Origin of the sequence: Kaistella yonginensis, from assembly GCF_030409525.1 — a bacterium.
Taxonomy (GTDB): domain Bacteria; phylum Bacteroidota; class Bacteroidia; order Flavobacteriales; family Weeksellaceae; genus Kaistella; species Kaistella yonginensis.
Genome location: NZ_JAUFQB010000055.1, coordinates 1 through 57,671, shown reverse-complemented (window position 1 = coordinate 57,671; position 57,671 = coordinate 1). Strand labels below are relative to the sequence as shown.

The 57,671-nt window shown below is 36.5% G+C and carries 46 protein-coding genes, 1 tRNA gene, 2 pseudogenes and 1 riboswitch (1 of these 50 running past the window's edge); of the genes and pseudogenes, 31 read left to right on the top strand and 18 right to left on the bottom strand.

Annotated features, from left to right (window positions below):
* On the bottom strand, positions 1-1,298 hold the 5' portion of the coding sequence (locus QWY78_RS11230; protein ID WP_290219828.1) for a TonB-dependent receptor domain-containing protein. Its footprint begins 712 nt before the window's first position; the window shows 1,298 of its 2,010 coding nt (coding positions 1-1,298); its start codon is at positions 1,296-1,298; its stop codon lies off the left edge, out of view.
* A 67-nt stretch (positions 1,299-1,365) separates the two neighbouring features.
* Complete coding sequence (locus tag QWY78_RS11225) at positions 1,366-1,725, bottom strand: hypothetical protein (protein WP_290219827.1); 360 nt, start codon at positions 1,723-1,725, stop codon at positions 1,366-1,368.
* Between the two features lie 373 nt (positions 1,726-2,098).
* On the opposite strand from QWY78_RS11225, the gene QWY78_RS11220 reads away from it, so the two are divergent.
* The 6 genes from QWY78_RS11220 to QWY78_RS11195 all read left to right on the top strand — a co-directional run bounded on the left by QWY78_RS11220 (position 2,099) and on the right by QWY78_RS11195 (position 7,119).
* On the top strand, positions 2,099-2,368 hold the full coding sequence (locus tag QWY78_RS11220; protein ID WP_290219825.1) for a heavy-metal-associated domain-containing protein: 270 nt from the start codon (positions 2,099-2,101) through the stop codon (positions 2,366-2,368).
* A 121-nt stretch (positions 2,369-2,489) separates the two neighbouring features.
* Positions 2,490-3,824, top strand: a complete 1,335-nt coding sequence (locus QWY78_RS11215) for a cytochrome ubiquinol oxidase subunit I (RefSeq protein ID WP_290219823.1) — start codon at positions 2,490-2,492, stop codon at positions 3,822-3,824.
* A gap of 2 nt (positions 3,825-3,826) precedes the next feature.
* Positions 3,827-4,903 carry a cytochrome d ubiquinol oxidase subunit II gene (gene cydB, locus QWY78_RS11210; protein ID WP_290219821.1) on the top strand — a complete coding sequence of 359 codons (1,077 nt, stop codon included), beginning with the start codon at positions 3,827-3,829 and terminating at the stop codon, positions 4,901-4,903.
* A 112-nt stretch (positions 4,904-5,015) separates the two neighbouring features.
* Positions 5,016-5,318 (top strand): hypothetical protein, encoded by a 303-nt coding sequence (locus tag QWY78_RS11205; RefSeq protein WP_290219820.1) that lies wholly within the window; start codon positions 5,016-5,018, stop codon positions 5,316-5,318.
* Between the two features lie 150 nt (positions 5,319-5,468).
* On the top strand, positions 5,469-6,926 hold the full coding sequence (locus tag QWY78_RS11200; RefSeq protein ID WP_290219819.1) for an NAD(P)/FAD-dependent oxidoreductase: 1,458 nt from the start codon (positions 5,469-5,471) through the stop codon (positions 6,924-6,926).
* A 58-nt stretch (positions 6,927-6,984) separates the two neighbouring features.
* Positions 6,985-7,119, top strand: coding sequence for a hypothetical protein (locus QWY78_RS11195; RefSeq protein ID WP_290219818.1), 135 nt, complete (start codon positions 6,985-6,987; stop codon positions 7,117-7,119).
* Between the two features lie 44 nt (positions 7,120-7,163).
* Here QWY78_RS11195 and hutH read toward each other — a convergent pair whose 3' ends face one another.
* Positions 7,164-8,654 (bottom strand): histidine ammonia-lyase, encoded by a 1,491-nt coding sequence (gene hutH, locus QWY78_RS11190; protein ID WP_290219817.1) that lies wholly within the window; start codon positions 8,652-8,654, stop codon positions 7,164-7,166.
* Positions 8,655-8,845: 191 nt separating this feature from the next.
* Here hutH and QWY78_RS11185 point away from each other — a divergent pair, with 191 nt between their 5' ends.
* Both QWY78_RS11185 and uvrC read left to right on the top strand, forming a co-directional pair.
* Positions 8,846-10,660: a hypothetical protein gene (locus tag QWY78_RS11185; protein ID WP_290219816.1), complete on the top strand. Its 1,815-nt coding sequence runs from the start codon at positions 8,846-8,848 to the stop codon at positions 10,658-10,660.
* Positions 10,661-10,759: 99 nt separating this feature from the next.
* Complete coding sequence (gene uvrC, locus QWY78_RS11180; protein ID WP_290219815.1) at positions 10,760-12,553, top strand: excinuclease ABC subunit UvrC; 1,794 nt, start codon at positions 10,760-10,762, stop codon at positions 12,551-12,553.
* Between the two features lie 3 nt (positions 12,554-12,556).
* Here uvrC and QWY78_RS11175 read toward each other — a convergent pair whose 3' ends face one another.
* The gene (locus QWY78_RS11175; RefSeq protein ID WP_290219814.1) at positions 12,557-13,363 is read right to left on the bottom strand and encodes a hypothetical protein; all 807 of its coding nucleotides are present in this window, start codon (positions 13,361-13,363) and stop codon (positions 12,557-12,559) included.
* Positions 13,364-13,447: 84 nt separating this feature from the next.
* On the opposite strand from QWY78_RS11175, the gene QWY78_RS11170 reads away from it, so the two are divergent.
* From QWY78_RS11170 to rimM, 6 genes and pseudogenes are all read left to right on the top strand, one after another.
* Entirely contained in the window at positions 13,448-14,311 is an 864-nt protein-coding gene (locus tag QWY78_RS11170; RefSeq protein WP_290219813.1) for a glycoside hydrolase family 25 protein, read from the top strand.
* Between the two features lie 111 nt (positions 14,312-14,422).
* Entirely contained in the window at positions 14,423-16,300 is a 1,878-nt protein-coding gene (locus tag QWY78_RS11165; protein WP_290219811.1) for an ABC-F family ATP-binding cassette domain-containing protein, read from the top strand.
* Positions 16,301-16,801: 501 nt separating this feature from the next.
* Positions 16,802-19,042 (top strand): TonB-dependent siderophore receptor, encoded by a 2,241-nt coding sequence (locus QWY78_RS11160; RefSeq protein ID WP_290219810.1) that lies wholly within the window; start codon positions 16,802-16,804, stop codon positions 19,040-19,042.
* A 105-nt stretch (positions 19,043-19,147) separates the two neighbouring features.
* Positions 19,148-19,666: a hypothetical protein gene (locus QWY78_RS11155; RefSeq protein ID WP_290219809.1), complete on the top strand. Its 519-nt coding sequence runs from the start codon at positions 19,148-19,150 to the stop codon at positions 19,664-19,666.
* Positions 19,667-20,122: 456 nt separating this feature from the next.
* Positions 20,123-20,695 (top strand): annotated as a pseudogene (locus tag QWY78_RS11150) (30S ribosomal protein S16); the annotation flags it as partial.
* A gap of 231 nt (positions 20,696-20,926) precedes the next feature.
* Positions 20,927-21,469, top strand: coding sequence for a ribosome maturation factor RimM (gene rimM, locus QWY78_RS11145; RefSeq protein WP_290219808.1), 543 nt, complete (start codon positions 20,927-20,929; stop codon positions 21,467-21,469).
* Positions 21,470-21,556: 87 nt separating this feature from the next.
* Here the strand turns inward: rimM and QWY78_RS11140 are convergent, their stop codons facing one another.
* Positions 21,557-23,992: a PIG-L family deacetylase gene (locus tag QWY78_RS11140; protein ID WP_290219806.1), complete on the bottom strand. Its 2,436-nt coding sequence runs from the start codon at positions 23,990-23,992 to the stop codon at positions 21,557-21,559.
* A 297-nt stretch (positions 23,993-24,289) separates the two neighbouring features.
* On the opposite strand from QWY78_RS11140, the gene QWY78_RS11135 reads away from it, so the two are divergent.
* The 4 genes from QWY78_RS11135 (at position 24,290) to QWY78_RS11120 (ending at position 28,013) form a co-directional block, all read left to right on the top strand.
* Positions 24,290-25,072, top strand: a complete 783-nt coding sequence (locus QWY78_RS11135; protein WP_435389066.1) for an MlaE family ABC transporter permease — start codon at positions 24,290-24,292, stop codon at positions 25,070-25,072.
* 3 nt (positions 25,073-25,075) lie between these two features.
* Positions 25,076-25,825 carry an ABC transporter ATP-binding protein gene (locus QWY78_RS11130; protein WP_290219802.1) on the top strand — a complete coding sequence of 250 codons (750 nt, stop codon included), beginning with the start codon at positions 25,076-25,078 and terminating at the stop codon, positions 25,823-25,825.
* Between the two features lie 4 nt (positions 25,826-25,829).
* Complete coding sequence (locus QWY78_RS11125) at positions 25,830-26,816, top strand: MlaD family protein (protein WP_290219799.1); 987 nt, start codon at positions 25,830-25,832, stop codon at positions 26,814-26,816.
* Positions 26,817-26,951: 135 nt separating this feature from the next.
* Entirely contained in the window at positions 26,952-28,013 is a 1,062-nt protein-coding gene (locus QWY78_RS11120; RefSeq protein WP_290219798.1) for a carboxypeptidase-like regulatory domain-containing protein, read from the top strand.
* A 48-nt stretch (positions 28,014-28,061) separates the two neighbouring features.
* On the opposite strand, the gene QWY78_RS11115 is transcribed toward QWY78_RS11120, so the two are convergent.
* The 3 genes from QWY78_RS11115 to panC form a co-directional block, all read right to left on the bottom strand.
* Positions 28,062-29,357 (bottom strand): O-acetylhomoserine aminocarboxypropyltransferase/cysteine synthase family protein, encoded by a 1,296-nt coding sequence (locus QWY78_RS11115; protein WP_290219796.1) that lies wholly within the window; start codon positions 29,355-29,357, stop codon positions 28,062-28,064.
* 134 nt (positions 29,358-29,491) lie between these two features.
* A riboswitch (SAM riboswitch) is annotated at positions 29,492-29,597 on the bottom strand.
* 192 nt (positions 29,598-29,789) lie between these two features.
* Positions 29,790-30,356 (bottom strand): hypothetical protein, encoded by a 567-nt coding sequence (locus tag QWY78_RS11110; protein ID WP_290219794.1) that lies wholly within the window; start codon positions 30,354-30,356, stop codon positions 29,790-29,792.
* Between the two features lie 120 nt (positions 30,357-30,476).
* A complete protein-coding gene (gene panC / locus QWY78_RS11105; RefSeq protein WP_290219793.1) occupies positions 30,477-31,325 on the bottom strand; it encodes a pantoate--beta-alanine ligase in 849 nt (282 codons plus the stop codon).
* A gap of 196 nt (positions 31,326-31,521) precedes the next feature.
* Between panC and QWY78_RS11100 the strand changes: the two genes are divergently transcribed.
* The 8 genes from QWY78_RS11100 (at position 31,522) to QWY78_RS11065 (ending at position 41,893) form a co-directional block, all read left to right on the top strand.
* Entirely contained in the window at positions 31,522-32,292 is a 771-nt protein-coding gene (locus QWY78_RS11100; protein ID WP_290219792.1) for a glycogen/starch synthase, read from the top strand.
* 14 nt (positions 32,293-32,306) lie between these two features.
* Positions 32,307-33,899, top strand: a complete 1,593-nt coding sequence (locus QWY78_RS11095) for a DUF4270 family protein (RefSeq protein WP_290219791.1) — start codon at positions 32,307-32,309, stop codon at positions 33,897-33,899.
* 15 nt (positions 33,900-33,914) lie between these two features.
* Positions 33,915-35,768, top strand: coding sequence for a glutamine--fructose-6-phosphate transaminase (isomerizing) (glmS, locus tag QWY78_RS11090; RefSeq protein WP_290219789.1), 1,854 nt, complete (start codon positions 33,915-33,917; stop codon positions 35,766-35,768).
* Between the two features lie 108 nt (positions 35,769-35,876).
* Positions 35,877-37,292, top strand: a complete 1,416-nt coding sequence (porK, locus tag QWY78_RS11085; protein ID WP_290219787.1) for a T9SS ring complex lipoprotein PorK/GldK — start codon at positions 35,877-35,879, stop codon at positions 37,290-37,292.
* 35 nt (positions 37,293-37,327) lie between these two features.
* The gene (porL, locus tag QWY78_RS11080; protein ID WP_290219785.1) at positions 37,328-38,014 is read left to right on the top strand and encodes a type IX secretion system motor protein PorL/GldL; all 687 of its coding nucleotides are present in this window, start codon (positions 37,328-37,330) and stop codon (positions 38,012-38,014) included.
* A gap of 51 nt (positions 38,015-38,065) precedes the next feature.
* A complete protein-coding gene (gene porM / locus QWY78_RS11075) occupies positions 38,066-39,634 on the top strand; it encodes a type IX secretion system motor protein PorM/GldM (protein WP_290219783.1) in 1,569 nt (522 codons plus the stop codon).
* Positions 39,635-39,826: 192 nt separating this feature from the next.
* Positions 39,827-40,759, top strand: a complete 933-nt coding sequence (gene porN / locus QWY78_RS11070) for a type IX secretion system ring subunit PorN/GldN (protein ID WP_353960531.1) — start codon at positions 39,827-39,829, stop codon at positions 40,757-40,759.
* Between the two features lie 102 nt (positions 40,760-40,861).
* Positions 40,862-41,893, top strand: coding sequence for an NAD(P)/FAD-dependent oxidoreductase (locus QWY78_RS11065; RefSeq protein WP_290219779.1), 1,032 nt, complete (start codon positions 40,862-40,864; stop codon positions 41,891-41,893).
* Positions 41,894-41,917: 24 nt separating this feature from the next.
* Here QWY78_RS11065 and QWY78_RS11060 read toward each other — a convergent pair whose 3' ends face one another.
* The 7 genes from QWY78_RS11060 to QWY78_RS11030 form a co-directional block, all read right to left on the bottom strand.
* On the bottom strand, positions 41,918-43,234 hold the full coding sequence (locus QWY78_RS11060; RefSeq protein WP_290219777.1) for an ABC transporter permease: 1,317 nt from the start codon (positions 43,232-43,234) through the stop codon (positions 41,918-41,920).
* A gap of 19 nt (positions 43,235-43,253) precedes the next feature.
* Entirely contained in the window at positions 43,254-44,195 is a 942-nt protein-coding gene (locus tag QWY78_RS11055) for an ABC transporter ATP-binding protein (RefSeq protein ID WP_290219774.1), read from the bottom strand.
* Between the two features lie 170 nt (positions 44,196-44,365).
* Positions 44,366-45,361 carry a tRNA dihydrouridine synthase DusB gene (dusB, locus tag QWY78_RS11050; RefSeq protein WP_290219772.1) on the bottom strand — a complete coding sequence of 332 codons (996 nt, stop codon included), beginning with the start codon at positions 45,359-45,361 and terminating at the stop codon, positions 44,366-44,368.
* A 97-nt stretch (positions 45,362-45,458) separates the two neighbouring features.
* On the bottom strand, positions 45,459-45,662 hold the full coding sequence (locus tag QWY78_RS11045; RefSeq protein ID WP_290219770.1) for a hypothetical protein: 204 nt from the start codon (positions 45,660-45,662) through the stop codon (positions 45,459-45,461).
* A 2-nt stretch (positions 45,663-45,664) separates the two neighbouring features.
* Positions 45,665-46,297: a DUF3575 domain-containing protein gene (locus tag QWY78_RS11040; RefSeq protein WP_290219768.1), complete on the bottom strand. Its 633-nt coding sequence runs from the start codon at positions 46,295-46,297 to the stop codon at positions 45,665-45,667.
* A 10-nt stretch (positions 46,298-46,307) separates the two neighbouring features.
* The gene (locus tag QWY78_RS11035) at positions 46,308-47,480 is read right to left on the bottom strand and encodes a thioredoxin family protein (RefSeq protein ID WP_290219765.1); all 1,173 of its coding nucleotides are present in this window, start codon (positions 47,478-47,480) and stop codon (positions 46,308-46,310) included.
* Between the two features lie 216 nt (positions 47,481-47,696).
* Positions 47,697-49,370 carry a glutamine--tRNA ligase/YqeY domain fusion protein gene (locus tag QWY78_RS11030; RefSeq protein ID WP_290219836.1) on the bottom strand — a complete coding sequence of 558 codons (1,674 nt, stop codon included), beginning with the start codon at positions 49,368-49,370 and terminating at the stop codon, positions 47,697-47,699.
* A 300-nt stretch (positions 49,371-49,670) separates the two neighbouring features.
* Here QWY78_RS11030 and QWY78_RS11025 point away from each other — a divergent pair, with 300 nt between their 5' ends.
* Together QWY78_RS11025 and QWY78_RS11020 are read left to right on the top strand one after the other, a co-directional pair.
* The gene (locus QWY78_RS11025; protein ID WP_290219763.1) at positions 49,671-50,792 is read left to right on the top strand and encodes an alpha/beta hydrolase; all 1,122 of its coding nucleotides are present in this window, start codon (positions 49,671-49,673) and stop codon (positions 50,790-50,792) included.
* A gap of 108 nt (positions 50,793-50,900) precedes the next feature.
* Complete coding sequence (locus QWY78_RS11020; RefSeq protein ID WP_290219761.1) at positions 50,901-51,863, top strand: YpdA family putative bacillithiol disulfide reductase; 963 nt, start codon at positions 50,901-50,903, stop codon at positions 51,861-51,863.
* A 37-nt stretch (positions 51,864-51,900) separates the two neighbouring features.
* Here the strand turns inward: QWY78_RS11020 and menC are convergent, their stop codons facing one another.
* Together menC and fbp are read right to left on the bottom strand one after the other, a co-directional pair.
* The gene (gene menC, locus QWY78_RS11015) at positions 51,901-52,905 is read right to left on the bottom strand and encodes an o-succinylbenzoate synthase (RefSeq protein WP_290219758.1); all 1,005 of its coding nucleotides are present in this window, start codon (positions 52,903-52,905) and stop codon (positions 51,901-51,903) included.
* Between the two features lie 48 nt (positions 52,906-52,953).
* Positions 52,954-53,970: a class 1 fructose-bisphosphatase gene (fbp, locus tag QWY78_RS11010; protein WP_290219756.1), complete on the bottom strand. Its 1,017-nt coding sequence runs from the start codon at positions 53,968-53,970 to the stop codon at positions 52,954-52,956.
* A 219-nt stretch (positions 53,971-54,189) separates the two neighbouring features.
* Between fbp and QWY78_RS11005 the strand changes: the two genes are divergently transcribed.
* From QWY78_RS11005 to QWY78_RS10995, 3 genes are all read left to right on the top strand, one after another.
* Entirely contained in the window at positions 54,190-55,428 is a 1,239-nt protein-coding gene (locus tag QWY78_RS11005) for an aspartate kinase (protein WP_290219754.1), read from the top strand.
* A 6-nt stretch (positions 55,429-55,434) separates the two neighbouring features.
* Entirely contained in the window at positions 55,435-57,273 is a 1,839-nt protein-coding gene (locus tag QWY78_RS11000; RefSeq protein ID WP_290219752.1) for a bifunctional lysophospholipid acyltransferase family protein/GNAT family N-acetyltransferase, read from the top strand.
* An 85-nt stretch (positions 57,274-57,358) separates the two neighbouring features.
* Positions 57,359-57,431, top strand: a tRNA-Phe gene (locus QWY78_RS10995).
* Positions 57,432-57,548: 117 nt separating this feature from the next.
* Here QWY78_RS10995 and QWY78_RS14870 read toward each other — a convergent pair.
* Positions 57,549-57,671, bottom strand: a pseudogene (locus QWY78_RS14870) (ISAon1 family transposase); the annotation flags it as partial.

Below are 57,671 nucleotides of genomic sequence, written 5' to 3'. Positions count from 1 at the left end.
AACCATAAAGATAGTTGTGAGTTTTTATCGAGATAGTGACTGTAGCCCGCACTCAAACTATGATTAAGCTGGTCTTCTTTGGTATCACCGTATAACTGTCGAAACAGGTTAGATTCTTCCTTGGCCTTGCCGGTATTGTAATCTAATCTCAACGAGGCCATAAACTTACCGTACGTGGCGTAATAGTTAAATTCATTAAACCATCCTACCTGCTGGATTTCAGAATCTTGCCAAGCAGTGCCGTCCCTCGGTTTCATGGTTGGCGGTGTAATGAGTTCAAGGGTTTCTACAAATTCATATTTATAATCCAAACCGGTGTAAAAGTTAAATTGATCTTTCCTGAATTTCAGTTCGCCTCTTGCACCAGCTGTTTTCGATTTTACATCATGAATCATTTTCAGATCAGGTGTCGCCATAGAGTGATCTACGAAACTCATAAATGAATTCAAATTAACCTGCTCTAAAAGTTGATCTTTGTATTTAGCAGCATGTTTTAATTGTACCATCCAGGTTTTATCATAGATTAAGTCCATTTTTAGGGCCGCAAATTCGATGTCTCTCCCTTGATTAGAATTTACTTGCAGTGTCGTAAGATGTTGATCGTTCCATTTGAAATTCCCCTTCGTACCAAAATTATATCTTTCGAATCTCGAAGGAACTTCAACCCCGTCTCCATCTTTATACCGGTTCCCTTTTTGATAACTTCCAAAAAGATCCCACACGAGGTTTTTAGAATGGAGCGTTCCCGACAATTCATTTCTTATAACACTGCCATTGCTTTCAAAACCTGTAGAAAGTCTGCCATCGAATTTAAGATCCTCGGTAAACTCAGGGTCGAAAGATTTAAAGTTGATCGTACCGCCCAAGGCGCTACCATATCGGAAAAAATAAGGGCCTTTGTACACTTCTGCCTCTTTCACAATATTCATACTGATTTGGCTGGAGGCAGGATCCATTCTGTTTGGGCAGGCATTGATTGCATTCGCCGCGCCATCGGTGATCAAGTTAAGCTGCTCATATTTAAAACCTCTTAAAACAGGATCGGTGGCATAACTTCCTGCCTTGCGAATCCCACTCAATTCCGGAATGCTGTTGAGGAATTTTCCGGCATCATGGCTCAGGAAGTCGGTGTTCGTGGTCTCTATTTTTTCTTTTTGTTTTGGTAAAAGTTTACTGATTTTCACCATTTCGATATCCTGATATAAGGAATCTCTTTGTGCTTGTGCGTGCTGCGACATAAGAATGAAAGCGGCACCAAGACATTTCAGTGCAAATACTGAATGACGATTATTTTTCATTTTGAGTAAAATTTGATTAAAAAATATAATTCTCGACAATAGAAATTGTCTTAAAAAAAATTGAAAATCAAACTCTTGGTGGCTCGGGAAAAATTCTGTTATGTGCGCTTAGAAGCATCATGTTGTCTCTAATCACCATTTTATCGGCGATTCTCTTCTCGATAAAAACAGGTAGAAGAATCGTTGTTTGTGGTTTATAAAAGTTGAAATCGAAATGAATTTTCACAACTTCCTGTGTCGATGAAGATTTTTCGGCCTCTTCTGAGATTTTACACTTACCGTGACACTCAAGTTCAGGTTTATCATTATTGATACAATGAATTTCATAAAAATCCTTATGCAGTTCATAATCCACCCAAATCAGCGAGTTTTGAAAACTTGCCACAAATACAATAAGTGATAATATGAGGATGGAATAAACTTTCATTTCACCCACAAAAGTAAGGATATAGAATAGGATGCTTAGTGATATAAATCACTTTCCAGACTGAGATATATCACGTAATGCGTTGAAAAAAATATTTTTTCTAAAGCAACTTTCCGATCATATTTCTGAATTTTGTATGATTAAAAATGGTAGCAAGTCTAGTAGATTTTTTTTAAATTCATTGGTAATGTTTTATTAAGACGTGTAAAGAGCATTTTGCAGTTCGGTACAAACCCGAGAAGACACCGCTTTATTTGGTTTTACCGAACTCATTTTTTTTGCTAGTCATCTTAATTTAATTGGTTTTGTGTAACCCATGTTACACCGCTCCCGTTTTATATTTTCTAATTTTGAAATGTAAATAGCAAGAAACATGAATAATTCAGTTATCGTTCAAAACTTAAAATGCGGTGGTTGCGCAAGTACCATTATCAATAATATTTCTTCAATTCCACACATTTCTGATGTAAAAGTAGAGGTGCAAGAAAGTGCCATAACCTTCAATGCCCTCAATGATGAAGACGTTTCTACCGTAATAGAAAAATTAAAAAAACTAGGTTATCCGTCCATTGAAGATGCGAATTCTTTCACTTCAAAAGCGAAATCTTTTGTGAGTTGTGCTACAGGAAAAATATCTAAATAGATAAGATATTTTAAGCGTCAGTCCTTATTAGTAAATGATCGAGACTGATTTTTTCATTTTAAACTTTAAGAAAAGCATTCTAACCAATGGTCATTTTGTAAATTAAATACCCAATCATTTTATGGATGATATGATCTTTTACGATCGGATGCAGTTTGCATTTACAATCACATTCCACTATTTATTTCCGCAACTTACGATGGGACTTTCTTTGATGATTGTCTATTTAAAATGGAAATTTATAAGAACGAAAAATACTCATTTTAATGATGCTGCCAAATTTTGGATGAAGATTTTTGCCCTCAATTTTGCAATGGGCGTCGTCACGGGAATTCCGATGGAGTTTCAGTTTGGTACCAATTGGGCGAAATTTTCTGAACTTACCGGTGGAATCATCGGTCAAACGCTTGCAATGGAAGGAATGTTTTCCTTTTTTCTAGAATCTTCATTTTTGGGTTTATTTCTTTTTGGTGAAAAATTAATGGGGCAAAAACTCCATTTTTTAACCGGTTTTCTGGTATTTCTAGGTTCTTGGGCAAGTGGATATTTAATCATCGCAACCCATTCTTGGATGCAATATCCTGTAGGTTATGAAATTTTGGAAAACGGAAAATTTGTGCTTACTAATTTTGGAGCATTATTCTCCAATCCTTGGTTGTTGCCGTCGTTTTTGCACAATCAAATGGGTTCTGTAATTACTTCTTCTTTTGTAGTTGCAGCAGTTGGAGCATTCTATATTTTGAATAATAAACACAGTGAATTCGGGAAATTATTTTTGAAAACAGGAGTTATTTTCGGTTTGGTTTCCAGTATTTTAATTGCTTTTCCAACAGGCGATTGGGCAGCCAAAAATGTAGCAAAACATCAACCAGTAACCTTCGCTGCGATGGAAGGTATTTTTGAAACTGAAGATGGCGGTTCAGAAATTATATTAATTGGACAACCCGATACAGAAAATAAAAAATTGGATAATAAAATTGCGGTACCCAATGTTTTGAGTTTTTTAACCTATCAAAGATGGGACACGCAAATAAAAGGACTCAATGAATTTGATGAAAGCGTACATCCTACAAACATTCCGGGATTGTACTATTCTTATCATATTATGGTAGGTTTAGGAACTATTTTCATTGGCTTGATGTTGCTTGCAAGTATTCAATTGTTTCGCAAAAAACTCTACACAACCAAATGGATTTTGTGGTCGCTGATGTTTATGTTGCCCTTTCCGTATATTGCGAATACTGCAGGTTGGTACACCGCAGAATTAGGAAGACAACCGTGGTTGGTGTATAATCTTTTGAAAACAGTAGATGGGATTTCTCCTACCGTTTCTTCAGGGAATACCTTGTTTACTTTGCTTGGTTTTATCGGTCTATATTTATTATTAGGATTATTATTTTTAATGTTGGCTGGGAAAATCATCAACAAAGGTCCTGAAATCTCAAAACAAATTTAATTATGGAAATTTTCTGGTATATCGTTTTAATGGCTATGTTGACGATTTATGTAATTCTGGATGGTTATGATTTTGGAGCAGGAATTATTCACCTATTTTTTGCCAAAACAGAAAAGGATAAAAAAGCAATTACAAGTGCAATCGGTCCTTTTTGGGATGCCAATGAAGTTTGGTTGGTTGCGGTTGGTGGTGTTTTATTTTTCGCTTTTCCAACTTTGTATGCTTCTGCATTTAGTGGATTTTATTTGCCATTAATTATGATTTTATGGTTGCTTATTTTCCGCGCAATTGGTTTAGAATTAAGAGGTCAAATAAAAAATAAAATGTGGGAAACCATTTGGGATAAAGCTTTTGGAGTTTCAAGTTTATTATTGGCTTTGTTTTTCGGGATTGCTTTGGGAAATATTGTAAGAGGTGTAAATTTAGGAATGGTAACTGATGGAATTTCCGCTTATGAACCTCATTATTTCTTTTTGCCTTTGTGGAATTCAACTTTTGATCCGCACTCAGAACATTTGGGAGTTATCGATTGGTTTACTTTAATGCTCGGTGTTGTAGGAGTAGTTTCTTTGATGATTCACGGCGCAAATTGGATTATTTTTAAAACCAATTCTGCCTTAAACACCAAATTAAAAAATGTAGTTTTCAGTATGAATTTTGTTTTATTGGCGTTGGTATTAACTTCTTTAGCAACATGGCATATCATCGAACCAAAACCATTTCACAACTTCATAGAGCATCCTTGGCTTTGGGTTTTTCCATTAATCACATTTTCCGGAATTTTTGGTTTATTCAAAGTGAAAACATTCAAAAAAGATGGTTTAGGATTTCTATTTTCTTCCATGTTTTTATTTGGTGGCTTAACTTCTACCGTAGTATCCATCTTCCCGAAAGTTTTGCCTTCTACAAATAGTGTAAATCCATCTTTAACCATTTATAATGTTGCTGCTCATGAATACGGATTAACGGTTGGCGTTTATTGGTTTGTAATAGCAGCAATTTTGGTGGCAATTTATATGTTTGTGCAATACCGAATTTTCAAAGGTAAAATGGATGATGTAGGTTACGGCGAGCATTAATTCTGGTCAAAATCGAATAGAACTTAATAGAAACTAATTAACCCTATTTTTTAAATTTCTAAATCAATGATTTTCTGTCGAATATCTCAAATCTAATTTCAAACATCTACTAATGACAGATACACTTATTGCAATTATCAGTATTTTCTTGGGAATGATTGGTGCCAATATTTTTGCAATCATCAAGAAAAAATATTCCTTCGGGTTTATAGGAAATACCATTACCGGAATTTATGGAAGCATTTTCTTTATTAAAATGTTTGGGCGACTTGGTTTTGGTCCAATGTTCATTATGAAATCTGGCGAACCAAATAGTGTTTTATTTTTAATTAATATTTTGGTGTCACTTTTCGGCGGCGCAATTGGTTTGGTTCTAACCAAAATCATTGTGGATAAAATGAATAAGAATATTTAATTCAAAATTTTCTGGCTTGTGTAACTAAAGTTACAGATTCTCATCTTAATTATTGCCAACTTTGAAAGACGTAAATAATTTCAAACTATTGAAAATCAATTTTATACTATTGAAAATTGAAATTATTTTAACCTTTAAATAATATCTAAAATGGCGAAAATAGTAATATTAGGAGCAGGAATTTCTGGACATGTTGCAGCGGCGCATCTTCGCAGAAAACTCAATAAAACCCATGAAGTTGTAGTAGTTTCACCCAATTCTAATTACCAATGGATTCCGTCTAATATTTGGGTAGGAATTGGCAGAATGAAATCCAAAGAAATACTTTTTCCTTTAGAACCTTTATATAAAAGAAAAGGGATTGGTTTTAAACAAGCAAAAGTGGTAACCTTTCATCCAGAAGGTGATTCCAAAGAAACAAAACCCTATATTTTGGCAGAATATGTTGCAGGTGAAAATAAAGGTAAAAACGAAAAAGTAACCTACGATTACCTCATCAATGCAACGGGTCCAAAACTCAATTTTGAAGGAACAGAAGGTTTGATTCCGGGAGAAAATAAAACCTATTCCGTATGTACTTATACCCATGCAGATCACGCATGGGAAGGATTGAATGCGCTGATTCAGGAAATGAAACAAGGAAAAAAAGCCAAAATTTTAATCGGGACTGGTCATGCAAAATCTACTTGTCAAGGTGCTGCTTTTGAATATATTTTGAATGTAGAACAAGAACTGCGTCGCCATAAAGTAAGAGATATGGCAGAAGTTACTTGGATTTCCAACGAATATCAATTGGGAGATTTCGGGATGGACGGAATGCTTTTGAGTTATGGAAGCATGACGATGAAATCTCATGAAATGATAGAAATGGTTTTTGAAGACCGAGATATCAAATGGATTTTGGGTGCAGGTGTAAATAAAATTGAAGACGGAATTGCCCATTACGAAAATCTAGACGGCGAACAAAAAACGGAAAATTATGATTTCGCAATGTTGATCCCGGCTTTTTCTGGTCACGGATTCAAAGCATTTGATAAAGATGAAAACGAAATCACCGAAAAACTCTTCAAAGGTTTTATGATTGTAGATGCAGATTATACGCCGAAACCGTATGAAGAATGGAGCGTGAAAGATTGGCCAGAAACCTATCAAAATCCAAGTTATAAAAATATTTTCGCACCCGGAATTGCTTTTGCACCGCCACATGCTATTTCTAAACCAAGAAAAAGTAAAAATGGAACAGAAATTTTTCCTGCTCCACCAAGAACTGGAATGCCTTCAGGAATTACCGCAAAATTAGTCGCAGACAACATCATAGATTCCATCAAAAACAATAAAGAATCGCTGCATCACAAAGGAAGTTTAGGGAATATGGGCGCTGCTTGTATCGCTTCTGCTGGTTACGGAATGACTTCTGGAAGTGGCGTGAGTATTACCACATTTCCCATCGTTCCAGATTACGAAAAATATCCAAAAACGCAAGGAAGAAAATTAGGACAAACCTTTGGTGAAATTGGTTTAGCCGGACATTGGTTAAAATTAATGCTTCATTACGCCTTCATTTACAAAGCCAAAATGCGCCCTTTCTGGTGGTTGATTCCGGAATAAATATTTTCGAAGTTTAGTACAATAAATTTTCTAAAAATTAACTCTAAAAAATATCAAAATGACAGAAAGAATATCAAAATATCAAAGGTTTAAAATGATGAATCCCATCATTCAGTTTTTCACCTTTATTTATTTGAGCATGAAAATAATGTTCATTGTTGCCGGTGGACATGGTGGAACGAGGGACAAATAATTATAGAAAAAAGTACAAAATCAAAGGAATTGATTTGCAATAGTTCAATTTACCTCAAACTTCCTTTCTTTAATCAATTCCGCAATGGCCAACATATCTTCGCCAATTAAGCGGTCATTTTCTAATTTTGCTACTTTGGTTCGGATTAATGCGTAGGCACTTTCCACAAATTTGGAACATTTTGCAGGTCGTCGGAATTCTAAACCTTGTGCACCAAATAAAAGTTCGATGGCTAAAATATTTTCTAAATTCCCTAAAACCTGATTGAACTTTCGCCCGGAAATACTTCCCATCGATACATGATCTTCTTGCCCCAAGCTGGTCGGAATTGAATCTGCCGAAGCGGGGAAACATAAGGTTTTGTTCTCTGTTACCAACGCTGCAGAGGTGTATTGTGGGATCATAAAGCCAGAGTTTAAGCCGGAGCTTTCTGTTAATAATCTTGGTAATCCGTATTTTCCTTCCAGTAAAAGATAACTTCTACGGTCAGAAATATTTCCCAATTCTGCGGCTGCCAAAGTACAGTAATCAAGAGGTAAAGCCAATAATTGTCCGTGAAAATTCCCGCCAGAAATCGATTCTTCTGCACTCAAAATAATCGGATTATCGGTAACAGAATTGAGCTCGGTTTCCGTGAGATTTTTTAAATGTTCAAAAGCATTTCTACTCGCTCCGTGAACTTGCGGTACGCATCGCATCGAATAGGGATCTTGTACCCGGTCGCAAAATTCATGCGCTTCCAGATTTTCAGAATTTTTTAAAAATTTCCGCATCCGTGAGGCCACTTTTCTACTGCCATCAAACGGACGAATATCATGAAGCTCCTTTTTGAACGGACTTGCTGAACCGCGATACGCTTCTAAACTTACCGCCGCAGTTAAATCTGCCAAATCCAGTAAATATTTGAATTGATGTAAACCCAAAATCGAATGTGCTAAAATAAATTGAGTTCCGTTGATTAATCCTAAACCTTCTTTTGGGCCGAGTTGCAATGGTTTTATTTGATGTTCTTCCAAAACTTTTGCAGTTTCTACCATTTCATCATTTTGCCAAACTTTTCCCAGTCCGAGAAGTGGTAAAACCAAATGTGCTAAAGGTGCCAAATCTCCGGAAGCACCGACTGAACCTTGCTCTGGAACGACAGGAATGATATCTTTTTCTAACATTAAAATTAATCGCTCGATAACTTCTAAGGAAACTCCCGAAAATCCTTTGGATAAAGCATGGATTTTGGCAATCATCATGACCCTAGAATAATCTTTTGCAATCGGTTTTCCAACTCCAACTGCGTGAGAAATGATGAGATTATATTGTAGTTGTGCAGTTTCTTCTTCCGAAATTTTCACATCGCACAATGGACCAAAACCTGTATTGATCCCATAAATAGTGCGATCAGAAGCAACGATCATCTGAACATTCTGCTGAGATTTTAGAATTTTTTGTTTGGCTTCTTTGTTGAGTTTTGCTTTTTTGGGATTTTCCAAAATAGCCATGATATCTGTAATTGTAAAGTGGTCTATGCCGTAAATTTTCATGTCTAAGAATTTTGATAAAAATACACCTTTTTGAGAAAATAGCAGTAGCGAATATTATTTGTGCAGCCACCTGATAAAAATCATAAAAAACAAATGAGATTTAAATGGTATTCGGTGCATAATTAAAAATTTAATTATAATTTTGAAGGTTCTTAAAAAATTCTGCATAAATTTAGAGACGAATAAAATATATGAATACTAAAAAGCCCGCACATAATTTTCACATTCCAGTAATGGGATTGGCTTATACGATAGACAGTCCCATTAGAGTGGCACAATACGGAATTTCTTCAGTCATTTCCATCATCGATGACGAGATCATCGAGAAAATGAATAGCCTGTATCATAAACGAAATAATTTTGATTACACCTCAATTTCGAATAAAATTGAAGACTACCGCGCCAAACGAATTACGGCTTATCTTGATATGGTTCATGATGTTGTACACATGAAATTTGAAAACTTCAAGCAAGAATTAAGCAAGAGTAAGGAGGCGCTCCATCAATATATTGATATTCTTCCTAATAAATCTGACCTTAAGAAAGGATTAGAAAGCCTGGCCGAACAAAAAGAAAATTTCACTGAAAACGTTTGGAAGTTTTTAGAAACACATCTGTCACCCGGAAGCATTGATGTGAATATCATGACGAAAGTTGACAAAGATAATTTCGAAAAAGGAGAACAGTTACCCGTGATCTTTAACGATGCCCACGTTTCTTTAAGAGGGTACGCCAATAGTAAATTATCTTCCTCGATTGTACTTTCTGCTGGGATGAACCCAAGATTATACAGTTATTTTGAATCCTTCCCGGATTTTTTTCCGAACGAAAATGGGGAACTTAAAAAGAAAATTATTTTAAAAGTAAGTGATTTCCGGTCTGCCATGATTCAGGGAAACTTCTTAGCGAAAAAAGGACTTTGGGTCTCGGAATATCGTGTAGAATCTGGTTTGAACTGTGGTGGTCATGCTTTTGCCACTGATGGTTTATTGCTGGGACCCATTATGGAGGAGTTCAAACAAAAGAAAAACGATTTAATTGTTTCTGCTCATGAATTGATGGTTAATGCGTTGACCCAAAAAGGAATCCCATGTCCGACCGAACCCTTAGAAATGAAAATCACCGTGCAAGGTGGCGTAGGAACAGCGGAAGAACACGAGTTCTTACTAGAAAATTATCAAGTGGATAGTATTGGCTGGGGATCGCCATTTTTACTAGTGCCAGAAGCGACTTCTGTAGATAAAGACACCCGTGACTTATTGAAGAAAGCGAAAGAAAATGATTTCTATTTAAGCAATATTTCGCCGCTCGGAATTCCTTTTAATACCATCAAAGGAACCACGAATGAATTCTTTAAACAACAGAAAAAACTCAACAATAAAGCCGGAAGCTCTTGCCCGAAAAAGTATTTGGCTCTAAGTAAAGAATTCTCCCCCGAAGGAATTTGTACCGCTTCAAGAAAATATCAAACGGTAAAATTGAATGATTTAGAAGGGGTTAAAGATGAAATTTCGACCGCTGAATACGATAAAAGAATAACGAAAATTACCGAAAAGTCTTGTCTTTGTGTTGGTTTGGTTAATTCATCTTACCTTGAAAGTGAAATCCCAATCAAAGGAGAAAAGCAAGGCGTAGTGGTTTGTCCAGGACCTAACCTTGCCTATTTTGATAAAGAGGTTTCCCTGAACAACATGGTGAAGCATATTTACGGAAAAGTAAATGTAATGCCAGAGCAAAACCGCCCAAACATGTTTGTGAATGAATTGAAAATGTATGTGGATTACCTTAAAAATGAAATAGAGGAATTCTCTGATAGTTTCACCAATGCACAAACTAAAAAATGGAAAACCTTTAAAAATAATTTGATCGAAGGCGTTAATTATTACGAAACTTTATTTGCAGAAACTTCTTTCTTCAAAAATAATGTTGAAATGGTAAAATTTCAATTGGCAGATTATAAAAGTAAAATTTCAGGTTTAGAAATTCCTGAAAATGTGAAAGTTTAAGATTTTTCGCAATATAAATAGAACCAGTCTGTCTTCAATGGCAGACTGGTTTTATTTGTAGAAGTTCTTTTTTACAATGCAAATCGCTATTTTTGTATTATGAATGCTGACCTCGCCCTTCAACTAAAAACCTTGCCATCTGACCCTGGAGTTTATCGCTATTACGATAAAAACGGCCAGTTATTGTATGTGGGAAAAGCTAAGAATTTAAAAAACAGGGTTCTTTCTTATTTTAATAAAAACCAATCGGGCTACCGAACCCGAATCATGGTTGCCAAGATATTTCGGCTGGAAACTACTGTCGTAAATAGCGAATACGACGCGCTTTTGCTTGAAAATAATTTAATTAAAGAACATCAGCCGTTTTATAATGTGATGCTCAAGGATGATAAAACCTATCCTTGGATCTGCATAAAAAATGAAGACTTTCCCCGTGTTTTTTTAACAAGAAACAAATTAAAAGATGGTTCCGAATATTTCGGCCCTTATGCAAAAGTTCGCCCAGCCAAGGTTTTATTAGACACCATTAAACACCTCTATAAAATACGGACTTGCAATCTGAATCTCGCTCCCAAAAAAATTGCGGAAGGGAAATACAAAGTTTGTCTGGAATACCATATCAAGAATTGTGAAGGCCCTTGTGAAATGCTTGAAATGAAAACACATTATGACAAAAAAATAGAGGCCATTCGCGGGATTATTAAAGGAGATTTCCGCACTGCAAAAGAATTTCTCATCAAACAAATGACTGCGTTTGCAGAAAATTTAGAGTTTGAAAACGCTCAGGCAGTCAAGGAAAGAATTGATTTGCTCGAAGATTATCAGCACAAACACACCGTGGTAAATCCCAATATTGATGATGTGGATGTTTTCGGGATGACCAGTGACGAAACAGCGGCCTACATTAATTATTTTAAAATTCAGAACGGAAATATAATTCAGAGTTTCACCACAGAAATCAAGAAAATCCTGGAAGAATCTGATGAGGATCTGTTGGAAGAAGCCATGATTGAAATACGACAGAAATTTAATTCGGAGTCGAAAGAAATCTTGATTCCGTTTCATTTATCGCTAGAAATTCCGAATGTGAAATTGATCGTGCCGAAAGTAGGTGATAAAAAAAGAATCATTGAACTTTCCGAAAAAAATGCCAAAGAATACCGCGTTGAGAAATTGAAACAGGTGCAAATTGTAGACCCGGAAAGACATACCAACCGAATCATGGCAGAGATGCAAAAACTACTGCGAATGCCTACGGAACCGCGACATATTGAAGGTTTCGATAACTCAAATATTCAAGGAACAAATCCTGTTTCGGCCTGTGTTGTGTTTAAAGATGGTAAACCCAGCAAAGCCGATTATCGAATATTTCACCCGAAAACCGTAGTAGGCCCCGATGATTACAAAACGATGGAGGAAGTGATTTATCGCCGCTACAAAAGACTTTTAGAAGAAGCTGAACCGTTGCCGCAATTGATTTTAATCGATGGTGGAAAAGGCCAACTTTCCTCGGCGGTGAAAAGTTTAAAGTTGCTTGGTCTGTACGGAAAAATAACCATCATCGGTATTGCAAAACGCCTGGAAGAAATTTACTTTCCAGAAGATTCTATCCCGCTGTATCTCGATAAAAAATCGGAAACCCTGAAAATCCTGCAAAGAGTTCGCGATGAATCCCACCGCTATGGTGTGAAACACCATCGAACCAGACGAAAAAATTCGACCATCAAATCGGAGCTCGAAGAAATCCCGGGCATCGGTGAAAAAACAATCGAACTTTTGCTTCAAAAACTGAAATCAGTTAAAAGAGTCAAAGAATCGAATTTAGAAACCTTGGAGGAAATTCTGGGAAAATCAAAAGGTAAAGTCGTGTGGAACTATTTTAACAGCCACTAAAAATTACTTTCGAGAATACACTTCATTTCGGTAACTTCCATCAGAATTGGGCAATTCAATTACGATTTTCTCTTCTTCCAAATATCCAAAAGTGGCAGTTCCATCAGCGAGTTTTACTCTGTACACTTCTTTTTTAGCGGTAGGTTTGAATGTTGCATACGGAACCGAATGGTTGGGATTAACCAAAATAAATTCGCCCTCCGCTAGAAAAATTCTGGTGACTGTGATATTTCCGTTGGCATAAACTTCAGCTTTTTGACCAACTGTCTTTTCTGTTTTTGGAGCAGCATTGTTTGGAACAGTTTGGGTTTCTGTAACCACTGTGCGCGTTGTATTTTGATTTTCAGTCTGTTCAACTGCTTTTTTTGTTTCTTTAGGTTTTACGGTTAAAAATTGTTCAACGGGACTTGAGGGTGGGATTTGCTTTACGGCATCTTCCAAAGCATCGCGCATGCCAGGTTCAAATTCCTTGATGGAAGATTTGCCATCGAGCACAGAAATCGTTTTATTTTCACAATCTTTAAATTCAATTTTAAGACGATTTTTGAACATATTGCTATTGTTCAACAGTTCTGCGGTCATGATATGACAGGGATTTTGCATTGCATCTGCAGGCCATTTGTCTTTGGTGGTGAGTACCGTGAATTTTTTCTGTTTTAATTTTATTTGGAGCAATTCATTTAAACCGTATTTATTGACCTCAGCATCACCGAATTTATCTGGTACGCGAATGTATTGGTAATCCGAAATTTGTTGTGCATATAAGAATGGAAGCATCAGCAAGGTGGAAAACTGCAAATTTTTTTTCATAAAATTTAATTTAGCGTGAAGTTAGTGTTTTTCTCAATATTTCTTGTTCGTTTTTTAATACTAAAAAATCTATTTTTGCAAACCATGGCTAAAAGAACTGTTAACAGAAAAACCACCCGAAAAATTCATAAGAAGCGCAAGAGTCATTTTCTGCTGCGCCGGGAAATTTTATTAATTTTTTTGGCGTTGGCTTTATTCGGAACCGGCTTTTACTTAAAAGAAAAAATTTCTTTTTATTATGCGATGTATTTTGATAGATTTGAGCATAAAAGACTTTCAAATTCACAAAAAGAAGAAAATAGAATCAATCGAATTATTGGTGATTACGCAGATAAAACCTTCGGGTTGGATATGTCTCATTACCAAAGAAAAGAAGACATTACCTGGGATAGTTTAAGTATTGGAAATCGCACGATTCCGCTGAGATTTGTGGTTTTGCGTGCCACGATGGGCAATAGATCTGCCGACAAACATTTTGAGGATTTTTGGCAACTTTCCAAAAAACATGAACTGATTCGTGGCGCATATCATTTTTACCGGGCCGATGAAGATCCCGTCATGCAGGCTAATAATTTTTTAGAAAATGTGAAATTAGAATCCGGAGATTTGCCGCCAATTTTGGACATTGAAAAAATCCCAAGACGGAAATCCACCAAAAAACTTATTGAAGATTTAAAGATTTGGTGTCGTATCGTAGAAGATGCCTACGGAGTAAAACCCATCATTTACACCTATTATCATTACCATAAAGACTTTTTAAAAGGCGAGTTTGATGACTATCCGCTGTGGTTAGCCAACTATAATGATGTACCACAACCTACGCCAGATAATGACTGGCAAATCTGGCAGTTTACCGAAAACGGAATTGTCTACGGAATCAACACCAAAGTTGATTTAAATGTTTTTAATGGCAATTTGTGGTCGCTGAAAAGATTAACTTTAGATTAGTTTGTCGTCTAATATCTATCGTCTAACATCGCATATCTAATATGCAACTTCCAACCTCATTTAATTTCCGTACTTTTGCACCTTTCAAAAATCATATAGTCTACCAACATAATGAATTACATTTCAGCCGAAAACCTTACGAAATCTTACGGAGTAAAAACACTTTTCAAAGACATTACTTTTCATATTAATGAAGGTGATAAAATTGCGATCGTTGCCAAAAACGGTTCAGGAAAATCAACTTTACTTAAAATTTTGATGGGAAAAGAAATTGCCGATTCGGGATCGGTGGTCATTAACAAAGATATACAAGTCGTTTTGTTTGATCAGGAAATTGATTTTGAAGGCGAACTGAATGTGGAAGAATTTATGATGACTTTGGATTCTGCCCCAATTATGGCTTTGAAAAATTATCATCATGCGCTGATTTCAGAAAATCCAGATGATATGGATAAAGCACTGAACGAAATGGAAGTGCACGAGGCCTGGGATTTAGAAAATGAAATGAGTCAGATTTTGTCTCAGCTGAAAATTACGGATTTAACTTCGAAAATGAAAACCCTTTCTGGGGGACAGATTAAAAGAGTTGCTCTGGCAAAATTGTTGGTAGAAACCCGTGCACAACACCGCCATACCTTATTAATTATGGATGAGCCGACCAACCACCTCGATGTGGATATGGTGGAATGGTTGGAAAATTATCTCTCAAAAGCCATGGTGACTTTACTTTTGGTTACGCATGACAGGTATTTTTTAGATGCAGTTTGTGACATTATTTGGGAGATCGAAGATTTTAATCTTTACGTTCATAATGGAAGTTATGGAACCTATTTGGAGAATAAAATAATCCGTGAGGACAATATGAATTCTACCATTGATAAAGCGCAAAACCTTTATAGAAAAGAATTGGAGTGGATGCGTCGTCAACCTAAAGCGCGAACCACAAAATCTAAATCACGGCAAAGCGATTTCTACGAAACGGAAAAAATAGCAAAAACAGATACACGAAAAGAAAAGTTGGAACTCGATTTCGAAATGAAAAGGCTGGGCCAAAAGATTTTAGAATTGCACCACATCAATAAAAGTTATGGAGATAATGTATTGTTGAAAGATTTTTCTTATCAATTTCAACGGGGTGAAAAGGTAGGAATTGTCGGAAAAAATGGTGCCGGAAAGTCAACCCTTCTTAATATTATTCAAGGTCTGGAGCCTTATGATTCTGGATCTATTGAAACGGGCGAAACCATTAAATTCGGATATTTCGCTCAAAAGGGACTAAAGTATAAAGAGGATCAAAGGGTCATCGACTTTATCAAAGATATATCAGAAAATTTCCCTTTAGCGAACGGGCGAACCATTTCTGCTTCACAGTTTTTACGTCTTTTCTTATTTGATGACCAAACGCAGTATTCGCCAATTTCGAAATTATCAGGTGGTGAAAAACGCCGCTTACATTTGATGCATGTTTTATATCAAAATCCGAATTTTTTGATTTTTGATGAGCCTACGAATGATTTGGATTTACCAACCTTAACGGTTTTAGAGAATTTCTTATTGCAATTCCAAGGAAGTTTGATCATCGTTTCGCACGATCGGTATTTCATGGATCGTATTGTAGATCACGTATTAGCGTTTGAAGGAGACGGAGTAATCAAAGATTTCGTTGGAAACTTCTCTGAATACCGTGAAAAGAAATCACAGGATCAAAATAAGAAAGCTGCAGCGCCAGTTGTGGAAGCTCCTAAAAAAGTGGAAAAACCGCAGCCATCAGTTGCCACGCCGGTTAAAAAATTGTCCTTCAAGGAACAAAAGGAATTGGAAGACATTGAGAAAGAAATGCCCAAACTCGAACAAGAACGCGCGGTTGTTTTAGAGAAACTGAATAATGAAACCGATTACGGAATCATCGCAGATTTTTCTAAAACATTGGAAACCATTGCAGAGAAGCTGCAGGACTTAGAAATGCGTTGGTTAGAACTGCAAGAATAAAGTCCCTGGTGGCAAAAATCCCGTGAGTATCAGGTAAATTATTTTCCTAATGCGATCATCGCTTAACTTGTTTTAATATAATTGATTAAGGGAAGCAATGGCCAAAAACTAGAGGATGAAATACGAATTGATGGTGTTATCAGCCAAGATAATACTTTTGGTATTTTCTCTAATCTAAAAGATTATTCGTTGGCTGCCCAGGTAAATTTTCTTACAAGATTTTTGGATTTATTACGTTTAGAATCACTCTTTTTCTTTTTGGAACTGCACGCACACCGAGTAACCTGTTCTATTTCGTTTATTTAATAAATTTTTTTCGTGCGGCTTTTGAGGGTTAAGAAAAACCTGACAAATGTCAGTTCAAGGTGGTTATCACATTTTCAAGGGTTTAAACATCTGTTTTAAAGTTTATTTAGAATAATTACAAATAACCTTGTGCAAAAGTATTTTGTTTTTTACTTTTGCATCGTTATTTTAATTCAGTCTAAATAAAAACGTCCTATGAAAAAACAGATAATAGCTCTTGGTGCTTTGTTGATGATCTCTGCTGTAAATGCACAGATGCAATATGAACCCGAAAGTGATACCCTTAGAATTCAACAAATAGAAGACATTAACCTTCATAAAACCGGAAATCCAAACAAAGCCCGACCGATGTCGTCAAAGTCTAATTTGACGATGATGGAAAATCCGCAGCCTATTTCGATTGTCACCCATGAAATTATAGAACAGCAGCAAGCGAAACAATTGAGTGATGTTCTTCAGAATGTCAACGGGCTTTATATCACTTCTGCCCGAGGAAATTCGCAGGACAGCTTCGGCGGCAGAGGATTTAATTTCGGAAACGATAATATTTTCAAAAATGGAGCACGCGTTAACAGTGGAGTTTTTCCAGAAGTCTCTGGTTTAGAACGCGTAGAAGTTTTGAAAGGAGGAAATGCGATGTTATATGGGAATGTAGCAGCGGGTGGCGTTGTAAATTTAATTACCAAAAAACCACGTTTTGATTTTGGTGGAAGTGTTGGTTTAAGCGGTGGCAGTTGGAATTCTTATAAACCAACAGTTGATTTTTATGGCCCGTTGACTGATAAAATTGCGTTCAGGGTAAATGGCGCTTACGAAACGGCAGATAGTTTTAGAGATGTGGTAGAATCGCAAAAATATTATTTCAATCCTTCCTTAATATTTAATATTGGTGAGAATTCGCAATTAATTATAGAGGCAGACTATTTAAAAAATGATTTCACCCCGGATTTCGGAATCGGTTCGATTACCAATAAAGATGGTTCTTACGCCTTGAATAATCTTCTGCCTAGAAATGCTTTTGTAGGCACAGATTGGCAATTTCAAAATGTAGAACAGGCGACCACCGGAATTACCTTCAATCATCAATTTAATGACACTTGGACTTTAAACGCTGTGGCTTCTTATCAGAATTATACCAAAGATTATTTCTCTACAGAAAGAGTACAATGGAGTTATGACGCTGCAGATCGTTTGAATTGGAAAAGACCCTTGAACAGAACGTATACCGAACAGAACTACACTTCGTTGCAGGTTAATTTAAATGGCGAAATAAAAACAGGAAACGTTAATCATAAAATTCTGGTCGGAACTGATGGTGATTACGGAACCAATGATTCTTACACGTATCTCAACCCTTCAACTGGAAAAACTTTTGGAACCTCTTATCTCTATGGAACTAATGGAGCTGCAAATGGCACCATCTATTTAGACGATGCTTCTACTTGGATCTCGGGAGCAATGCCGGATGCAGTGAAAAAAGATCGAAACAGAATCCCAACGCAACGATTAGGAATTTATGCACAAGATTTTATAGAACTTTCTGATAAATTTAAAGTTTTGGCTGGACTAAGATGGTCATATCTTGAAAATTTAGATTCAGAGAAAAAAACTTTTGGACAACAAAATCAACCCGTGAAATCCGTTGGAACCGTAGATCGAGCTTTTTCTCCAAAAGCAGGTTTGGTTTATATGGCGAATGATAATTTGTCGATTTTCGCAACGTATACCAATTCATTTTCTGCCAATACCGGACGAGATATTAATGACAATTCTTTAAAACCCTCTGTAATCGATCAGTTTGAACTGGGAATCAAAAAGAATTTCTGGAATAAAGCGGTAGCTTTAAACTTATCTATTTATCAAATTGAAAATAGAAAATTCTATCAAACTGCTGACTTCAAAGCAGATGGAACGCTTAACGTGGATTCGAGTATTAAAGAATTTGCAGGAAAAATGCGCAGCCGTGGGGTAGAGCTAGACCTTACCGGAAATCCGTATCCAAACTTATCAATCATCGCCGGAGCCTCTTATAATCATTCTGTTTATTTAGATACACCCGCAGACTTTGGTTATGTTGAAAATCAAAGATTGGTTAGAACGCCTGCAACTACGGCAAATGCTTCTGTGTTCTATACGCTCAATAATTATGTAAAAGGATTAAAATTAGGCGCAAGTGTTTATTTCGTGGGCGATCGAATTGCAGGTTGGAATGATACTAAAAAAACTTTGCTCGATAGAAATGGCGCTTCTCGCTTGTTAGAAGTTGACGATTATCTAACCGCCGCTTTATCAGTTGGATACGATTGGAAGAAATTCTCGGTGTTGGGGAAAGTCGGCAATTTGTTTGATGCAGTGAATTATAACTATCATGAAAATTATTCGGTAAACCCTATTACTCCTAGGAATTTTTATGTGACCTTCACCTATAAATTGTAATAAAAAAACTTTTTTCATCTCAATTAAATTCATACTAATAGTAGTGGAAATTTCGGTTTCCACTTCTGTTATTTAAAGTAAAAAAAAACAAAAAAACAGAAAACTATGCCAGCTATTAAAGACACCAAATCATTCATGAGAATCACACACCGTTATTTAGGCTATTTCGCTGCCGGAATCATGGTGGTATATTCACTCAGCGGAGTATTGCTGATTTACCGTGATACGAATTTTCTTAAAAAGGAAAACAAATACGAACTTGTGCTGAAACCCAATATGACTGAAAAGGAATTAGCCAAGGAAATTAAAATGAAGAACATCGAATTTCAACCGGGTGCAGGCGACTTGAAAACTTTTGAACAGGGAACGTACAATGCAAAAACTGGTGCAGCCAACTATGCTAAAATGGAATTGCCTTTTGTATTAGAGAAATTTAATCAATTGCATAAATCAACTTCTACTCATCGCTATGCTTCATTGAACACGGTGTTTGGATTCGTCTTATTCTTTTTTGTAATATCCTCTTTTTGGATGTTTAATTTCAAATCAAAAGCCTTTAGGCGAGGAATGATTTACGCGGGAATCGGATTTGTGTTGGCAGTGATTATGGTGTTCTTTCAGTAGCTTTTTTAGCTGCAGAATTTTTTAACCACAAAGGCACAAAGTTTTTTTTGTGGACAAATGAATCTGATAAGTTTTTAGTTTAATGCAAAGTTCATCAAGGATTACGGATATTAATTTTCAAATGAAATCTTAAATGACTTAATTTCTTCATTAAACCTTAATGTTGAGTTTTCTCCATTTAAAATCTTTAATTTTAAATCTAAAATTGTTCGATAGCAGAATCTCTAGCCCTGATTGAACGGCGTGTTTGAGCTCTCCCACGCTCAGGGAAAGCGGCTGCGGGAAGCGAGTAGTGAAAGCAGGTTCCAGGCTCCTGAAAAATAATACTATTCACCCGTAAATATTTAATTTTGACGTTGTTGAATTAAGAAAATTGATTATCTTTGCACCCTTATAAATAATCGGGACGAGTTCCCATCAATTAATCGGGACGAGTTCCCACAAATTCAAACAATTATGTCAGTAAAAATTAGATTACAGAGACACGGTAAAAAAGGAAAACCTTTCTACCACATCGTAGTTGCCGATGCAAGAGCAAGTAGAGATGGAAAATTCATCGAAAAAATCGGTACTTACAATCCAATTACCAATCCAGCAGTGATCGAACTTAACGTAGATTCTGCCGTAAAATGGTTAAACAATGGAGCGCAACCAACTGACACCGCTCGTGCGATTCTTTCTTACAAAGGAGTTCTTTACAAAAGACACTTGCAAGGTGGAGTAGCTAAAGGTGCTTTCGATCAAGAGGCAGCAGACAGCAAATTCGCAGCTTGGTTAGAAGGAAAAGACAAACAAGTTCTTGGTAAAAAAGACGGTTTGGCAAAATCGAAAGAAGATGCTAAAAAAGCAGCTTTAGAAGCTGAAGCGAAAGTAAACCAAGGGAGATTAGACGCAGCAGCAAAGGTTGAAGCGGATGCGAAAGCTGAAGCAGATGCTAAGTTAGCAGAAGAAAAAGCAGCTCAAGAGGCTAAAGTTGCTGAAGCAAAAGCAGCTGAAGAAGCAGCAAATGCACCAGCAGAAGATAAAACAGTGGTAGAAAATGTTGCAGAAACTTTAGGTGAAGCAGCAGCTGCAGTTGAAGGTGCTGTTGATTCTGTAAAAGAAGCAGTAGCAAACGTAACTGAGAAAATCGTTGGAAGCGACGAAGCAACTGAGGAAGGAACGGACGAAGCGAAAGCTTAATACAATTTCTTATTGAAAAATTATGGAGGCGTCAGTTTTTGACGTCTCTATTATTTTAAAACCATTTATATTTGCATCATGAAAAAAGAAGATTGCTATTTTTTAGGAAAAATAACCCGCAGACACGGTTTACACGGAAATGTATTCTTGAAACTGGATACCGACCAACCTGAAATGTATTCTAAATTATCGTCCATATTTGTGGACATCAATGGATTATTGGTGCCTTTTTTCATTGCAAGACAATCCTGGAGCAAAGGCGAAACGCTGATTGTCTCTTTCAAAAATTCTACCGAAGCTTTAGTCGATCAAGTCGTGGGCAAAGATGTTTATCTGCCACTTTCTGGCTTGCCACAATTGACTGGAAACAAATTCTATTATCACGAAGTTGTCGGGTTCGAAATCCGCGAAGAAGATGGTAAATCCTGTGGGATTATCGAGACGATTAATGACCAAACGGGTCAGCATTATTTCGTGCTCAAGTTAGCAGATAAACAAATTATTATTCCGATTATTAAAGATTGGATTATTGAATTAAACCGGGAAGAGAAATTCATCAAAATGTCTTTGCCAGAAGGACTGATGGATGTTTTCCTGATTCCCTCGAAGAAAGACGAGTAAGATTTTGAGGTTTCTAAAATAGAAATCGATTAGTACTGTTCTTATTTCTGAATTAATTTTCAACTTACACAGTTAATGGGCACTACCTTAATTTTTTGGACCCAATCCCAAAATATTCATAAACAATTTATACGCACCCGGAACTCCTGCAGGCAATTCCCTGAAAAACGACAATCCCGTGTAAACATAGGTTCCTTTTCCGTAATTTCCAACCAACAACATTCCTTTTTGTGGCGATTCTCCCACATCATTTCCTTCCAACATCGGAATTAATTTTTTATCATAACTTTCCGCAAAATACAAACCTCTTTCTTGCACCCAATTATCAAAATCTTTGTCAGAAATTTTATTTGGCGTGTTGAAAACAGGAGAACTTGGAACGAGCATTTTCAGTTTTGCATCTTCTTCAGAAATTCTGTTGCTTCCTAATTTCAAAGAGAAAGGTGCAATTTCATTCGTCAATAAACCTCTATTGGTGTTGTATTGATTGATGACCAAACCGCCATTTTCTACAAATTTCCAGATGTCTTTGTTGATGATTCCCATTTCAGGATGAACGTTGAAAGCACGAATTCCTAAAATTAAAACATCGTAATTTTTCAAAAGTGAAGCATTCCAATTTTTGATGTCCAATTCTTCTACCTTTAATCCAATTGCCCTCAACGAAGATGGAATTTCATCTCCGGAACCTTTGATGTAAGCAATTTTCACGGCTGGAATTTTCAAATCTAAATTTTGAATTTTTGCTGTGGAATTTTTAACCCAAATTTGTCGGTCGATATGAGGATATTCCACCACATTTAAAGATTGATTGTAGGTTTTTCCATTTGATTCTACGATGGATTCTAATGTTGAATAGGTGTCTTTAGAAATTGGTTCAACGGTAAAAACGAGTCTTTGCTTTTCGCCAACTTCATTAAATTGAATCGATTGCGGCGCGGAAATTTTCCACGTTTTATCTGCTTTCAAAGAAACTTTCGCGGTAGAATTTCCAGCGAAACTCTCGACTTCTACCGTGATTTTTTTGGCTTGATTGCTGAAAATAAAATTTTCTTGTTCAAAATTCGCAACGAAAGCCGGAATTTTATAAAATGGTTCGTACAATTCTCCAATAGAAGGATTTACCGTTTTTTGTTGCAAAGGAATTTCAAAATCAATTTTTGTTGAACCGAAATCTATGGTAATATTTTTATTAATAGAAGTTGAAATTTCTGGCAATCCAATATTTTCAGGATTGCTCACAATATACAAATTATCTTTCGGCGTTTCTTGTAACCAATACGGGTTTGATAATTTCCCGTTGCTAATTTTTAATTTCTGATTTTCTTTATAGGTCTCACCTGGAGTTATTTTTAAAATTGGTTGTAAATCAAGTCCTATATATATGTAATTATTACTTCTATTCACAATTTCCAATTTGGTAGAAATTTCTTCATCTGAAGTTCCAAAAGCATTTCCAGTGGTCCATTCAAAATAAATTCCTTGCGTTTTTAAAATCAGATCTTTTATTTGTTCCAATTTAGGATCTTGTGGATTTTCTTTTTTAATTAAATCGTAAACCGACAATAATTTGTTTAATGACAATTGCGGATTTTTAAAATTGAAATCTGCAACCAATTGATCTAGTTGATTTTGAATAACTTTATTATCCGATTTTAAATTAATTCCCTGAAAAATATCATTCGATTTGGGTTTATCACCTTTCAAAAGTTTCAAATATTCCATTTCAGAACTTCGTTCCAAAGCCATTCCGAAACCTTGGCAAGCGTGTTTGCTTCTGCTTTTCGCAGAAATTTCATTATTGGATATTCCTAAAATTGGATAATAATTTCCAACGTTGATGGAATATAAATCGGTTTTATCTGCTTTTTCAAAATTTTCTGTGCTGCCGTAAAACCACCAACTTGTGTTGTAAAACATCCTTTTTACTTGCCAAGTTTTTACATATTTCAATTGTTCCGGAAATGCTTTCGGATCTGCTGCCAAATCAAACGCTTCCATCGCCAAAAGTGCCGAAGCAGTGTGATGTCCATGAGTTTCGCCATTAGAATTGGGGTCAAATCTTGTAATAATTATTTCAGGACGATTTTTACGAATTGCCCAAACAACATCGGACAAAATTTTCTGTTTATCCCAAAATTTCAAAGTTTCTGTAGCGGTTTTAGAATAACCAAAATCCAAGGCTCGTGTGAACCATTGCCTTCCTTTATCCACTTTTCTGGCTTCCAAAAGTTCCTGTGTACGAAGCAAACCGAGCAATTCTCCTTTTTCTGTACCGATGAGATTTTGTCCGCCATCACCTCTTGTTAAAGATAAATAAACAGCATCCACATGTTTTTCATGCGTTAACCAAGAAATAATTCTGGTATTTTCATCATCTGGATGCGCTGCCAAATACATTACGGTTGTGTTATTTTGCAGACGAAGCAGGTCGTCGTAAATTTCTGAAGAACTATTAGCAACCGACTGTGCTGAAAAAATAAGGGAAAGAAATAGAGAAATTCCTACTAAAAATTTTACCATTTGCTAAAGATAAAAAGTAATTTTAAATTGGTTGTAAAAATAATCAACTTTATAAGAACATCATCTTTTTATATCTCCTGTGGTACTTAAGAATGGTGATGTTTTTCCTGCCAAATAGAAACTGAACTTTATGATAGCCCCGATAGAAGCGGCATCCCCCGAGTCTGCGAATGCAGTGAGGGGATACAGCGGACAGCGGGACGGGTCTTGTACGACCAAAATAAGTGTGGTGCTTCTAAGAAATAAGGTATTGATTTTCAGCCGAAATATGACTATATTTGAGAGATACAGATGGGTATGTTTAAAAATTCCACTTTATTAGCCTCTACTAAATCCTTTTTCGCAGAAATAGGGGATATTGCTTTGTTTGCGGGCCGGTTTTTCAGAGAAGTTTTTTCTCCTCCGTTTGAGTTTAAAGAACTCGTTCGGCAATGTTATAATATTGGCAATCGGTCGTTGGGACTGGTCGTGGTGACGGGATTTATCTTGGGTTTGGTTTTCACCTTGCAGTCGCGGCCAACTTTGGAGCAATTTGGGGCAGAGTCTTGGATTCCATCCATGATTAGTATTTCTATAATTCGGGAAATTGGACCTGTTATTATTGCCCTGATCTGTGCAGGAAGAATTGGGTCTGGGATTGGTGCAGAGCTAGGTTCAATGCGTGTTACAGAGCAAATTGATGCGATGGAAGTTTCAGGAACGAACCCTTTTAAATATTTGGTGGTTACAAGAATTGTGGCAACGACTTTGATGTTGCCGCTCTTGATCATTATTGGTGATGCGGTTTCGCTTTTTGGCTCGGCTCTGGTAGAAAATCTGAAAGCAGAGGTCTCTTTTACACTTTATTTTAGTCAGGTTTTTAGTGCCGTGAAGTTTGGAGATATTATTCCCGCCACGATAAAATCTTTTTTCTTTGGTTTCGCTATTGGCCTAATTGGTTGTTATAAAGGCTATTACTGTGCAAAAGGAACCGTAGGAGTTGGCGAAGCTTCCAATGCGGCGGTCGTATATACCTCGATGTTGGTTTTTATTATCGACTTTATTGCGGTATTTGTAACGGATATTATTTTTGAGATATAAATCATGGCTGAACACAATAAACAAATCGTTTTAGAATTGAAAAATATTACCAAAAGTTTTGGTGATAATCACGTTTTGAAAGGTTTTAATCTGCAATTGTTTGAAGGTGAAAACTTGACGATTATGGGAAAATCAGGTTCAGGAAAGTCAGTCATGGTGAAATGTTTGGTGGGATTAATTAAGCCCGATGGTGGCAGCATCAGCATTCGAGGAGAAGATATTACAAAAATGGAACAGAGAGAATTGGATCTGCTAAGAACTGAAATTGGTTTTCTTTTTCAGGGAAGTGCTTTGTATGATTCGATGACCGTTCGCGAAAATTTAGAATTTCCCTTACGACGACATAAAAATAAAATTAAAAATTTTGAAGGAACAGAAGTTTTGGTACAAGAAGCTTTGGAAAATGTAGGTCTTGCGCATACGATTGATATGATGCCGGCAGAACTTTCCGGTGGAATGCAAAGACGAGTAGCTTTAGCCAGAGCACTTATTTTGAAACCAAAAATACTCATGTACGATGAACCTACTACCGGTTTAGATCCAATCACCTCAAAAGAAATAATAGAATTACTGCGAAATATTCAGTTAAAATACAACACTTCTTCTATTATTATAACCCATGATGTAGATTGTGCGCGCGTAATTTCTAATCGGATTATTTTATTGGTCGATGGGATTAATTATGCCGAAGGAACTTATGCAGAACTTCTTCAATCGGAGGATTTGCAAGTGCAAGCATTTTTTAAAAATTAAAATTATGGGAAAATCCAATTCAAAGAAAATAAGTGTCGGAATATTTGTAATCGTTGGAACAATCTTACTTGTTACTGCGCTCTATTTCGTGGGCAAAGAGCAACATTTATTCAGCAAAAATATCAAGTTGTATTCTGTTTTCGCCGATGTAAGCGGATTGCAATTGGGCAATAATGTGCGGTATTCTGGGGTGAATGTCGGAACGGTTAGCAAAATAGAAATGAAAGCGGAAGGAGAAATAACCGTGGAAATGTCTGTGGATGAAGAAGCAGCTCAATTTATGAAAAAAGATGCGGTTGCCACTATCGCTTCAGATGGTTTGGTCGGAAGTATGGTGGTCAACATTGTTCCCGGGAACGATCCTGCGGCAAAAAGCGTGGTTTCGGGTGATCATATTCAGGTGAAAACTAAAATTACCATCGATGAAATTTTGGAGACCTTTAGCAAAACCAATGAAAGTGCCGCCTTAATCACCTCTGATTTAGCAAAAATTACCCATAAAGTGGTTGCTGGTGAGGGTGTTTTAGGTGCGATTTTAAGTGATCCTGTATTAGAAAGTGACATTAGAAAATCAGTAGAAGGATTAAAACAGACTACGGAAGGCACAACCAAAGCAATCGCTCAAGTAAATGCGTTGATTTCTAAAATCAATTATGATGAAAGTGCTGCGGCAGTTCTTTTGAGTGATAAAAAATCGCGTGCACAAATTCAAAATGTTTTTACGAATCTAGAAAAATCTGCGGAAGACATCAATAAAATCACCAAACATCTTGATGAATATGTACTTGAAATTAAATCTGGAAAAGGGGCTTTAAATTATATTACGAAAGATGAAAAATTGGTAAAAAACATTGATTCTACCGTGACAAATGTAAAAGAATCCGCAGAGAAATTAAACCAAAATCTGGAAGCACTGAAACATAATTTCTTCTTTCGTGGCTATTTTAGAAAGCTTGAAAGACAGGAGAAAAAAGAGGCTTTGAAAAACTGAGTTCTATAATTGCATCGTAGGTATTCTAGCAAAAGTTTATTTTAAATTTTTTACAAGTAATTCTTTATTAATGGCATTTGCAGAATGGTTTAAGGAACTGATATTTCGTTCGCCTTTTTTTAGTAATATTACAAGATGAATAAGTTATTATTGCTTTTTTTGCTGTTCTTAAGCGCAATTTTTTCCGCACAAGTTCTTTCCGGAATTGTATTTTCAGAAAACAACAGACCGCTAAGCGAGGTAAATATTTACTTGGATGGTTCTAAAATCCACACCCTTTCGGATACCAACGGGAATTTCGCGCTTGATATACAAGACCAGAAAAATGCCGCCCTGGTTTTTCATAAAAACGGATTTGAAACGTTTACCGTGCCAATCTCTGAAGTCGTTGGAAAGAAAGCAAAAGTGGTATTACTCAAGATTCAAGAGATTGAAGAAGTGGTTCTCATTCCTTATACCGACGAAGCTTACACCAAATTTATTGGGTACTTTCTGGCTCAGTTTATAGGGATTGATCAGGTAAATGTGAAAATAAAAAATCAGAAAACGCTGAAGTTTTCCTTCGATAAGAAAAAGCAAATTCTGAAAGTAAAAGCGCCACAAACTTTAATCATCAACAATAAACGGTTGGCCTATCAAGTTCAATTCAATTTACTGAACTTCGAAGCAGATTTTAAAAACAATACCGTGGCCTATTCGGGAACTTCTTATTTTAAAGAAACCAATCCGAAAAAAAGCAATCAAGTGAACCGACTCAATGCCTACCATGGCAGTTTGATGCATTTTATAAGAAGTGCTTATCAAGATCAAATTGCAGAACAGGGATTTTGGGTAAATCATATCATTAAGCTCGATAAAGATAAAATTGCGCCGAAAGAAAAAGCGTTGGCGCTCATTGCTACTAAAATTCCAACTTCGTCTTTTGTAAAAAAGGTTGGCAATCAAAAAATATTGGAGTTTAAAGAGGTGTTGCAAATCAATTATCCAAAACATTATTTTGCGATTAAAAAATCTAAAATTATTAAAGAAACTTCGATGGTTCAGCAGACATCGTATATTTATATCGAGGGGAATTCATTCGAAATTTACCCGGATGGAAATTCCTCTGAACCCGAATTAATGCTTTTGCAAGGGAGTTTAAGCGGCGATAAAATGGGGAATTTTCTTCCTTTAGATTATGAACCAATTGTAGATTAAAAGTAAAAAGAGTGATTTGAGTCACTCTTTTTCTTTAAAGCCCAAAAATTAAATAATCGAAAAACCAGACTCTACATCGGCAATAATATCGTCAATATGTTCGATACCAACACTCAGTCGTATTTGTCCAGGACGAATTCCGGCTTTATCTTGCTCTGCTTCAGAAAGCTGTTCGTGTGTTGTAGATGACGGATTAATGATTAATGTTTTAGAATCCCCCACATTTGCAACATGGCTAATTAATGTAAGCTGGTTAATGAATTTCACTGCGGATTCTTTTCCACCTTTGATGTCAAAACTCAAGACGCCACCAAAGCCTCTTTTTAAATATTTTTTGGCATTTTCGTAGTCTGGAAAGCTGGGTAAACCGGGATAGAGTACATTTTCAACTTTCGGATGGTTTTCTAAATATTCAGCGATGGTTTGCGCATTGCTCACCGTTCTTTCTAACCGAAGCGACAATGTTTCTAAACCCTGAAGCAACATAAAGGAGTTGAAGGGCGAAATCGTGGGACCGTAATCCCGCAAACCTTCTACGCGGGCTTTGATGATGAAGGCAATGTTTCCAAATGATGAATTCACACCAAAAACGTTAGAAAATACCAGTCCGTGATAACTATCAGAAGGCTCGGATAATTGCGGGAATTTACCATTTCCCCAGTCGAAATTCCCACCATCAATAATAATTCCGCCAATCGAAGTGCCGTGTCCGCCAATCCATTTGGTGGCAGATTCTACCACAATATTCGCTCCATGTTGAAGTGGTTGAAAAAGATAGCCTCCTGCCCCAAAAGTGTTGTCTACAATGAGGGGAATCCCGAATTTATTCGCTACTTGGGCAATTGCTTCAAAATCGGGAATATTTAAGCTCGGATTTCCAATGGTTTCCAGGTAAATTGCTTTCGTGTTTTCATCAACTAACGCCTCGAAGTTTTCTGGTTCATCATTTTCTGCAAAGCGGGTTTCGATACCTAATTTTTTAAAAGACACCTTGAATTGGTTATAACTTCCGCCATATAAATAAGGAGAACTCACAAAATTATCACCATTTTGAAGGATATTGGTTAAGGCCAAAAATTGCGCAGCATGACCAGAACTTGTAGCCAAAGCCGCAACACCACCATGTAAAGCTGCCATTCTTTTTTCGAAAACATCGGTGGTTGGATTCATTAAACGGGTGTAGATGTTGCCGAACTCCTTTAGTCCAAAGAGATTGGCAGCATGTGCTGCATCATTGAAGGTGTAACAGGCTGTTTGATAGAGTGGGACTGCTCGCGAATTGGTTGTTGAGTCTACGGTTTGACCGGCGTGAACTTGTAAAGTTTCAAATTTTAAATTGCTCATATTTTAATTTATTGGTTTTAAATTTTGGCAACTTATCCTTTGAAAATATTTGTCGGAAGAGCATAAAAAAAGCTCTTTCGACAAATCAAAAGAACTTAATATATAGAAATTGTATTTTCTAAATTTTAATATCTGACTTATCTTTCCCGCACCGGCGAGTTGAATTTTGCACCTTATTTATTTCTAAACAGGTTGCCAAAGTTTCAAAGGGTCAATTCCCTCCACTTTTCTGAATAAGTTGCGATGTTTTAAAGAACGATTAAGATTGCAAATCTATAAAAATAATTTTAATATTGAAAAATAATAAGGAAATTTTTGTAGTAAAATTAGCATTTGCTTTTCAAATCTAAGGTGTACTCTTGTGACCTAATTTAGACACACTTTGGTTAAATTAGGTGTTAAAAAATGATAAGTTTAAATTCCGACTGTCTCTTAATCTTTTGTTCCCCAAGGAGCACTTGGTGTAGCGATCGCTTGATTCAAATCGAAACGAACCGTAAAGAGTCGGTCGCTTCCGATCCTGCGAAGGTTATAGGTGAAACTTTCCGCATCGATCGTAAACCACCAGACGTTGGTCGCAGCTTTGGGCAACATTTGCGTGGTATGGGCATCAGCAGGAAACATTTGAAGATTCTCAAGGCCAATATTTGAACTTGTGCCCCCGTATTGAGTAACTTTCTCTTCGGTGCCATCTGCATGCCGATGATCGTGTTTTAAGCTCATTATTTTATCGGAGTTCATCTGTAAAACCCACGTTCTTGATCGATCTTCTCCCACAAAAAAAGGAATTCTAATCGTGTTATTTTCGCAAGAACGAACGTGCATGACCAACTTTTTTCCGGTAAATCCGTCGCCAGCAACGCCGCCAGAAATTATTTCGCCCTGATAGGCTTTGCCACAATGCGCCTTTAGTTGCGACCAAAATTTTTCGGAAGGTATTTGATCTTGCGCATAGAAATTCATGGGAATTAAAAGTAAGAAATAGAGCAGTGCTTTCATTAATTTGTTCTAATTAAAGGGGTGATTTATAAAAAGTTAAACATACAAAAAATTCCCATGACCAAAATAATCAAGGGAAAGGTGATCATGATTTGACCAGATTTGTTTATCTAAGCCATTTTAATCCAAATGTAGATTGTCAATTAGACGAACTGTACCGACATTTACTACGATAAACGCGCGGTAATTCTGATCTTTATAAAAGAAGTCGGTTTCCTTTAAAGTGGCTTCATCAGCGATTTGAAAGTATTCTAAAGACATCCCACGTTGATCGTCAAAAACATCTTTTACCCGTTGGTTAATTTCAGAAACCGTAATGATTCTGAACCACTCATTAACTTTAACCAAGGTTTCATGAATTACTTTTGCTGCATCGCGCTGCAGATAACTTAACCTTTGGTTTCGGGAACTCATTGCCAAGCCGTTTTCTTCACGATAAATAGGGACTCCATGGATTTTCACCGGAAGCTGTAATTGTTCTGCCAACTTTTCTATGATGGCCAATTGTTGGTAATCTTTTTCACCGAAATAGGCATTGTTGGGTTTTACCTGTCGAAGTAATTCTTCAACAACGGTTCCAACGCCATCAAAATGACCAGGCCGAAATTTGCCTTCCATTTCATTTTCTAACCCACCGAAATCATAAGATTTGCTTTTTAAACCTTCGGGATACAAGTCTGCAACTTCTGGCAGATATACGGCATCGACAATTTTGGTGTTTTTCAACAACATGACATCACGTTCTGCATCTCGGGGATATTTTTCTAGGTCCTCCGTATTGTTGAACTGTGTAGGATTTACAAAAATAGATGAAATCACCAAGTCATTTTCTTTGTTTGCGATTTCATACAGCGAAAGATGGCCTTGATGCAGCGCTCCCATAGTAGGAGCAAACCCAATTCTTTTGCCCATTTCTTTTTGCCGCTCGATATAGTCTGTAAATGTCTTTTTGTCTCTAAATATTTCCATATTAAATTTGATTATCCTTGTAAAAATAACAATTTCTGGGAAATATAAATAATTAATTTTGAGAAACCTTCTTTAATTTAACGCCTTTTTGAGGGATTATTCTTAATTAATGTTAATTAAAAATTATTACATTAAAATTTCGTAAATTTGCGCAGTAGAATATTCTGCCCAAAAATTTAGTAGAAAGTTAGAATTTATGCCGAACCAAAAGATTTTATATGTAACCACAGAGATGTTTCCTTATCAAGAAGACAACAATATGGCGACGATGGTGAGTAAGATGGCGCTCAAAATGCATCAAGACGGAAATGATGTGAGAGTGTTTATGCCAAGATTTGGCCAAATCAGCGAAAGAAAATTTCAACTGCATGAGGTAATTCGCCTTTCTGGGATGAATATTATTATCAATGATTTGGATCAGCCCTTAATTATAAAAGTGGCTTCCTTACCAGGAGAACGATTACAAGTGTACTTCATCGATAATGATGAGTATTTTAAAAGAAAGCAATTTTACATTGATGAAGAAGGGCAACCTTTTACCGACAATGATGAACGGGCGATTTTCTTTGCCAGAGGAGTGATAGAAACAATTAAAAAACTCAATTGGGTACCTGATGTTATTCACCTTAATGGATGGATGGCTTCATTTATTCCGGTTTATTTAAAAACTTTTTATAAAAACGATTCCTATTTTAATGATTCTAAAATTGTACTTTCTGTGTATAATGAAGAGAATCTAGCGTTATCTGAATCGGTAGAAGAAAAAATGAAGTTCGACAATATTACCGGACTTAAAGCGTTTAAAAAACCAAGTTTTCAGAATTTTGTGATCGAAAGCATGGATATGGTTGATGTGGTATTGCAAGGCGATGAGTTCCTAGAAAAGGAGCTCGAGAAAGCTTTTGCAGACACAAAAACCACGAAATCTGAGTACATAGACGCTGAAACAATCAATACGTTATACTAATCAATTTACATTTAATGATAAGAACTATTCAAGAATTATTCAAAATTACCGCAACACTGGTAATTGGGAGTTTAATTTTAATCAATTGTGAACCAGATGCAGATCAATTGGGTTCTCAGTTTTTTCAAGATGGCGCGCAAGGTACAGAAGCATCTTACCCAGTTATCGCTTATAATATTAATAACGGAGATACCATAAGAACGGATGGTTCGCGTCTGATAAGTGCTACTTTAGGTGCGTTTACCGAACCCCAATTTGGAATGCAAAAATCTGCGTATGTTTCGCAAGTACGTCTTTCCGGTGGGAATCCTGATTTTGGACTCAATGCAAAATTAGACTCGGCGGTGTTGGTGATTAAACCACAATATGCTGCTGATTCTGTAACCACGGTGACCAATGAAGATTATATATATCCGGACGGCGCAGTTGCTGCCAAGAAAGTGGTAAGTTCTTATCCGATTATTAAATATGGAAAAACCAAGATTTCGGGAAAAACACTTCTGAATTTTAAAGTTCATGAAGTGACTGATTTTTTAGGTTCGAATGCAGATCAAATTCGTTCCAATAAAAATGTAAATACTGGAGCACAAATTGGGTCAAAAACTTTTGATGGAAATGTTCATTTTGTAAAAGTAACCAAAGATGCAGATAACAGCGTTTTATTTGAAAGAACACCGGCCTTAAGAATTCCTTTGGACAGTACCTTTTTCGCAAATAAGATCATATCAAAAGCAAGTTCACCAGAACTTGCAGATGCAGCCTCTTTTATCCGTTATTTCAAAGGGATTAAAGTTTCTGTGGTAGAAAATGATGGCTATATTCTTAATTTTGATCCTACCCTGATAGAACTTAATCTTTACTATAAAAATGATAAAGTTACGAATGGAGTTACTACCAGAGAACAGGCGGTTTATATGCTCAACATGGGTGCATCAAATACCTATTTCAATCAAATTACGTATGATCGTACCGGAACACCTGCTGCAACTGCTCTTGCAAATGCAAACCAAACCACAGGTGACGATAAATTATTTGTACAAGGAATGGGAGGGCCTGGATTTGGTCTGAGAGTTCCAGCTTCAGATGTAGCGACTATTAAGACGCTATATAATAATAGTAAAATCGGTATTGTTTCGGCAAAAATTCGTCTTTATACCGATACCGGAAATTGGGACAATTCTTATAAGAAGCCTGAGTCTTTTGTTGTCAGACAAAGAAACCTTACCCCTCTAATTGGGGAACAAGAGTATCTTAATGACTATCTTGTAGATATGAGTGCTTTATATGGTACCGGAATTTATAATTTGGTGAAAGCGTACGATCTGGCAAAAAATCCCGCGTATTATGATATTGGTATTACACAAACATTCAAAAATATTATTGAAAAAGAAGCTCCAAATTATGATCTCGTTTTAAATGTTGGGACTTATACGACAGATTCCGGAGGCAATCTGCTAGGATCATTATATCCAAGTTTGGTAGCGCAGAACTTTAATACCAGAAGTTTTATGCCTTATCGTGTTGTGTTAGCAGGTACTGATCTTGTAAACCCAACAAACCCTACCAGTGCAAAGTTAATGTTGACCTACGGTAAAAAAAGTAATTAATAAAATAGAAATAATATGTGTGGAATCGTAGGATATACTGGTTTTCAAGATGCATATGAAGTAGTAATAAACGGACTTCGTAGATTAGAATATAGAGGATATGACAGTGCGGGAATCGTACTTGATAATGATAATTCGGCATTCAGTGTTTCAAAAACAAAAGGTAAGGTTGATGATTTGGTCGCCATTTCTAAAAACCTGGCAGGCAAATCAAAGGTAGGAATGGGGCATACCCGATGGGCTACCCATGGAGCCCCAAGTGACAATAACTCGCACCCACACCTTTCTAATAACAAGAAAATTGCTTTGGTACATAATGGGATTATCGAAAATTACGATACCCTGAAAACGATGTTGACTGAAAAAGGTTTTGTTTTTCATTCTGAAACCGATACCGAAGTATTGGTGAATCTGATCCAATATATTATGGATGTTAATGCAGAAATGGACTTCCCGACGGCCGTTCGTTATGCTTTAAATGAAGTATTTGGGGCGTACGCAATTACCGTGATGCACGATGATTTTCCAGGATTACTCGTTGTTGCGCGATTAGGTTCCCCTCTAGCCATTGGTCTAGGGAATAATGAATATTTCATCGCATCTGATGCATCTCCTTTTGTTGAATTTACCAAAGAAGCTGTTTATCTGGAAGAAGGTCATATGGCTACTATTTCCTTAGAAGGTGGCGTAGATATCCGGAATATTAAAGATAATGTAAAGATTACCCCAGAAGTTCAACAATTAAAATTGAGCTTGGAGCAAATTGAAAAAGGTGGGTACGAACATTTTATGTTGAAAGAAATTTTCGAGCAACCCAAATCAATTCATGACACCTTAAGAGGGAGGTTATTGGTCGAGGAAGGAATCATCAAAATGGCCGGAATCTGGGATAATTTAGAACGATTAAACCAAGCCAAGAAAATTACCATTATCGCTTGCGGAACCTCATGGCATGCTGGACTTATCGGCGAGTATTTAATTGAAGAATTCGCCAGAATTCCCGTAGAAGTAGAATATGCTTCTGAGTTTCGATACAGAAATCCAATCATTACAGAGAAAGATATCGTAATAGCAATTTCTCAGTCCGGCGAAACCGCCGATACGATGGCTGCAATCAAAATGGCTAAAGAAAAAGGGGCTTTCGTTTATGGGATTTGTAATGTGGTAGATTCCTCTATTGCAAGAATTACCGATGCAGGTTCTTATACCCATGCAGGCCCTGAAATTGGGGTAGCTTCAACCAAAGCATTCACCGCACAATTAACAGTACTCTCTTTAATTGCTTTAAAACTAGGGAAACATAACGGGAACTTGAGTAACCAAGAGTTTATGCGTTTAATTACGGAACTCGATGCTATTCCTCAAAAAGTTCAAGAGGTTTTAGAATCAACCCATGATCTCACTAAAGAAATTGCTAAAAACTTTGTTGATGCACAAAACTTCCTTTATTTAGGGCGAGGATATAATTTTCCTGCAGCACTTGAAGGAGCTTTAAAGTTAAAAGAGATTTCATACATTCATGCAGAAGGATATCCTGCTGCTGAAATGAAGCATGGCCCAATTGCCTTAATTGATGAAAATATGCCAATTGTTATTATAGCGCCAAAACAAGGGCACTACGATAAAATAGTAAGCAATGTTCAGGAGATTAAAGCGAGAAAAGGGCAGATCATCGCGCTTGTTAATAAAGGCGATACACAAGTAGCTTCTGTGGCAGATTACGTAATCGAATTCCCGGAAACCTCAGAATGTTTCTCACCCATTTTAGCCTCAGTACCTTTACAATTGTTAGCGTATTATATTGCAGTCTATCGTGGAGCTAACGTAGATCAGCCTAGAAATCTTGCAAAATCAGTTACTGTAGAATAAAAAAGTAACAATTTGTAAAATATTACAAACAATTTTACGTTTTGGAAAAAAAATCATAATTGTTTTTCTAAAATATTATATATTTACCGCTTAATTTTAAATATTAGAATGAAAAGAGTATTCCTTATATTATTATCCGCGACTGTTGTAGTCTCATGTTCCAAAAGAGGTGGTACTTCTGCTGGAAAAGGAGGTTCCAAAGGTGAGTTGGTTCCAAGAGACAAATCAAAATCATTTGTTGCACAAAGACCATATGGTATGGTATCAATACCAGCCGGATCTTATGTTATGGGTATGGCAGATCAAGATTTCACCAATACTCCAGAAAAAGCTACGCTTAAAACGGTTACCGTTTCTTCCTTTTTTATGGATGAGACCGAAATTACAAATGCAGAATATAGGGTTTTTATCAACTATGTACGTGATAGTGTTGTACGGTCTTTATTAGCCGAAGCAGCTGGTGATGGTGGTTCTGATGGAGGGGGAAATGCAATTGGTGACTATGCCTATACCTCTAAAAAAGCCGGCGGTGATAAGAATGCGTATCAGGAATTTATGGAATCCCAAGGAGGACGAGATGGCTATGATTCTTCTAAGAAGTTAGATTGGTCTGTTCCTTTAAGGTGGAACACTTCTGATTATCCAGATGCTCAATATGCAGAAATTTTGGAATCAGTCTATATTCCACCAGCAGAAAGAATTAATAATGAAAGAATCATTGATACCCGAAAATTGAAATATGCATACCAATGGGAAGATGTAGAGTCTGCGGTTAAAGATAAATCCAGAGGGTCAAAATATTTGATAAAAGAAAGCATCGCGGTTTATCCAGATACTACAGTTTGGTTGAAGGATTTTAACTATGCCTATAATGAGCCTTTGTATGATGGGTATTTTTGGCACAGTGCTTATAAAAGTTATCCTGTGGTAGGTGTAACTTGGGATCAGGCACGAGCGTTTTGTAATTTTAAATCAAAATTGAAATCAGATTACAATGAATCTTTAAAAAAGAAAAAACAAAAAGCAATGTCATTTAGACTTCCGACTGAAGCTGAATGGGAATATGCCGCCAGAGGAGGAAAAGAAAATGCTACTTATCCATGGGGTGGTCCTGCTTTGATGGATGATAGAGGTTGTTATTTAGCCAACTTCAAACCGAAGAGAGGTAATTATATCGAAGACGAAAAGAAAGGAACCTTCACCTATACCGCTCCTGTTAAACAATTCCCTAAAAATGGATTTGGCCTTTTTGATATGGCAGGAAATGTTGCAGAATGGACAGAATCCCCGTATAACAATTCAACCTATCAGTTCGCTTCTACCTTAAACCCGTACTTGTCAAATCAAGCCTACAGAGAGCCCAGGAAAACGGTTCGTGGTGGATCTTGGAAAGATATAGGATACCTATTAATGAACGGATACAGAGATTACGAAAGAAAAGATTCAGCCAGAAGTTATATAGGATTTAGAACGGTACAAGATATTCCAGAAGGAACCGCTAAATTTAAAAAACGTACAAATTAAAACGACCCCATAACCACTAAAAAAAATTATAACAGATGTTCAAAACAAAAGAAGGAGTTTACAACTTTATTTACTCTATCGGTGCCGCAATCGTTATCATCGGAGCACTTTTCAAATTAACGCACTGGAGCCTTGGCCCACTTACAGGAAATGTTACCCTAGCAATTGGATTAATTACAGAAGCAATAATTTTTACCATTTTTGCTTTTGACGCTCCAAAATCAGAAGAATCATACGCTTGGGAAAATGTATATCCTGAACTATTAGACAGTCATGCAACTCCTAACCCAAAACATTCTACAGGTGCAATGCAATTAGCAGAGGTGAAGGAGTTAGAAGTTTCGTTATCTGATAAATTAGATAAAATGCTTGCTGATGCTAAACTTGATGTTACTCTATTTGATCGCCTAAGAACGGGAATTGATAAATTCTCTAATTCAGTAGATCAAATTAATCAAACCGTTGATGTTACCGGGTCAACCCAAAAATATAACGACCAATTGATGTTAGCTGCAAGTCATCTTGAAAGCATGAATGCTTTATATTCACTTCAACTAGAACATGGTAAAACACAAACTGAATACAGCAAGAAATATGTTGAAGATATGCAAAAATCGGCTGCACATTCAGAAAAATTCAACGACGAATTATCAGGATTAACTTCTAACCTTAACAGTCTTAATAGAGTTTATGGCGGTATGCTTAGTGCCATGAAATCATAATTTTCTAACCATTTATATTTAATTTAAAATTATTAACAAAATTTACTAAAAATGGCACAAGGAAAACAGACTCCTCGTCAGAAGATGATCAACTTGATGTATTTGGTCTTTATTGCGATGCTTGCAATGCAGATTGACCAAGAAATCATTAGATCATATAATGACACCAATGATACTCTAACAACAACTAGAGGTTTGGTAGAAAAGAAAAATGATGATATTTTCGAAAAAACTTTAGAAGCGAAAGCCACTAATGCACCAGATACTTATACAACACCTTTAGAAAATTATAGAGGTTTAAAAGCTAAAACAAATGACCTGGTTTCTTTTATTGAAAGCATCAAAGGTAATTTAAAGAAAGAGGCAGATTATACAGAAGGTGTTGATGTTGCAGATAACTTTGCAGCTCTAAATAATACAGAGCCTTCTTCTAATTTATTTTTCAAAGGAGCAGATGAAAATAGTCCTTCCAAAACTGCTGTTGATTTAAAGACAAAGATCGAAGCTTTAAAATCTTATATCCAACAAACATTTGGCTCAAACGCTGATATGAAAACAGTTGCAGATAGAGCAAGTAAAACTTTGATTACAGAATTTCCGAAAGGCCAAACGATTAAAAATAAAAATTGGCTACAGTATAAATTTTACGGTCAGCCGTTAATTGCTGCCTTATCTAATTTAGAAGTGATTCAGTCTGAAGCGAGAAATATTCAATCAGATGCATTGATGACAATGCTACAAGAAAAAGTTGATGCTGATATTAAATTTGATGCCTATTCTGCCATTGTTTCTGCACCTGCTACAGTCGTTCAAGGCGAAGCTGCACAAGGAAAAGTGGCTATTGGAAACTATTCCAGTAATGTTCCGGGATTAAATATGCCAGGATTAACGATTACCAATGGACAGGGTGTACGTAATTTAGATACTGGATCATTGGGTGATAAAACTTTTAGTGGTAAAATATCTTTCACGGATGTAAATGGGAAAGTAATCGAATTACCATACAACCATACCTATAAAGTAGTTTCAGGAAGTGAGTCGCTTAAAGCACAGAAAGGTGCCCTCGTAACTGCTGATAAAATGAATGTACTTTATCGTGGTTTACCAAATCCAATTTCAGGATCTATCCTAGGAGCTGATATGTCAGGAATTTCTCTATCTGCACCAGGAGCATCCGTAAGCGGTGGTGGTGGAAAATGGACAGTTACCCCGGGTGGTGGTAGTACCGTAACTTTAACCATTTCAGGGCGTGACCCTAAAGGTGCGGTAATATCACAAGCGTTCCCTTTCAGAATTAAAAGTGTTCCACCACCAGTGGGGCAGATTCAAGGAAACTACGTGGTTTCTATGCCAGCAAGTTCAATCCCGAACCAAAAGGTTTCTGTAGTGATGCCAGACTTTGATTTCCCAGTAAGCTTTACCGTAAATAGTTTCATGTTTAGAGTACCAGGAAAGGCAGGAATGTTGATTAATGGAAACTCACTGAGTTCTGTTGGTAATCTAACAAAAGGATTACGTAATGGCGATATTGCTTACGTGTATAACATTAGTGCAACAGCAACCGGCTTGGGTGGTCAAGCATTAAAACAGATTCCACCAGTTGTAATAAACGTACAATAATTACGTTATTGATTTGATCGCATATCTTATCATTAGTATAAATAATTTAGAATGAAAAAATTCATATTCATAGTCCTTGCTTTAAGTTTCAGCGCTGTTGGAGCTCAAACCAAGAAAAAAACAAAAAGAAAAGCGAAACCTAAAACAACCGTTGCTGCCAAACCTATTGTTGAAGCAGAACCGGTTGTAGAAATGCCTGTTGAAAATGCGGGTGGAGGTGAAGTAGAAGATACGCCAATCAATTCAATGTCTATTTTAAATGCAAAATCGCCGGCATCGTTCAGAAAATACCGGGATTTAAATCTAATTAAACAAGGCGATTCTATGGTTTCTAATAAAATTACTCCCTTGGATTATGGTTTTATTGAAGAAAAAGATGTTCTGAAAAGTATGCTTGTTTGGGAAATCATCGATATGAATGATAAAATCAACCAACCCTATTATCATAATGAAGATGGCTTAGTCTCCCAAAATAAATCCCTCTATCAACTCTTGTTTGATGCGATTAATGATGGTAGAATTAAGGAGGTTTATGATGATGAGTTGTTTCAAACTAGATTAAGTCCAGATGCGATTCAGTCCCGTATTAAAAACGAGGTGATGAGTAATGCTGGTATCGATCGAATTAATGAAGTGGGCAAATTGTCGGCAGAAGAAATAAAAGAATTTACCAATGTCTACGAAACCAAAACAGAAAATGTGAAGGTTTTGAAAATTAAAGGCATGTGGTATGTTGACCGTCGAGACAGCCAAATGAAATACAGATTGCTCGGGATTGCAGCAATGGGACAAGACCCTTCTCTAATGGGACAGTATGGGCCAGACGGGCAGCCATTGGCTTCTAAAGATGAATTGATTGATCTTTTCTGGGTGTATTATCCTGATGCAAGAGAAGTGCTGGCGAACAATATCGCCTTTAATAATAAAAATCTTTCATCCGATATTAGTTTTGATGATTTGTTAAACGCCAGACGTTTTTCAACCATCATCTATAAAGCAGACAATGGTTTAGGTAATGGAGTAATTAAGGATTATATCCCGAATGATGCTGACGAACAGTTGGAAGAAAGCGAAAGAATCAAAGCGCAAATCCTGCAAATGGAAAGCGATATGTGGAATTATTAACCAATTCCTTTGAAATTATTCAAAAACCTGAGTACCTTTACTCAGGTTTTTTTTGTCCTGATCAAATACCTAAAACTTCTAGTAGTTAAAGTAAAATTATCAATGAAAAATGTAGATTATATAATCGTTGGAGACGGTTATGCCGCTTTCTTTTTTGCCCATCAATTAATTCTTAATCATAAGTCGTTTGTTTTGTTTTCAGCGAATCAAACAAGTGCTTCCGAAGTATCTGCGGGTATTGTAAATCCTTTGGTCTTAAAAAAATTCACCACCTTTTGGCTGGCTGCAGAGCAAATTGAAAGTCTGGTGACTACGATGTCTGAAATCGAAGCTTATACGGGACAGAATTATTTAATCCATGAAAATATTCATCGGATTTTTCATGATCAAAGTGAAAAAGATTTATGGACAGCAAAGACTGAAACAGAGGAATTAAAACCATTTTTAAATCCAGAATTTGAAACGCTGGATACCATTTCTAACCCTTTTGGTACTGGTAAAGTAGATCACTCGGCCCGACTTGATGTGAACGGTTTCTTTAAGGGAATTTCAACCTATTTGGAAAAACACGATCTGTTGGTAAACGAAAAATTAAACTATGCTGAAATCAACGACTCAACTTACAAGGATTTTACCTTCAAAAATATGGTGTTTTGCGAAGGAATGGGCGTAACCTCGAACCCGTATTTTACCGATATTCAAGTGATTGCCAATAAAGGGCATCACTTGAAAGTTAAATTGGCTAAGACAATTAGCCCGCAATATACCATCAAGAAAAAGCATTTTCTTTTTCCACTAAATGAGGAACTGTATTATTATGGTGGCACGTATGATCCCAATGAAAGAGCCAATGAAATTGATGATTTTAAAACAGAAGAATTGAAAGAGGGACTTGCAGCTTTCTATTCACATGATTTTGAGGTGGTTGAAGTGAATTACGGCTTTCGTCCTACGGTAAAAGACCGTCGGCCTATTTTAGGAAATCTAGCCGATCATCAAAACTATTATATTTTTAATGGATTGGGTGCCCGCGGAATTTTAAATGGTTGCTACTTTTCAAAAGAATTGTATGACCATATCGAAAATGATAAAGAATTGATGAAAGAGGTTGATTTAAAAAGATTTACTAAATAAATTCTTTCACCTACCACCTACAAACTAACTCCTAATCCATTTCCAAAGTTCCTTTGCGGTAGCTTTATTTCCATACATCAGAATTCCTACCCGATATACTTTTCCAGCAATGTAAATCATTAATAAAGTGGAGAGCAGAAGCAGGGAAGCCGAAACGATGATTTGCCAGGCAGGAACACCAAAAGGAATCCTCGCAATCATGGCAACCGGTGAGGTAAATGGAATCATCGAGAGCCAAAATCCTAGTGGACCTTCGGGATTATTCATAATCGTAATACTTCCGTACATGCCGACCATTAAGGGAATGATCGCAAACATGGTAAACTGTTGGGTTTCTGTTTCGTTATCGACTGCAGAACCAATCGCGGCATACATCGAGCTATAGAAAATGTAACCGAGTAAAAAGAAGATAATAAAAACACTGATGATCAGACCTACATTCATCTCTAAAAGAATATGCGAAACCTCACCCGCAATTTGTTTAAAATCGAATTTCTTCATCATCTCTGCAGATTGCTCGCCGCCAGGCATTTGATCTTTCATCGCCGCAAATCCTGTATTTAAAAACAAAGCACCAATGACCGACATGGTAATCCAAATGCTAAATTGAGTCAGCGCTACCATCGTTACACCCAGAATTTTACCCATCATCAATTCAAATGGTTTTACGGAGGAGATGATAATTTCGACCACGCGATTGTTCTTTTCCTCCAAAACGCTTCGCATCACCCGAACGCCGTAAATGATGATGAACATAAAAACCGCGTACATCAACACCATTGCCAAGCCCGATTTTACACCGAAGGATAAGTCATTATCCGAACTTTTATTATCAACAATATTCTTTGTATTCAAGTCAAAACTTTCATCCAGGTTTTTCATTTGTGCTTCGGAAATACCAAGATTTTTAATTTTTTCTTTTCGGATAATTTTTACTAAATCAGCCGCCACTTTTGATTTGGTGTCAAAGCCGATCTTTTTATTGATCAGTAACTGAGTGTCTTTTTGTAAGGCTTCATAATTTTGCTCTTTCAAGTTTGGGATTATCAGTAAGCCTTCAATACCATCCATATCTTTCAAAGTGGCGACCAATGTTTTCTCATTAACTTCCGGTACAAAAACATATTTTATTTGATCGGTATTTTTAAGATTTCCTACGAAAAGTCCGCTTTTATCGACCACATTAAAGGTACTTGAGCTTTCATTGGCCTTGAACATAAAGGCGATCAAAAGTCCAAAACCAATCATGAGAATCGGAGCTAATAAAGTAAGAATTACAAAAGATTTTTTCTTGACTTGGGTCAAATATTCTCTTTTGGTGATCAGAATTATATTTTTCATGAATTTTTTTATTAAAATTTTACTGCTCAGATTTCAGTGATAGTGCTGGTTTCTCAGTTCCACTTACCGCATTGATGAATACTTCATTCATACTTGGGATTTTTTCGTCAAAGGAGCGGATTCTCCCCACTTTCAACAGTTCATTGAGCAATAGATTCTGGTCGCTGTCATTTTTTAAATCAAAGGAAACCAATTGATTCTGAGTGGTTTGATTATGAATTTCAAACTGATGGTTAAACTGTGCAAAACGCTCTTGATCTACGTCTGCTAAAGTCACATTAAAAATATTTTTCTTGAATTGCTCTCTTACGTCAAATACTTTTCCATCTAAAACTTTTCTGGATTGGTTGATCAATGCTACGTAATCGCACATTTCTTCTACGCTTTCCATACGGTGTGTAGAGAGAATAATCGTGGTGCCATTTTCTTTAAGATTCAGGATTTGATCTTTAATTAAATTAGCATTTACCGGATCGAAACCCGAAAAGGGCTCATCGAGAATTAATAATTTCGGTCGGTGCAAAACGGTTACTACAAACTGTATTTTCTGCGCCATCCCTTTGGAGAGTTCACTCAGTTTTTTCTTCCACCATTGATCGATTTCTAATTGTTCAAACCAATATTTTGCTTCCTTTAGTGCATCTTTTTTGGTCATGCCTTTCAGTTCGCCAAAATAGAGCAGTTGGTCGCCAACCGTCATGTTTTTATAAAGACCCCGCTCTTCTGGCATATAGCCAATTTGCCGAATATGCTCAGGATTTAGCTGTTGATTATTAATAGAAACCTCGCCAGAATCTGCCTGTGTAATTTGATTAATGATCCGTATAAATGTTGTTTTACCAGCGCCATTAGGACCCAAAAGTCCGTAAATACTACCTTCCGGAACGTGTATAGAGAAGTCTTCTAACGCCAGTTTTTTGCCTGCGTTATAAGTTTTAGTTACATTTTCTGCTTTCAGCATCTAAATAGTTTTAATTGATTAGTCCTATAAATAGGAGAAAAGTTACGGGTGAGATGAAAAGTAATTGAGCGGTTGTGTATTTGGATTTTTGAGGATAAAAGTAAATAACGAAGCGAGTATTTAAACAACGCAATAACTCAAACACTGAATTTTAATCTTGGCTCTTTAGTTTAATTCGCAAATTCAAAATCCTTGTAAAAAGCATCTGCTTCTGCAATCACCACATCCATTTCTTCTAAAGTAAAAACCTCCAGAAATTTTCTGCGGAAATCTTTAAAATGGGGAATTCCACGGAAATAATTGCTGTAATGTTGTCGCATTTCAATGAGACCTAAACGTTCGCCTTTCCAGTCTTTGCTCCATTCTGCGTGTTGACGAACGGCTTCTAATCTTTGAGTAATTGTTGGTTCCGGCAAAACTTCACCGGTTGCGAAAAAGTGTTTTACTTCATTAAAAATCCAAGGATAGCCGATTGCTCCACGACCAATCATAATGCCATCACAGTCGAATTTATTTTTATATTCCCAGGCTTTTTGCGCAGAATCAATATCGCCATTTCCAAAAATCGGAATTTCGATATTGGGATTATTTTTTACCGCATGAATGTAGTTCCAGTCCGCCTCGCCTTTGTACATTTGTGCCCGTGTTCTGGCATGAATGGTCAAGGCTTTTACGCCAACTTCCTGAAGTCGCTCTGCAACTTCCATAATGTTGATGCTGTCTGTGTCCCATCCCAATCTGGTTTTTACCGTTACGGGAAGATGGGTAGAATTTACAACCGCTTTGGTTAAACGAATCATTAAATCAATATCTTTTAAAACGCCTGCTCCAGCACCTTTACAAACTACTTTTTTTACTGGGCAACCGAAATTAATATCAACAATATCAGGGTTTACGGCTTCTACAATTTTTGCTGAAAGCGACATTGCTTCTTCATCACCACCGAAAATCTGGATTCCAACTGGTCTTTCATAATCGAATATGTCGAGTTTTTTCATGCTTTTCATGGCATCGCGAATTAACCCCTCCGAGGAAATAAATTCGGAGTACATCATATCTGCACCATGCAATTTGCATAGCCTACGGAAAGGAGGATCTGAAACATCTTCCATTGGAGCAAGCAGCAGCGGAAATTCTGGAAGTTCAATAGTGCCGATTTTTATCATGGTGCAAAGGTATTAATAATGAAAAGAAAAATAAAGTGCAGCATATTAATTAAAAAAAAGCAGGCTCCATTAAAGTCTGCTTCCTATTTTAAATGCTTTAATCAAAGTCGTGATAGGTATCGTCTTTGGAGTTTTTATATACGAACCACATCCCAATCGTTAATCCAATTACTCCTGCAACAGCGGTCATTAAGGCGCGCTCAATCTTGTCTGGTTGTGTATTTCCGATATAATTAAAAAGAAATAAGATGATAAAGGTGATGGCAGCGATCACTGCGAATTTTACACTTTTTATATTCATAATTATAATTTATAAGCAATCATTACTCCGCCACGGTACGGCACAAATTCTCCACTTTTGTTCCATTGGCGGCCATCATCATCATATCGTATACCCAATTCTTTGTGATAACCTTTATAGAAAGCCTGTGAACTTCCTGCTCCGAGGTATAAATCCATATTCCAGCGGTCAGCGAGTTGAAATTGATAGCCAACCGTTGCACCAAGAATAAAGGTAAAGCCATCTTGATACAAATCCTTAGTTTTATAAATTGGCGAGTCGGCACTATATTGCCCGTAGCCATCGCCAGTAAAATAGTATTTTTGAATGATAAATCGTGCAGCGGAAATATTTCCACCAACATACCAATGTTGGAACGCTTCTTTGAAATAATATCGTCCTTCAAGTCCTAACATATAAACCTGTAGATTTTTTCCTGCAAAAGATTTCCAAGGAGAGATGAAAACATCAGCTTGAACGGTTACTTTTTCCTTTAGCTGGTATTCTACCCCTGCATTTAAAATCCCTATTGGGAGAAAAAGAGCATTGGCTTTTAAATAAATATTCTTAGCCGTTCCCACTTTTTCGGACTGCTGATTTTGAGCCTGACTTAAAAGTGCAAAAAAAAAGAAAAATAAGAGGATGGTTTTTTTCAAAATATTGCACCTATTTTAAAGTTTCTAAAAGAAGCGTAGCAGATTTGGAATCTTTCCCTTGTTGGTCAGCAAGATTTTTAGACATTTCTGCAAATAAAATAGCAGAATCTTTCTTCCCGTTTTTAGCATATAGTTTTGCAAGGATATAAGTGTTCTCTGCACTTTCTGATTTCATAACAGATTTTTCCGCCCATTCTTCCGCTTTTTTCAATGAGCTCTTGTTGTCAACATGCTCGCTGAAAAGCCAAGCTGCTTTTAATAATTCTTCTGGATTGAAATCATCAGCGTTTTTATAATAAATCAAGGCCGCTTTTTCATATTCCTTAAAATTACCCACATTGGGGTAATAGATTACTTTCATTCTGTTCAGCGCAGTTTCTGCTTCGGCTTGACCCACAAGTGGAACGGCATTTTTGTAGAAATATTCATCATTAATAATGCCGGTATTTTGATCTAAAGAGTTTTCCATCACTTTAGAAATTTTAATATTCACATCGAACTGATTGTAAATATCCTCCGACATTTCCTTCACAATATTTGCTTTACGGTCTTTAAAAACTTGATAATTTGGATCGTTCACCGACTTCACGAAATACAGCAACATGCCGATATCATCGCGACTCAATTCTTCCTTGGCCTTAACTTTAAAATACCGCTCAGATACTTTCTTGGCCAAGTCATAATCCGTTTGCACATTTTGTCTCATCATGTTTAGTAAAAATGCAGGATCACTTTCGCCTTTTTCAAAAAGTTCTTTTGCTGAACCTTTTAGTAGCAAAGGATTATTGGCTTCTTTTGCAATCTCAATAAAATCTTTTTCGCCCATGTAACCGTAGCTTTTCATCACCACCTCACCATCTCCATTGAGAAATAAATAAGAAGGGTAGGAACGAACTTGATATTTTTGGGCAATTTCGCGACCTTCGCCTTTTTCCATATCGAAACGTGCGTTGATGAAATTGGCGTTATAATATTCTTTCACCGCCGGAAGTGGGAAAACATTTTTTTCCATCAATTTACACGGGCCACACCAAGAAGCGAAGGCATCCAGAAAAACAAGTTTCTTTTCGCGCTTTGCTTTGGCTAAAATTTCTTTGAAATTAGAATTGTCAAAATTAATCGATTCCTGAGCAAATGACAGCAGAAAGATAAGTAAGAACAGGGCAGTAAGTGTTTTTTTCATTTTTAAATAAAATTCGATGCGAAGATAATTATAAAAAAATTAGGAGGCGTTTTTAAGGGTAAAATTTATGAGAAATTAAGAGTGATTGCTATAATCTTAACATTTATTTAATTGCTTTTATTCGCAATTTCAAATTCTTAGGTCCTGGGAAATCTTCGTAGATGATGTAAAAAAAACTTCGGAATTTCCGAAGCTTTTAAATAGTATAAAGACTTTTTATTCAGGTTTATAACCGTCTTTTAAAGTTACTGTTCTGTTAAATACCAGTTGATCGGCGGTAGAATCGCGATCCTTGGTGAAATATCCAATTCTTTGAAATTGGTAAGGATGCCCAATTTCTGCCTGTTTTAAACTTGGTTCTGCATATCCTTTCACCACGCTTAAACTATCTGGATTTATAAATTGCATGAAATCTGTTTCCTTTTCAGCATCTGGTTGTGGGGTTGTAAACAAACGGTCGTATATTCTTACCTCCACCGGAATTGCATGTTTTGCAGAGACCCAGTGCAAGGTTCCTTTTACTTTTCTTAGACTTTCTTCTGACCCACTCCCGGATTTGCTCAGTGGATCATAAGTGGCATAAATGGTGGTGATTTCGCCGTTTTCGTCCTTGTCAACACTTTCTGCTTTAATGATATACGCAGATTTCAAGCGAACTTCTCCTCCTAATTTTAGTCTAAAAAATTTCTTATTGCCTTCTTCTTTAAAATCTTCTTTCTCGATGTATAATTCTCGAGCAAAGGGAACTTTTCTGGTGCCAGCATTTTCATCTTCGGGATTATTTTCGGTCTCTACCCATTCTTCTTCATCTTCTGGGTAGTTGGTAATTACCAGTTTTACTGGGTCAACTACTGCCATCACTCGGGTAGCAATTTTGTTCAAATCTTCTCGCACGAAAAATTCCAGCAGTTGAATGTCTATTAGGTTTTCTCTTTTGGTGACTCCAACTCTTTCAATAAAATTTTTAATGGAGGTTGGTGTAAATCCTAAACGTCTCATCCCAGAAATCGTAGGCATTCTTGGATCGTCCCAACCAGTAACAGCGTTCTCTGCAACCAATCTTTGTAATTTTCTTTTAGACGTGATCATATAGGAGACATTCATCCGCGCAAATTCACGTTGTTTGTTTCGCACCTTTTCATCGTCGTACACCTGATCTAAATACCAATCGTATAAAGGCCGGTGATTTTCGAATTCTAGTGAACAGAGTGAGTGAGAAATTTGTTCAATATAATCAGATTCTCCGTGAGCCCAATCGTACATGGGATAAATTTTCCATTGGTCTCCCGTTCGATGATGTGGTCTTTTTAAGATTCGATACATCACCGGATCGCGCATATTCATGTTGGGCGAAGCCATATCGATTTTTGCACGCAGGGACATGGTTCCTTCTTCAAATGCACCGTTTCTCATTTGTTCAAAAAGTTCTAAACTTTCTGCAGCAGGACGGTTTCTGAAAGGAGATTCTATGCCCTCTTCAAAGGGATTTTTTCTTTGCTCTGTTATTGTTTTAGAAGGTTGCTCATCTACATAAGCTTTTCCGTCTTTAATCATTTGAACAGCCCAATCGTATAATTGGTCAAAATAATCAGAAGCATACAATTCTTGGTCGTAGGTAAAGCCTAGCCAATCGATATCTGCTTTGATTGAATCTACAAATTCCTGTTCTTCTTTTTCAGGATTGGTGTCATCAAATCGAAGATTTACGGGCGCTCCATATTTTTCGCCTAAACCGAAGTTGATACAAATTGCTTTGGTGTGACCAATATGCAGATAGCCATTGGGCTCTGGTGGAAAACGAAAGCGTAATTTATCTTTAGATAAACCTTTGGCTAAATCTTCATCTATAATTTGCTCAATAAAATTGAGATTTTTTTTATCTTCTTCCATGGGATTGTTCATTTGGCAAATTTAACGAAAAGTAGGGAAAATAAAAAGCGGTTATAAATGGACCTATTATTTTCAAATAGAAAGAAATAAAATGAAGTATAAAAACTGTGTTCTGGCAACATTTTTCAGCTCTGGTCGACTGTAAATAGACTGTTCAGTATTTTTAATGAAAGCATTTAATTTTATACGATGTTGGTTTATAAAGGTTTAAAAATTTAAAAATGCATTGGCAAGTGGTGGTTAGAGAAAATAGCAGTAACTTTAATTGTCCTACAAAACACCAATTAAAAACACGAAGTCATGTCAGTATTTATTTTAAGCAACAGAAAAATAATTTCGGAAAACGGCCAAGACTCTTTTTCAAATGAAGAGGTTTCCGTGCCTAATTTTAGAATTGCAAAATGTAATTTCGATGGTTGGAAAGAACCTACGAAAGAAGAATTGAAGAAAAAAAACTACAAAGGAAGAACAATCTTAGATTATCGAATTCTTTCTGAGCCACAGAAAAGTGGCTACCAAGATGTTCTGGAAGTTTTAAAAAAAGAAAAAAAATTGATTGAATCGAAATTGACCAGTAATAATCTGGGCGGCACCCAAAGGATGTTCTATGACTTATACAAAGAAATGTCTGGAACAAAACAGAGAAATGATGTTTTGATGTTTATTCATGGCTATGCATATGATTTTGATGATGAATTGCAAGCGATTCTCGAGTTGAAAAAACGCTATATAGACAATCCTGATTCACCTGTTAATCATATTTTATTTATCAGCTGGCCGGCGTCTAGTTCTGTTTTTCCGTTAACTTATTTTGATGATAAAGCAGCCAGTATTAATTCTGGAAACTCACTCCTTAGGTTGTTTTATTTTTACACGCAATTTCTGAAGGATGTCTTTTCAGACAAAGATTTAGTGCCATGCTATCAACGCATTCATATTATGGCGCATAGTATGGGAAACCGCTTACTGCAAAGCATGATGTATAGTTTGAAAACCGAAAATATTGCCCGAGTAATTGATCAGGTGATACTGTTGAGTGCAGATGTAAGCTTCAGGGTTTTTGAGCAGCAAGAGGAGTCGTTTATTAAACTTCCGAAACTGGCAAACAGAGTGTCAATCTATATCAACCGAAAAGATGCGGTTTTAGGGGTTTCGCAATTTTCCAAAAATATTCTTTCACCCCGATTAGGAAAAATGGGACCCAGCGAATTCTCTAAAATACAAGACTTAATTTCAGTAATCGACTGCACCAACGTGAAAAATGATCTTAAACCGAACTTTAAATTTCAGGTCGGAAACCATTGGAATTATTTATCGAGTTCAACGGTGCAAACAGATATTATCGCCGTTTTGAAAGATACCGACCAGCATCTAATTGCGAAACGGCTCCATGTCGCGAATCATACCTATTTATTAGCATAAACCGTGTAATCATTGTTAATGATGGACATTGGTTTTGCTGAGATTTTTAGGCATGCCTGCAATTTTATCAATGACTTTATTTATAAGCAAACCCCCTATCTTTACCAAATGAAATTATATGACATCATTATCATTGGCGGCGGACCGATTGGTTTAAACTGTGCTCTGGAAGCTAAAAAAGCGGGCCTGTCTTATCTCATTATCGAAAAAGGAACGATTGTAAATTCTCTTTATCATTATCCGTTGTACATGACTTTTTTCTCCACCGCAGATAAACTGGAAATTGCAAATATTCCTTTTATTACCACTTCGCCAAAACCCGGTAGAAGAGATGCTTTAGAATATTATCAGGGGATTTCACGGCTGCGAAATATCAACATTCATTTGTATGAAGAAGTGCTGAAAGTCAGCAAGAAAGAAACTTTTTTGGTGGAAACGTCAAAGAATTTATATGTCGCAAAAAAAGTGATTATTGCCACCGGCTTTTATGATATTCCAAATTTGATGAAGGTAAAAGGGGAAAACCTGCCGAAGGTCAAACATTATTATTCCGAACCTTATCCCTACGCTAACCAAAAAATTGCGGTGATTGGTTCCAGCAATTCTGCAGTAGATGCAGCCTTAGAAACATACCGCAAGGGTGCAGAAGTCACCATGATTATTCGCCATGCCGAGATTTCAAAAAGTGTAAAATATTGGGTAAAACCTGATGTCGAAAATCGTATTAAAGAAGGCAGTATTACGGCACATTTCAATGCTGAAGTAGTAGAAATTACGGACACTTCGATTATTTTTAAAGATGAGGATCAAAAAATTCATGAAATTGAAAATGATTTCGTTCTGGCGATGACGGGCTATCTGCCTAATTTTGAATTCTTAAGAAACTCGGGCATTGAACTTCAAGGAGATTGCTTAAAACCCACTTATAATGAACGAACAATGGAAACAAATGTTCCCGGTTTATATTTAGCCGGCGTAGTTTGTGGTGGAAAAGACACCCATCTATGGTTTATAGAAAACTCCAGAATTCACGCAGATAGTATTATTAGAGATATTTTGACCTGCCTATAAAACCTGATTTAATTTTTTAAATTAGCCTTATAAAAGTTTAGCGCATCATCAGTTCATCACCATGTAAAACCAGCCTGCTAAGGATATTGTTGGTAAATAATCCGCCGGTTCCCAAACCTTGTGGAATCTTAGCATTTTTAGTAAAAGTATACTGCGCGATTGCATTCAAACCGATATTGCTCTCTAAAGCAGAAGTAATCCACCAGCCTATTTTTTTGCTTTCTGCAAAGGAAATCCATTCATCAGTGCCCGAAAATCCACCAACCAACGAGGGTTTTAAAATGATAAACTGTGGATTGATTTTTTCTAAAAGTTCCTTCTTATCCTCAAAATTTAAAACGCCAATTAACTCTTCATCTAAAGCAATCGGCGTGGGACTATTTTTACAAAGTTCCGCCATTTCGGAAATTTGACCTGCTTTTATAGGTTGTTCAATAGAATGAATCTCTAAATCTGCTAAAACCTGAAGAACAGTTTTGGCTTCTTCAACGCTAAAGCCACCATTCGCATCGACCCGTAATTCCAATTCATCTTTAGGGAATTTAGCACGGAGTTGCTTTATAATTTCTTTTTCAGCTTTCCAGTCGACTCCGATTTTCAGTTTAAGACAATCAAATCCTTGGTCTAGTTTTTCCTCTATTTGCTGTTGCAAAAAAGTGGCATCACCCATCCAAATTAATCCATTGATTTTAATAGAAGAATATCCTTCGGAAAAATCACTTGGGAAATACAAATCTTCGCCATGTTTTAAGTTTAACATTGCCTGTTCGTACCCAAACCAAATGGAGGGGAAATGCAGTAGTTCTTTGCGCAATATTTTTTTATTTTCGTTAATGTTATCGCAAAGCCATTGCAACATTTCTTCATATTCGGGAATGTCTTCAAAACTCAACCCTCGAAAAAGTGCGCATTCGCCGATTCCTTTTTTTTCACCTTCTGTAATTTCCAGAAAGTAGGTTTCTTTGGTATGAAGAACTCCGCGGGATGTACCGCTGGCTTGTTTGAATTCTAAAAGGTGTTTTTTAAAAGTGGCTTTTTTCATAAAAAAAAAGTCAGAGCACGCTCTGACCGGGATTAGATTGTTTTTGTTTTAGTTTGCAGCGGCATCTCTCATAAACTCTTCTGCTTTTTCTACCATTTCATAACTTCCGCAGAAGAAGGGAACTCTCTGGTGCAGTTCGGTTGGCTGAATTTCCATCACTCTCTGGAATCCATTGGTGCACTTGCCACCGGCTTGCTCGGCTAGAAAAGCCATCGGGTTGCATTCATATAAAAGTCGCAGTTTTCCATTGGGTGATTGCGAGGTCGACGGATAAATATAAATTCCACCTTTAATCATATTTCGGTGGAAGTCAGAGACTAAACTTCCAATATATCGGGACGTGTATGGGCGATCTTCTTCCTCTTTTTGGCAGAATTTAATATAATCTTTTACGCCTTGTGGAAATTTAATATAATTTCCTTCGTTGATGGAATAGATGTTTCCCCTTCTAGAAAATTGCATGTTGGGATGAGAAAGATAATACGTTCCCAAACTCGGATCCAGGGTGAAACCATTCACGCCATTTCCAGTGGTAAAAACAATCATTGTTGAAGAACCATAAACGACATAACCTGCCGCAATTTGATTGACCCCTTTCTGCAAAAAATCTTCGAGTACGACTGGTGTTCCCGGTTCAGAAACCCTTCTGTAAATAGAAAAAATTGTTCCTACTGAAACATTAACATCGATGTTTGAGGAGCCATCCAAAGGGTCAATCAAAACCACATATTTGCTCAAATGAGCATTGGAATGCGTTTTTATTTCGATGAAATCATCACTTTCTTCTGAGGCGATCCCGCAAACGACTTCCCTTTGTGAGAGGGCTTCAATAAAAATTTCATTTGCCAGTACATCTAATTTTTGTTGTTCTTCACCTTGAATGTTTTCATTGCCAGCCATACCAATAATATCGGCAATCCCGGCTTTGTTTACCTGGCGGTTGACCACTTTAGAAGCCAAACGAATGGCGCTTAAGAGGCGAGAAAGCTCTCCGGTGGAATACAAAAAATCTTCTTGCTTGTCGATGATAAATTCACCAAGTGTTTGGAACGACTGATCTGACATTATTTTACTTTTTGGGTTGTTACAAATTTCGTAAAATTCTTTCGATTTACCAGCATTTGTTTTTATTAAATCATCAAAACACGCGTTTCTTTTTCAATTCTGATTTTTATTATGAAGCCTCGTTTTTTTTATTCGTTGATAATTAATAATTTTGACCCTTGGTATTTTTCACAGAGATTCCCTCTGTTTGAAATAAATTATTGAAAATGAGCAATTTGAATGAAAGTTTTTAAGTTTGGTGGTGCCTCGGTAAAAGATGCACAAAGTGTAAAAAATGTAGCTCTGGTTTTAGAAACGCAGGGTTTTGAAAGTTGTTTGTTGGTGGTTTCGGCCATGGGAAAGACCACAAACGCTTTAGAGAAAGTTGTGGCAAATTATTTTGCCCAAACCGATTACCAAGCAGAAATTGAAAAAGTAAAGCTCAAACATTTAGAAATTTCCCAGGATTTATTTACAAAAAACCATCCCGTTTTTGACGAGATTTCTATCTTTTTTAGTGATATTGAATCGTTCTTAAGACGCAATAAGTCACCAAATTATAATTTTGTTTACGATCAGGTTGTGAGTTGTGGAGAATTAATTTCTTCAAAAATATTAAGTGAATATTTAAATGATATACAGTTTAATAATACCTGGTGTGATGCAAGGGATTTTATTAAAACAGACGATAATTACCGAGAAGGAACGATCAATTGGCAAGAAACCGAACAGAAAATGAGTTCACTGAACCAACATCAGTGCTATGTTACCCAGGGTTTTATCGGGTCTGATGATAATAATTTTACGGTAACTTTAGGAAGAGAAGGCTCCGACTATTCCGCAGCAATTTTCGCCTATTGTCTTAATGCAGAGACCATGACGATTTGGAAAGACGTGCCCGGCGTGATGACTGGCGATCCCAGAAAGTTCGAAAACGTATCCTTGCTTCAGCAGATTTCCTATGAAGATGCGATTGAAATGGCGTACTATGGTGCCTCGGTTATTCACCCAAAAACCTTGCAGCCGCTCAAGCAAAAAAATATTCCTTTTTATGTAAAGTCTTTTTTAGAACCCAAAAATGCAGGGACCAAAGTAGGAACAAGCGAAGAAAGAAGTCAAAAAGAATCTTTCATTTTAAAGGAGAACCAGCATTTAATGCGAATTGCGACCCGTGATTTTTCGTTTATTGCCGAAGAACATCTGAGTCAGATATTCACGCTGCTCGCGAAATATAAAATCAAAATTTCTTTGATGCAAAATTCGGCGATTTCTTTAGATCTCTGCCTCGAAGACCTGTACCTCACAGTTGAAGAACTCAATAAGGAACTTCAAAAACAATTCAATACAGAAATTATTAAAAATGTTTCGCTTTATACCATTAGAAATGCTAATTTAGAGCAGCTAAATAATTTTTATAAGGATAAGAATATATTACTGGAACAAATTTCTCAAAAAACAACACAAGTCGTCACCGACTGATCTCCTATGAGTTTAATTTCTAAAAGTGACTTGATAAAAGCATCGGGCTTGCACAAATTAGGATTTTTAAAAAATCCTATAGCTTCCGCGGTTATGCGGTTGACTAAAATTAATGAAGTCAACAAATTGTATAATGTTTTAAAACATAAGATTGGAAAAGATTTTTTTAATTCCTTTGTGCGGGAACGCGATTTAAAATATATTGTTTTTGAAGAAGATTTAGCCAGAATACCGAAAACGGGTCCTTTTATTTTGGTTTCTAATCATCCGCTGGGAGCGATTGATGGGATTTTAATGACGAAAATTCTTATAGAAATTCGTCCGGATTTTAAAATCATGGGTAATTTTTTATTAGAAAAGATTGAGCCGATGAAACCGTATGTGATTTCGGTAAATCCTTTTGAAAACAGAAAAGAGCTTAAAAGTAGTGCAGCGGGAATGCGCGGATCGTTGAAGCATCTAGAAAACGGTGGCTGTATTGGGATTTTTCCTGCGGGCGAAGTTTCTAATCGAAATAATGAATTTGGTGAAGTCTTGGATAAGAAATGGGAAAAACCTGCTTTGAAGTTAATTAAAATGGCAAAGGTTCCGGTGGTTCCGATGTATTTTCATGCCAAGAACAGTCGGCTTTTTTATCAAATGGCAAAGCTTCATCCAAATTTGCAAACCCTCATGCTACCCGCAGAAATGATGCACAAAAGAGAAAAACCAATTCGTGTTCGGCTGGGGAAACCCGTCTCGGTAAAAGTTTTGGAAGATCATGATTCTATCGAGGAAATGGGTGAGTTTCTGCAAAAGAAAATCCATCTTTTAAAGTCTTATTACGAAAAAAGAAAATCAATCACAGACCGTTTAAATATTCCCAACCTAAAACTCAATTTTTCTTTAAAAAAAGAAGCCAATGTTGTTCAGAATATTATTGATGAAACACCAACTTTAGATATTGTTAATGAAATTGAGCGGTTGAGTAAAAATGATAAAATGCTGTTCAGAAATGGCAATTACGAAGTCTTTTTTGCAACTTATAGCGAAATCCCTTCAATTATGCGGGAAATCGGAAGACAACGTGAACTTACCTTTAGAAAAATTGGCGAAGGCAGCAACCTTCCATTTGATTTGGATGAGTATGATGAGCATTATCACCATTTGTTCTTGTGGGACAGTCAGGCCAAGAAATTAGCCGGAGCCTATCGAATGGCGTTGGGTTGCGAAGTGATGAAAAAACATGGGATTGATGGGTTTTATACGAGTTCTCTCTTTGAATTTGGTCCAGAGCTTCGTCCGTTTTTTCGGAAAGTGATTGAGATGGGCCGCGCGTATATCTCCACGGAGTATCAACAGAAGCCTTTGCCACTCTTTCTTTTGTGGCGTGGTATTGTACATGTCTGTCTTAGAAATCCGGAACATAAATTCCTGATGGGTGGTGTAAGTATTTCCGATAAATTCTCTGAGTTTTCAAAATCGCTGATGATTGAGTTTATGCGGTCGCATTATTATGATTCTGCGGTGGCTCAATATATTCACCCGAAAAATGAGTTCAAAGTCAAACTAAAGGATCGAGATAAACATCTTTTTTTCGATGAGGTAGAATCTGATTTGAATAAGCTCGATAAAATAATTGATGATTTGGAGCCAGAGATGCGTTTGCCGGTGTTAATAAAAAAATACATCAAACAGAACGCGAAAGTGATCTCGTTCAATGTAGATCCAAGTTTTAATGATGCCATTGATGGATTGATGTATATTCGAATTAGCGAATTACCGGAGAGTACCATCAAGCCCGTTTTGGAAGAAATGAGTGAGCAAATCAGGCGCGAAGAAAATAATGATGCTGATAATCAATAATTTTGAAATTATTTAGGAAAATTTTGTGATTTGATTTGTGAGATAATTATAAAGGTGTTACTTTTGCACCACTCAATTAACGAAAGGTCTCTTAGCTCAGTTGGTAGAGCAATGGATTGAAAATCCATGTGTCCCTGGTTCGATTCCTGGAGAGACCACATCTAAAAAGAATAGCAATTCTTTAAAAATTGTAAAAGCCCCTATCTAAGGGGCTTTTTTGGCACAAATAAGTAAATTATTACGACTTCATAAGGATCACGCACAAAACTTGGGGACTACGCAAAAATCTGTGTTAATCTAAACAAGAAAAATTTCCGGTCTTTCACTCCTCGTAGTTGTAATCTGAAGTTTTTTATTTTTGCATTGAAGGATTCCGCAGATGCATTTGTACTTCTGTT

Bases quoted from the DNA above. Each gene is read 5' to 3' on its own strand.
- QWY78_RS11225 (WP_290219827.1), bottom strand. From the start codon at position 1,725: ATGAAAGTTTATTCCATCCTCATATTATCACTTATTGTATTTGTGGCA.
- QWY78_RS11220 (WP_290219825.1), top strand. From the start codon at position 2,099: ATGAATAATTCAGTTATCGTTCAAAACTTAAAATGCGGTGGTTGCGCA.
- QWY78_RS11215 (WP_290219823.1), top strand. From the start codon at position 2,490: ATGGATGATATGATCTTTTACGATCGGATGCAGTTTGCATTTACAATC.
- cydB (WP_290219821.1), top strand. From the start codon at position 3,827: ATGGAAATTTTCTGGTATATCGTTTTAATGGCTATGTTGACGATTTAT.
- QWY78_RS11205 (WP_290219820.1), top strand. From the start codon at position 5,016: ATGACAGATACACTTATTGCAATTATCAGTATTTTCTTGGGAATGATT.
- QWY78_RS11200 (WP_290219819.1), top strand. From the start codon at position 5,469: ATGGCGAAAATAGTAATATTAGGAGCAGGAATTTCTGGACATGTTGCA.
- QWY78_RS11195 (WP_290219818.1), top strand. From the start codon at position 6,985: ATGACAGAAAGAATATCAAAATATCAAAGGTTTAAAATGATGAATCCC.
- hutH (WP_290219817.1), bottom strand. From the start codon at position 8,654: ATGAAAATTTACGGCATAGACCACTTTACAATTACAGATATCATGGCT.
- QWY78_RS11185 (WP_290219816.1), top strand. From the start codon at position 8,846: ATGAATACTAAAAAGCCCGCACATAATTTTCACATTCCAGTAATGGGA.
- uvrC (WP_290219815.1), top strand. From the start codon at position 10,760: ATGAATGCTGACCTCGCCCTTCAACTAAAAACCTTGCCATCTGACCCT.
- QWY78_RS11175 (WP_290219814.1), bottom strand. From the start codon at position 13,363: ATGAAAAAAAATTTGCAGTTTTCCACCTTGCTGATGCTTCCATTCTTA.
- QWY78_RS11170 (WP_290219813.1), top strand. From the start codon at position 13,448: ATGGCTAAAAGAACTGTTAACAGAAAAACCACCCGAAAAATTCATAAG.
- QWY78_RS11165 (WP_290219811.1), top strand. From the start codon at position 14,423: ATGAATTACATTTCAGCCGAAAACCTTACGAAATCTTACGGAGTAAAA.
- QWY78_RS11160 (WP_290219810.1), top strand. From the start codon at position 16,802: ATGAAAAAACAGATAATAGCTCTTGGTGCTTTGTTGATGATCTCTGCT.
- QWY78_RS11155 (WP_290219809.1), top strand. From the start codon at position 19,148: ATGCCAGCTATTAAAGACACCAAATCATTCATGAGAATCACACACCGT.
- rimM (WP_290219808.1), top strand. From the start codon at position 20,927: ATGAAAAAAGAAGATTGCTATTTTTTAGGAAAAATAACCCGCAGACAC.
- QWY78_RS11140 (WP_290219806.1), bottom strand. From the start codon at position 23,992: ATGGTAAAATTTTTAGTAGGAATTTCTCTATTTCTTTCCCTTATTTTT.
- QWY78_RS11135 (WP_435389066.1), top strand. From the start codon at position 24,290: ATGTTTAAAAATTCCACTTTATTAGCCTCTACTAAATCCTTTTTCGCA.
- QWY78_RS11130 (WP_290219802.1), top strand. From the start codon at position 25,076: ATGGCTGAACACAATAAACAAATCGTTTTAGAATTGAAAAATATTACC.
- QWY78_RS11125 (WP_290219799.1), top strand. From the start codon at position 25,830: ATGGGAAAATCCAATTCAAAGAAAATAAGTGTCGGAATATTTGTAATC.
- QWY78_RS11120 (WP_290219798.1), top strand. From the start codon at position 26,952: ATGAATAAGTTATTATTGCTTTTTTTGCTGTTCTTAAGCGCAATTTTT.
- QWY78_RS11115 (WP_290219796.1), bottom strand. From the start codon at position 29,357: ATGAGCAATTTAAAATTTGAAACTTTACAAGTTCACGCCGGTCAAACC.
- QWY78_RS11110 (WP_290219794.1), bottom strand. From the start codon at position 30,356: ATGAAAGCACTGCTCTATTTCTTACTTTTAATTCCCATGAATTTCTAT.
- panC (WP_290219793.1), bottom strand. From the start codon at position 31,325: ATGGAAATATTTAGAGACAAAAAGACATTTACAGACTATATCGAGCGG.
- QWY78_RS11100 (WP_290219792.1), top strand. From the start codon at position 31,522: ATGCCGAACCAAAAGATTTTATATGTAACCACAGAGATGTTTCCTTAT.
- QWY78_RS11095 (WP_290219791.1), top strand. From the start codon at position 32,307: ATGATAAGAACTATTCAAGAATTATTCAAAATTACCGCAACACTGGTA.
- glmS (WP_290219789.1), top strand. From the start codon at position 33,915: ATGTGTGGAATCGTAGGATATACTGGTTTTCAAGATGCATATGAAGTA.
- porK (WP_290219787.1), top strand. From the start codon at position 35,877: ATGAAAAGAGTATTCCTTATATTATTATCCGCGACTGTTGTAGTCTCA.
- porL (WP_290219785.1), top strand. From the start codon at position 37,328: ATGTTCAAAACAAAAGAAGGAGTTTACAACTTTATTTACTCTATCGGT.
- porM (WP_290219783.1), top strand. From the start codon at position 38,066: ATGGCACAAGGAAAACAGACTCCTCGTCAGAAGATGATCAACTTGATG.
- porN (WP_353960531.1), top strand. From the start codon at position 39,827: ATGCCTGTTGAAAATGCGGGTGGAGGTGAAGTAGAAGATACGCCAATC.
- QWY78_RS11065 (WP_290219779.1), top strand. From the start codon at position 40,862: ATGAAAAATGTAGATTATATAATCGTTGGAGACGGTTATGCCGCTTTC.
- QWY78_RS11060 (WP_290219777.1), bottom strand. From the start codon at position 43,234: ATGAAAAATATAATTCTGATCACCAAAAGAGAATATTTGACCCAAGTC.
- QWY78_RS11055 (WP_290219774.1), bottom strand. From the start codon at position 44,195: ATGCTGAAAGCAGAAAATGTAACTAAAACTTATAACGCAGGCAAAAAA.
- dusB (WP_290219772.1), bottom strand. From the start codon at position 45,361: ATGATAAAAATCGGCACTATTGAACTTCCAGAATTTCCGCTGCTGCTT.
- QWY78_RS11045 (WP_290219770.1), bottom strand. From the start codon at position 45,662: ATGAATATAAAAAGTGTAAAATTCGCAGTGATCGCTGCCATCACCTTT.
- QWY78_RS11035 (WP_290219765.1), bottom strand. From the start codon at position 47,480: ATGAAAAAAACACTTACTGCCCTGTTCTTACTTATCTTTCTGCTGTCA.
- QWY78_RS11030 (WP_290219836.1), bottom strand. From the start codon at position 49,370: ATGGAAGAAGATAAAAAAAATCTCAATTTTATTGAGCAAATTATAGAT.
- QWY78_RS11025 (WP_290219763.1), top strand. From the start codon at position 49,671: ATGTCAGTATTTATTTTAAGCAACAGAAAAATAATTTCGGAAAACGGC.
- QWY78_RS11020 (WP_290219761.1), top strand. From the start codon at position 50,901: ATGAAATTATATGACATCATTATCATTGGCGGCGGACCGATTGGTTTA.
- menC (WP_290219758.1), bottom strand. From the start codon at position 52,905: ATGAAAAAAGCCACTTTTAAAAAACACCTTTTAGAATTCAAACAAGCC.
- fbp (WP_290219756.1), bottom strand. From the start codon at position 53,970: ATGTCAGATCAGTCGTTCCAAACACTTGGTGAATTTATCATCGACAAG.
- QWY78_RS11005 (WP_290219754.1), top strand. From the start codon at position 54,190: ATGAAAGTTTTTAAGTTTGGTGGTGCCTCGGTAAAAGATGCACAAAGT.
- QWY78_RS11000 (WP_290219752.1), top strand. From the start codon at position 55,435: ATGAGTTTAATTTCTAAAAGTGACTTGATAAAAGCATCGGGCTTGCAC.